54 protein-coding genes (2 of these 54 cut by a window edge) are annotated in these 56607 nt (G+C 66.1%); 26 read left to right on the forward strand and 28 right to left on the reverse strand.

Translation table 11 applies throughout. The annotated features are described in order from the left end of the window. Window positions 1-726, forward strand: the 3' portion of a protein-coding gene (locus KF688_11885; GenBank protein ID MBX3426371.1) for an alginate lyase family protein. It extends 567 nt beyond the left edge of the window; the window shows 726 of its 1293 coding nt (coding positions 568-1293); the start codon falls outside the window, past its left edge; the stop codon is at window positions 724-726. A 24-nt stretch (window positions 727-750) separates the two neighbouring features. Here the strand turns inward: KF688_11885 and KF688_11890 are convergent, their stop codons facing one another. Then, window positions 751-1551, reverse strand: a complete 801-nt coding sequence (locus KF688_11890) for a transporter (protein ID MBX3426372.1) — start codon at window positions 1549-1551, stop codon at window positions 751-753. A gap of 515 nt (window positions 1552-2066) precedes the next feature. On the opposite strand from KF688_11890, the gene KF688_11895 reads away from it, so the two are divergent. Further along, window positions 2067-2273 (forward strand): hypothetical protein, encoded by a 207-nt coding sequence (locus KF688_11895; GenBank protein MBX3426373.1) that lies wholly within the window; start codon window positions 2067-2069, stop codon window positions 2271-2273. A gap of 224 nt (window positions 2274-2497) precedes the next feature. On the opposite strand, the gene KF688_11900 is transcribed toward KF688_11895, so the two are convergent. Beyond that, window positions 2498-4348, reverse strand: coding sequence for a hypothetical protein (locus KF688_11900; GenBank protein ID MBX3426374.1), 1851 nt, complete (start codon window positions 4346-4348; stop codon window positions 2498-2500). 252 nt (window positions 4349-4600) lie between these two features. On the opposite strand from KF688_11900, the gene KF688_11905 reads away from it, so the two are divergent. The 4 genes from KF688_11905 to KF688_11920 all read left to right on the forward strand — a co-directional run bounded on the left by KF688_11905 (window position 4601) and on the right by KF688_11920 (window position 9442). Beyond that, window positions 4601-6427 (forward strand): hypothetical protein, encoded by a 1827-nt coding sequence (locus tag KF688_11905; protein ID MBX3426375.1) that lies wholly within the window; start codon window positions 4601-4603, stop codon window positions 6425-6427. Between the two features lie 280 nt (window positions 6428-6707). Then, the gene (locus tag KF688_11910; protein MBX3426376.1) at window positions 6708-6953 is read left to right on the forward strand and encodes a GlsB/YeaQ/YmgE family stress response membrane protein; all 246 of its coding nucleotides are present in this window, start codon (window positions 6708-6710) and stop codon (window positions 6951-6953) included. A 157-nt stretch (window positions 6954-7110) separates the two neighbouring features. Next, window positions 7111-8403 (forward strand): Gfo/Idh/MocA family oxidoreductase, encoded by a 1293-nt coding sequence (locus tag KF688_11915; GenBank protein MBX3426377.1) that lies wholly within the window; start codon window positions 7111-7113, stop codon window positions 8401-8403. Window positions 8404-8584: 181 nt separating this feature from the next. Next, window positions 8585-9442 carry a hypothetical protein gene (locus tag KF688_11920; GenBank protein MBX3426378.1) on the forward strand — a complete coding sequence of 286 codons (858 nt, stop codon included), beginning with the start codon at window positions 8585-8587 and terminating at the stop codon, window positions 9440-9442. A gap of 361 nt (window positions 9443-9803) precedes the next feature. On the opposite strand, the gene KF688_11925 is transcribed toward KF688_11920, so the two are convergent. The 4 genes from KF688_11925 to KF688_11940 all read right to left on the reverse strand — a co-directional run bounded on the left by KF688_11925 (window position 9804) and on the right by KF688_11940 (window position 14898). Beyond that, a complete protein-coding gene (locus tag KF688_11925) occupies window positions 9804-11081 on the reverse strand; it encodes a hypothetical protein (protein MBX3426379.1) in 1278 nt (425 codons plus the stop codon). A gap of 260 nt (window positions 11082-11341) precedes the next feature. Next, a complete protein-coding gene (groL, locus tag KF688_11930; protein MBX3426380.1) occupies window positions 11342-12964 on the reverse strand; it encodes a chaperonin GroEL in 1623 nt (540 codons plus the stop codon). A gap of 138 nt (window positions 12965-13102) precedes the next feature. Next, a complete protein-coding gene (locus KF688_11935; GenBank protein ID MBX3426381.1) occupies window positions 13103-13420 on the reverse strand; it encodes a co-chaperone GroES in 318 nt (105 codons plus the stop codon). Between the two features lie 476 nt (window positions 13421-13896). Then, window positions 13897-14898, reverse strand: a complete 1002-nt coding sequence (locus KF688_11940; GenBank protein MBX3426382.1) for a DUF1559 domain-containing protein — start codon at window positions 14896-14898, stop codon at window positions 13897-13899. 472 nt (window positions 14899-15370) lie between these two features. On the opposite strand from KF688_11940, the gene KF688_11945 reads away from it, so the two are divergent. Together KF688_11945 and KF688_11950 are read left to right on the forward strand one after the other, a co-directional pair. Further along, complete coding sequence (locus KF688_11945) at window positions 15371-16741, forward strand: HAMP domain-containing histidine kinase (GenBank protein ID MBX3426383.1); 1371 nt, start codon at window positions 15371-15373, stop codon at window positions 16739-16741. A gap of 94 nt (window positions 16742-16835) precedes the next feature. Further along, the gene (locus tag KF688_11950) at window positions 16836-18269 is read left to right on the forward strand and encodes a sigma-54-dependent Fis family transcriptional regulator (protein MBX3426384.1); all 1434 of its coding nucleotides are present in this window, start codon (window positions 16836-16838) and stop codon (window positions 18267-18269) included. Window positions 18270-18368: 99 nt separating this feature from the next. Here the strand turns inward: KF688_11950 and KF688_11955 are convergent, their stop codons facing one another. The 3 genes from KF688_11955 to KF688_11965 all read right to left on the reverse strand — a co-directional run bounded on the left by KF688_11955 (window position 18369) and on the right by KF688_11965 (window position 21216). Next, the gene (locus KF688_11955; protein MBX3426385.1) at window positions 18369-19340 is read right to left on the reverse strand and encodes a hypothetical protein; all 972 of its coding nucleotides are present in this window, start codon (window positions 19338-19340) and stop codon (window positions 18369-18371) included. Between the two features lie 256 nt (window positions 19341-19596). Beyond that, a complete protein-coding gene (locus KF688_11960) occupies window positions 19597-20757 on the reverse strand; it encodes a hypothetical protein (GenBank protein ID MBX3426386.1) in 1161 nt (386 codons plus the stop codon). 213 nt (window positions 20758-20970) lie between these two features. Continuing rightward, on the reverse strand, window positions 20971-21216 hold the full coding sequence (locus KF688_11965) for a DUF1992 domain-containing protein (GenBank protein MBX3426387.1): 246 nt from the start codon (window positions 21214-21216) through the stop codon (window positions 20971-20973). Between the two features lie 143 nt (window positions 21217-21359). Here KF688_11965 and KF688_11970 point away from each other — a divergent pair, with 143 nt between their 5' ends. Beyond that, window positions 21360-22649, forward strand: a complete 1290-nt coding sequence (locus KF688_11970) for a PQQ-binding-like beta-propeller repeat protein (GenBank protein ID MBX3426388.1) — start codon at window positions 21360-21362, stop codon at window positions 22647-22649. A 62-nt stretch (window positions 22650-22711) separates the two neighbouring features. Here the strand turns inward: KF688_11970 and argS are convergent, their stop codons facing one another. Continuing rightward, window positions 22712-24679, reverse strand: coding sequence for an arginine--tRNA ligase (gene argS / locus KF688_11975; protein MBX3426389.1), 1968 nt, complete (start codon window positions 24677-24679; stop codon window positions 22712-22714). Between the two features lie 135 nt (window positions 24680-24814). Beyond that, window positions 24815-25249 (reverse strand): ribosome silencing factor, encoded by a 435-nt coding sequence (gene rsfS / locus KF688_11980; protein MBX3426390.1) that lies wholly within the window; start codon window positions 25247-25249, stop codon window positions 24815-24817. A gap of 194 nt (window positions 25250-25443) precedes the next feature. On the opposite strand from rsfS, the gene bcp reads away from it, so the two are divergent. Together bcp and KF688_11990 are read left to right on the forward strand one after the other, a co-directional pair. Beyond that, the gene (gene bcp / locus KF688_11985; protein MBX3426391.1) at window positions 25444-25926 is read left to right on the forward strand and encodes a thioredoxin-dependent thiol peroxidase; all 483 of its coding nucleotides are present in this window, start codon (window positions 25444-25446) and stop codon (window positions 25924-25926) included. A gap of 418 nt (window positions 25927-26344) precedes the next feature. Further along, window positions 26345-26695 (forward strand): hypothetical protein, encoded by a 351-nt coding sequence (locus KF688_11990; protein ID MBX3426392.1) that lies wholly within the window; start codon window positions 26345-26347, stop codon window positions 26693-26695. Between the two features lie 24 nt (window positions 26696-26719). Here KF688_11990 and KF688_11995 read toward each other — a convergent pair whose 3' ends face one another. The 4 genes from KF688_11995 to KF688_12010 all read right to left on the reverse strand — a co-directional run bounded on the left by KF688_11995 (window position 26720) and on the right by KF688_12010 (window position 29532). Beyond that, window positions 26720-27724, reverse strand: a complete 1005-nt coding sequence (locus tag KF688_11995) for a polyprenyl synthetase family protein (GenBank protein MBX3426393.1) — start codon at window positions 27722-27724, stop codon at window positions 26720-26722. Next, window positions 27721-28341 (reverse strand): cyclic pyranopterin monophosphate synthase MoaC, encoded by a 621-nt coding sequence (gene moaC, locus KF688_12000; protein MBX3426394.1) that lies wholly within the window; start codon window positions 28339-28341, stop codon window positions 27721-27723. Before moaC ends, KF688_11995 begins: the two co-directional genes overlap by 4 nt. Window positions 28342-28425: 84 nt before the next feature. Then, complete coding sequence (locus tag KF688_12005; protein MBX3426395.1) at window positions 28426-28674, reverse strand: DUF2007 domain-containing protein; 249 nt, start codon at window positions 28672-28674, stop codon at window positions 28426-28428. Window positions 28675-29253: 579 nt separating this feature from the next. Then, window positions 29254-29532: a phage integrase N-terminal SAM-like domain-containing protein gene (locus KF688_12010; GenBank protein ID MBX3426396.1), complete on the reverse strand. Its 279-nt coding sequence runs from the start codon at window positions 29530-29532 to the stop codon at window positions 29254-29256. Between the two features lie 149 nt (window positions 29533-29681). On the opposite strand from KF688_12010, the gene KF688_12015 reads away from it, so the two are divergent. From KF688_12015 to KF688_12065, 11 genes are all read left to right on the forward strand, one after another. Beyond that, on the forward strand, window positions 29682-29984 hold the full coding sequence (locus tag KF688_12015) for a hypothetical protein (GenBank protein ID MBX3426397.1): 303 nt from the start codon (window positions 29682-29684) through the stop codon (window positions 29982-29984). 171 nt (window positions 29985-30155) lie between these two features. Beyond that, window positions 30156-30584 carry a hypothetical protein gene (locus KF688_12020; GenBank protein ID MBX3426398.1) on the forward strand — a complete coding sequence of 143 codons (429 nt, stop codon included), beginning with the start codon at window positions 30156-30158 and terminating at the stop codon, window positions 30582-30584. A 209-nt stretch (window positions 30585-30793) separates the two neighbouring features. Further along, window positions 30794-31276 carry a hypothetical protein gene (locus tag KF688_12025; GenBank protein MBX3426399.1) on the forward strand — a complete coding sequence of 161 codons (483 nt, stop codon included), beginning with the start codon at window positions 30794-30796 and terminating at the stop codon, window positions 31274-31276. Window positions 31277-31918: 642 nt separating this feature from the next. Beyond that, window positions 31919-32494: an SMI1/KNR4 family protein gene (locus KF688_12030; GenBank protein ID MBX3426400.1), complete on the forward strand. Its 576-nt coding sequence runs from the start codon at window positions 31919-31921 to the stop codon at window positions 32492-32494. A gap of 100 nt (window positions 32495-32594) precedes the next feature. Next, on the forward strand, window positions 32595-32954 hold the full coding sequence (locus KF688_12035) for a hypothetical protein (GenBank protein ID MBX3426401.1): 360 nt from the start codon (window positions 32595-32597) through the stop codon (window positions 32952-32954). Between the two features lie 103 nt (window positions 32955-33057). Next, the gene (locus KF688_12040) at window positions 33058-33720 is read left to right on the forward strand and encodes a dihydrofolate reductase (GenBank protein MBX3426402.1); all 663 of its coding nucleotides are present in this window, start codon (window positions 33058-33060) and stop codon (window positions 33718-33720) included. Between the two features lie 146 nt (window positions 33721-33866). Continuing rightward, window positions 33867-34901 (forward strand): DUF1254 domain-containing protein, encoded by a 1035-nt coding sequence (locus tag KF688_12045; protein ID MBX3426403.1) that lies wholly within the window; start codon window positions 33867-33869, stop codon window positions 34899-34901. A 141-nt stretch (window positions 34902-35042) separates the two neighbouring features. Further along, window positions 35043-35261: a KTSC domain-containing protein gene (locus tag KF688_12050; protein MBX3426404.1), complete on the forward strand. Its 219-nt coding sequence runs from the start codon at window positions 35043-35045 to the stop codon at window positions 35259-35261. Between the two features lie 769 nt (window positions 35262-36030). Continuing rightward, a complete protein-coding gene (locus tag KF688_12055; GenBank protein ID MBX3426405.1) occupies window positions 36031-36237 on the forward strand; it encodes a hypothetical protein in 207 nt (68 codons plus the stop codon). A gap of 143 nt (window positions 36238-36380) precedes the next feature. Continuing rightward, window positions 36381-37112, forward strand: a complete 732-nt coding sequence (locus KF688_12060; GenBank protein ID MBX3426406.1) for a hypothetical protein — start codon at window positions 36381-36383, stop codon at window positions 37110-37112. A gap of 147 nt (window positions 37113-37259) precedes the next feature. After that, window positions 37260-37829 (forward strand): hypothetical protein, encoded by a 570-nt coding sequence (locus KF688_12065; GenBank protein ID MBX3426407.1) that lies wholly within the window; start codon window positions 37260-37262, stop codon window positions 37827-37829. 366 nt (window positions 37830-38195) lie between these two features. Here the strand turns inward: KF688_12065 and KF688_12070 are convergent, their stop codons facing one another. After that, window positions 38196-38768: a helix-turn-helix domain-containing protein gene (locus KF688_12070; GenBank protein MBX3426408.1), complete on the reverse strand. Its 573-nt coding sequence runs from the start codon at window positions 38766-38768 to the stop codon at window positions 38196-38198. An 887-nt stretch (window positions 38769-39655) separates the two neighbouring features. Here KF688_12070 and KF688_12075 point away from each other — a divergent pair. Beyond that, entirely contained in the window at window positions 39656-40801 is a 1146-nt protein-coding gene (locus KF688_12075; GenBank protein MBX3426409.1) for a sulfotransferase, read from the forward strand. Between the two features lie 20 nt (window positions 40802-40821). Here KF688_12075 and KF688_12080 read toward each other — a convergent pair whose 3' ends face one another. From KF688_12080 to KF688_12115, 8 genes are all read right to left on the reverse strand, one after another. Then, window positions 40822-41832: a hypothetical protein gene (locus tag KF688_12080; protein MBX3426410.1), complete on the reverse strand. Its 1011-nt coding sequence runs from the start codon at window positions 41830-41832 to the stop codon at window positions 40822-40824. 54 nt (window positions 41833-41886) lie between these two features. After that, complete coding sequence (locus tag KF688_12085; protein ID MBX3426411.1) at window positions 41887-42543, reverse strand: class I SAM-dependent methyltransferase; 657 nt, start codon at window positions 42541-42543, stop codon at window positions 41887-41889. Window positions 42544-42692: 149 nt separating this feature from the next. Next, window positions 42693-46355: a chromosome segregation protein SMC gene (gene smc / locus KF688_12090; protein ID MBX3426412.1), complete on the reverse strand. Its 3663-nt coding sequence runs from the start codon at window positions 46353-46355 to the stop codon at window positions 42693-42695. Window positions 46356-46438: 83 nt separating this feature from the next. Further along, window positions 46439-48139 carry a flagellar basal body P-ring protein FlgI gene (locus tag KF688_12095; protein ID MBX3426413.1) on the reverse strand — a complete coding sequence of 567 codons (1701 nt, stop codon included), beginning with the start codon at window positions 48137-48139 and terminating at the stop codon, window positions 46439-46441. A 129-nt stretch (window positions 48140-48268) separates the two neighbouring features. Then, on the reverse strand, window positions 48269-48466 hold the full coding sequence (yidD, locus tag KF688_12100) for a membrane protein insertion efficiency factor YidD (protein MBX3426414.1): 198 nt from the start codon (window positions 48464-48466) through the stop codon (window positions 48269-48271). 38 nt (window positions 48467-48504) lie between these two features. Then, a complete protein-coding gene (gene rnpA, locus KF688_12105; protein ID MBX3426415.1) occupies window positions 48505-48870 on the reverse strand; it encodes a ribonuclease P protein component in 366 nt (121 codons plus the stop codon). Between the two features lie 62 nt (window positions 48871-48932). Next, window positions 48933-49274 carry a hypothetical protein gene (locus KF688_12110; protein MBX3426416.1) on the reverse strand — a complete coding sequence of 114 codons (342 nt, stop codon included), beginning with the start codon at window positions 49272-49274 and terminating at the stop codon, window positions 48933-48935. Next, window positions 49268-50215, reverse strand: coding sequence for a J domain-containing protein (locus tag KF688_12115; GenBank protein MBX3426417.1), 948 nt, complete (start codon window positions 50213-50215; stop codon window positions 49268-49270). Before KF688_12115 ends, KF688_12110 begins: the two co-directional genes overlap by 7 nt. A gap of 352 nt (window positions 50216-50567) precedes the next feature. Between KF688_12115 and KF688_12120 the strand changes: the two genes are divergently transcribed. Continuing rightward, window positions 50568-51959: an MBL fold metallo-hydrolase gene (locus KF688_12120; GenBank protein ID MBX3426418.1), complete on the forward strand. Its 1392-nt coding sequence runs from the start codon at window positions 50568-50570 to the stop codon at window positions 51957-51959. Between the two features lie 107 nt (window positions 51960-52066). Next, window positions 52067-52999, forward strand: a complete 933-nt coding sequence (locus KF688_12125) for a TIGR00730 family Rossman fold protein (GenBank protein ID MBX3426419.1) — start codon at window positions 52067-52069, stop codon at window positions 52997-52999. A 22-nt stretch (window positions 53000-53021) separates the two neighbouring features. On the opposite strand, the gene KF688_12130 is transcribed toward KF688_12125, so the two are convergent. From KF688_12130 to panB, 4 genes are all read right to left on the reverse strand, one after another. After that, entirely contained in the window at window positions 53022-53723 is a 702-nt protein-coding gene (locus tag KF688_12130; GenBank protein MBX3426420.1) for a TIGR00266 family protein, read from the reverse strand. Window positions 53724-53839: 116 nt separating this feature from the next. Then, on the reverse strand, window positions 53840-54523 hold the full coding sequence (locus KF688_12135) for a TIGR00266 family protein (protein ID MBX3426421.1): 684 nt from the start codon (window positions 54521-54523) through the stop codon (window positions 53840-53842). Between the two features lie 95 nt (window positions 54524-54618). Further along, entirely contained in the window at window positions 54619-55275 is a 657-nt protein-coding gene (locus KF688_12140) for a TIGR00266 family protein (GenBank protein MBX3426422.1), read from the reverse strand. Between the two features lie 148 nt (window positions 55276-55423). Then, the gene (gene panB, locus KF688_12145) at window positions 55424-56200 is read right to left on the reverse strand and encodes a 3-methyl-2-oxobutanoate hydroxymethyltransferase (GenBank protein ID MBX3426423.1); all 777 of its coding nucleotides are present in this window, start codon (window positions 56198-56200) and stop codon (window positions 55424-55426) included. A 185-nt stretch (window positions 56201-56385) separates the two neighbouring features. Between panB and KF688_12150 the strand changes: the two genes are divergently transcribed. Further along, a protein-coding gene (locus KF688_12150) for a RidA family protein (GenBank protein MBX3426424.1) crosses the window boundary here: on the forward strand, window positions 56386-56607 show its 5' portion. It continues 195 nt past the right edge of the window; the window shows 222 of its 417 coding nt (coding positions 1-222); its start codon is at window positions 56386-56388; its stop codon lies off the right edge, out of view.

Genomic DNA, 56607 nt, shown 5'->3' on the forward strand with positions numbered 1-56607 from the left:
GGCCGGAACGGGGGGATCATCGACTCGCGGGCGTTCATCGAACTGCTTGATTCGATCGTCCTCCTGCACGCCACAGGCGACCTCAGCGTTGCCGACATGGCCGGCCTGCAGGCATGGTTCGCGGAGTACTATCGCTGGCTGACCACGAGCGAGATGGGTCGCAAAGAACGCGCCGCGGCGAACAACCACGGCATCTGGTATTCGGCCCAGGCAGCGCGCGTGGCGCTCTTTGTGGGGGACGAGGCGACGGCCCGTGAACTGATCGAGGATGCGCGCGACAAGCGGCTCCCAGCCGCGATGGAATCCGACGGCAAGCAGCCGGAGGAGCTGAGCCGTACGCGGTCGCTTCACTACTCGCTGTTCAGTCTCGATGCGCTGGCCTACCTCGCTCGGTTCGGCGAAAGCCTGGGGATTGACCTGTGGAACCACCGCGCTCCCAACGGGGCCAGCATCCGCTTGGGGCTGAATTACGCGGCGCCCTACGTGCTCGATCAGGACGCGTGGCCGTACGAGCAGAACCACGACTACCGCCTCTCGCCGCAGATCGTTCAGCTCTTGCGAATGGCGGACGCGCGATACGCCGAACCGATCTATGGGCGCGTGCTCAAGGAGGTCCGTCGTACGGACCGCGATCGCATCTACGCGCCGTTGTTGTTTCGCGGACCTGCCGCGGGGACGGACGGAGACGTGCGGGCCGACGGCTCGGCCACGACGAAGCGCGGCTGACGACCCCTCGCCCTCGTCGATCGATCAGTACCGATATCCGACGCCGACGTTGGCGAAGAAGTTGGCCGCGTCTCCTCCCAGTCCCCAACCGGTGCGGACGCCCGCCTCCCAGTCGGGCGTGATCAGGTAGTGCACGCCCGGGCTGAGATACGACTGGCTGATTTCCTCGGAGCGGCCGTCGGTGAAAATGCCGAAGTATTCGACATGCGCATTCCATGCCTCTGCGAATTCGTATTTGAGTACGGTCGACGGAGCCCAACGGTGAAACCGATCCCCCTCGGCCGAACCCGTTGCAAAGCGAAATGCGGAATCCCATTGCCAGCCCTCGGCGAGCCGCCATCCCCAGACGTAGGTTGCCGTCAGGTGAGTGGCGGTCTCCGGACCGCTCGCCGGCGTGGTCCCCTGTAAAATGACTGCACTGCGGGGAACCCACCCGGACTGGTTGGCAAGCGCTGCTTTCAGGCCGTAGAGGAGTTTCGTCTCGGACTCGATCTCGCCCGAATCGAGAAACCCGATTGCCCCGCCGCCGGAGACCGCGCTCGACTCCCCGCCGACCTCGTAATTGGCCCCCAGCCGCAGCTCGAGCCAGTCGCTCAGGCCGCAGCGCACGAGCAACTCGGGAAAGCTGTGCGTTTCGGCGACGCTGCGGTTGTCGATAAACGAGTAGCTCGATTCGACGATCGCCCGGCCCCGGGAGGTCGTCGAGGTCGACGGCGTGAACGAATCGCGATCGGTCTCGATCGAGTCGGCCCCCTCCCCCTGGGCAATGGCTCGACCTGCGAGAGCGAGGCAGCAGCAGAACAGGCAAACGGCGCAGATTCGCACGATCTCTCTCGGGCCGGGACTTACGAGGACGGAGTTTCATCTGTTAATTTCGGCCTCCTCGCGCAACGACTCCAGCCAGCCGGAGTCACCCGTCAAACTCGCCGGCGCCCCCCGCTTGATATGGATTGGCGACTGCTATGGCACTGAGCCGGGGCGCCGCAAGCTTGGCCTCAGCTTGGCTTTCCGTTCCTTTCCGCAGAGCCGACTATGTGCCGGCAGCTTTTGAGACGCCCGGAGTCCCATTCGCTCCAGCGGTGATAGCACTCTCATCTTCTGAGCAGGACCATGGTCGGACGACCTTGCCGCCCGGAATGGTCAAGCCGATTGTCCCGCAGGCGACAGGGGACGAGGTCGCAAAATGATGCCAAAACGCCACGTCGCGACCGCCGAGGCGCTCGTGCGCGGGTAGATTTTTCTAACCGCAGACGACGGCCGTGACGATCCTGCCAGCGGCAGCGATTGCGTGGTTCATGCGCCGTCGTTTCGCACTCCCGTCAGCAATGGAAATCCTAGCCATGCGTACACAGTTGGCCGTCGTCGCGGCGCTGGCCGCAATCGCCCTCGGCAGCGGATGCTGCCCCTTTAAGAAGAAGCCCGCACAAGCGGCCGCCCCGGCGGCGATGCCTTATTGCATGCCGGCCTGCCCGGACCCGTGCGCGTCGCCGACCTACGGCGTCAACTACGGCAGCGTCTCGGCGCCGATGTGCTGCCCGAGCTACTAACTGGCTCGGGTAAACGTCGAGATCCTCGGCGGGCGGCCGAGCTGTCGGCTGTCCAGCAGGATTGCTGCTTCCGAGCTCTTTCTTCCGCGAAGATCGCGTGACTCGTGGTTCTCGCCTTCTTCGATGCTGCGCAGTCGTTCGAGCGTTGGTTCGGGACGACGCATGCCGGGTCAGTTCAGAGGCAACGTCTCGACTGGTTCGGCGTCCGCAGTCGTGGCCTCGGTCTACTCGGCGGCGTCGCGCGAGTTCCAGAATCGCTTGACGAGCGAGTCTGGGATGTTCCAGGCGGCGACGATCCATTCCCGCTCGGCATGCACGCCTTGGAAGGAAACGTCCTTGAGGAGGCCGACGACGCCTCCTTCCGGGACGATCACCCCGCCGGCGTCGAGCACCGGGCCGAAGAACGCCGCGACCTTCTCGCGGACCAACTCGCGAGCGTCGGTGGTTAGCGGCGTTTCCAGTTCGACCTCGCCGATGCGCTCCAGGCGGTGGTCGCCGTAGGCGTCCCGGACTAGTCGGTACGGGATTCGGGCGGTTGTTCGGCCGGAGTGCGTGCGGCCGGCGATCTCGACGGCGTCGAGGCGGACGACGAACGCGAACTCGTTGACCCCGGGATTCTGCAGCTCGATCGGCCGATGCTTGGCCATGGTGAACGACCACCGCGGCGCGCGCGAATGCACCATCAGCGGCGCCGGAAGTTGGGCGTGAAGGATCTTGGCGTACTGCATGAAGAATTCGTCGGAGAGCGTCTTGCCCCCCGTGATCGTCTCGGCCATGTTGCTTACGAACGAGACGTGAAAGCGCAGCACGACGTCGCCGGCGGGGCCTTGATCCGGGCATGGGGCGGCCGCCCCATGCTGTTCCCGTCCCCGGCACGAGCAGTTCATCGTCAACTCGGTCGACGAGCTGCGCGTCCCGTCGAAGGCGAGCGCGACCCCCTCCCGCACCAGCGGCGCCGTCACCTCCCCCAACTGGCCGAGCGACGTGCGGATGTGTTCGATCTCGGCGCGAATCTCGTCGATCGCCTTGTCGACGAGGTCGTTGACTCGCTGCGACAACTGCTCGACGGTCGTCGAGCGGGCCTTCTGATCCATAAGGGCGCGCGAGTCGGGCTGCTCGATTCGTCGCCGGGCGATCCGTTCGACGAATTGCCGTTCGGCTGCCACGTCGGCGATCTTCGCTTTGACCTGCGGGGCGACGTCGGCCTCGCCCAGGTCCAGCCCGTCGGGGCCGAAGTAGATCGGCTTGACGGCCTGCGCGGTTCCCGTGGCGTCGAGGCGAATCGTCACCGGCCCCGTGACGCCGCGCGCCGTCGACTCGACCGTCCCCTCGTATTTCAGGGCCAACTCGGCGACGGCGTCGTTGGGTTCGGCGACAATCGAGACGTTGCCGTTCATGGCTGCGGATCCCCGAATCTGCATCTGGCGGCTCCGTTGCAAGGCGCCGCTCGGGGGGATCGTCACGAGTTCGCGCAGCACGATCGTCTCGGTGAGCGAGGTCGCCTTCACGGCGACGATGCGTCGCACCAGGTCGCTCGCGACGACGATCTGGGCATTGGGAAGCGACACGAGCGACCGAACCGTCGCGACCTCGGGCGCCAGTTGGCCCGTTCGCTCGAACCATCCGAGGGTCCGTCCCAGTTCGGCCGCGCGTGCGTCGCACGGGTCGGTCGCTAGGGCCTCGCACTGCCGGCGGGCGAGCGCCACGTGCTCCCTAAAGGCGCCGGCGAGATTGGGGTGGAGCGTCGCGTACGCTGCATCAAGATACGGGCCGATCGCCGCTCGCAACGGCGCGAACACAGGCGATTCAATTCCTCGCCGGTTCGAGAACGCCCAACGGCGCACCTCCTCGAGTTCGCCGAGGTCGGGGGACGCGTCCGGCCGGAGATTGCGTTTGAGCTGATCCCATCGCAGGTGGGATTTCCAGTACTCGGCGTCGGGGCCAGGCTGCTCGGCGAACGCACGGTCGACGCCGTCGACCGCCGCTTGCAGGTCGCGCCGCATCGTTTCAAGCCAGTCGGGCTTAGGCGCCTGATAGCGATCCGTGGCGGCGGCGAAGATCTCTGCGGCCCGCATGGCCGCGTCCGGAGTTCCTGGTACGGGCTCAGCAGCCGCGCTCGCGGCCTGCAGCCACGCTAGCGCGACGATTGCCGTGGGTCGCCGCAGGGCGGAGATCCACCGAAGTCCCGTCGATACCGTCCGCATTTTCGTCTATCCTTCATCCGGCAGTACCTATCAAATCGGCGACCGAGAACCCCCGAATGGAGTCGGCGGGCGCGAGTTCCTGCGGGACGGCGTTCGACCCAGCGAGTTATGACGACTAGCAGGATGACAAGAGTCGGCGTCCTCGGGACGCTCGTGACGATTGTGCTGTCCGCAGCCCTGCCGACAGCCGGACAGGAGCTGACGGGCCGGTGGGGCGACGTCCGGCTGCCGCGGCAATTGGTCGTCAATTCGCCGACCAAAAAGACGAAGGCCCTGGCTGTCGTCACGCTTTCGACGACCTGCCCTCTTGCTCGCCGGCTCGTGCCGCGACTCAACGATTTGCAGCGGGAATACGCATCGGAGGGGGTCGACTTCGTCGCTTTGTTTCCCAACGGCGCCGACGACTTGGCCGAGATCGCCCGCTATGCGGTCGAAATGGACTTGGCCCTGCCGGTTTTCAAGGACGATCCACACCAGCCGTGGCACGCGGAACTTGCCATGCGAACCACCCCGGCCGTGGTGCTGTTGGACGTTCGCGAGGGATTTTCGCTGAGCCGGGTCGTGTATCGGGGCCAGATTGACGGCAAGTGGGCCGGCGGGACGCAAACCGGGGGGCAGCCGTATCTTGCCGAAGCCCTGGCCAGTTTCGTGGCCGGGACTCCCCCCGAGGTCCCCGAAACCGCGGCGTCGGGATGCAAGATCGAACCGCGGGCGTTCTACGAGCGGACCGATCTTGCCAAGGTCGAGTACTATCGCGACGTCCTGCCGCTGTTGCAGAACAGCTGTCAGAGTTGCCATCGCCCGGGAGAAGCGGGCGCCGAGTTGTTCGCGGCGTTCGATTCGTACGAAGCGGTCGCGGCGGCGAGCCCGACGATGCTCGACCGGATGCAGAACCGCATCATGCCCCCCTGGCACGCCGACGTGTCGCCCGAGGCGGGAGTCGGGGGGCTCAAGAACGATCCGCGGCTGACCGACCGACAAATCAACCTGTTTCGCGCGTGGGTTGAGGACGGCTGTCCGGCCGGCGATCCCGCCGACGCCCCGCCCGCCGTCGACTGGCCTGACCCCGAGGCGTGGAAGATCGGCGAGCCCGATCTCGTGTTCGCCATGCCCGAGCCGTACGTGGTTCCGCGCGAGCGGCTCGACGAGTACCAATATTACCGCGTGCCAGCCGACTTTCCCGAGGACCGCTATATCCAGGCGATCGAGGTCCGTCCCGGGAACAAGGCGGTGGTCCACCACATCGGCGCCATCGTCGGTCCCGCGACCCAGGAGCCGCTCAGCTCGCATGAGGCGATGCTCAAGCTGTACGGGCTGGTCGGCGACCGGGTGCGAAAGATCGGCGACTACATCGCGGGCGATCCGTTCAACGCTCGGGTCTATCCGGAGCAGTACGCTCTCAAGCTCCCCGCGGGGCACGACATCTTTTTCGAGATGCACTACACCCCCACCGGCAAGAGCGAGGAGCACGACGTCTCGTCGATGGCCATCCGCTGGGCCGACGTCGAACCGGAGCACGTGCTGCAGACCAAGGTGTTCAATCGCAAGGACGTCCGCATCCCGCCGCACGAGGTGCACTACCAGCGGACTCACTACTGCCAGTTTTCGACCGACGTTTTGATCTACGCGCTTGGGCCCCACATGCACTTTCGGGGCAAAGACTTCACGCTCTACAAGGTCGAGTTCCCGCAGACCGCCCAAGAGCGTCGGCGCCTTGTGCTGCGCGTGCCGACGTACCACTTTGGTTGGCAGCGGACGTACGAGTTCGAGACCCCGCTGCAACTCAAAGCGGGCGAAGCGCTGCTGGCCGTCACGCACTTCGACAATTCTCGCTTCAACCCCAACAACCCCGACCCCGAAGCCTTGGTGCGATACGGCCTGCTGTCGGAGCAAGAGATGCTCAACTTGCGGGTGAAGTACGAGCGGGTCGACTTCGGCGAGGACGAGTAGCACGCTCGCGATGGTCGCTCGACCGAGCGGATGCGACCGGGCGCTTTGTCAGCTCGAGTCTTTTGGGCTGTTTCAAAGCGCTCGTTGTCGGTTCGATCCGAAACGACTGGGCAATTTCCTCGTCCTGCGCCGCGTCTCAGGGGATCGATGTGACCGGTTGCGGCAAATTGGGTATCATCAAGCGTGCGGCGACGTGACGCACAGCGCTTCCCCATGCCGGCCTCGGCACGTCCCCAGCGGGCGATCGCGACGTCGGCGCACCCTGTTCGGAGCCCGAACGATGGAATTCTTGTGGTTTCTGATGATCGGTCTCGCCGCGGGTTGGTTGGCCGGGCAGATCATGAAGGGGGGCGGCGCCGGGCTCGTCGGCGACCTGATCGTCGGCGTCATCGGCGCCGTGCTGGGGGGATTTCTCTTCGGCTTGCTGGGGCTCAGGGCAACGGGGCTCCTCGGGCAGTTGATCACCGCCACCGTCGGGGCCATCGTCCTCATCGCGCTGTTGCGGTATCTTAAACGCAACACGTAACGTGCCGCCGCCATCCGCGGAGGAGCGGCGCCCCAGCCCGTCCCATGAGCTCCCCGCGTGCATCCCATGCCGGGGGCTGCGACGGCGACGTCGTGACGCCCGTTTCGGCTTGTCGGCTCCCTCGTCTTGAATCGCTCTCTTGCTGAAGGCCCTCGCCATGAGCGATCGTATGCTCGAGTCTCGGACCGCCTCGCGCCGCGTGTTCTTGGGACGGTTCGCCGCCGCGTGCGGCGCCTCGGCGGTCCCGCGCTTCGTCCGCGCGCAGCCGACCGCGGCCAACGAACGATTGGGGATCGGCGTCATCGGCACGGGGGGAATGGGCTCGAGCCACCTGGATTGGCATCTGTCCCGCGACGACGTTCGCGTGGTCGCGCTCTGCGACGTCGACCAGCGGCATCTCGACGCGGCGCGATCCAAGACAGGGGGGAAGTGCCCCGCGTTTCGCGACTTTCGCGAATTGCTGAGCCGGCCCGACGTCGACGCCGTCGTCATTGCCGCCCCCGATCACTGGCACGGGCTGATCGCCGTCGCCGCCGCCCAGGCCGGAAAGCATATCTACTGCGAGAAGCCGCTGACGAACTCGATTGCCGAAGGACGCGCCGTCTGCCGAGCCGTGAAGCGAGCGGAGGTCGTCCTGCAGACCGGTTCGCACGAGCGTTCCAGCCCCGGCGCGCAACTCGCTCGGCGGCTCGTCGAGAGCGGCCGCCTCGGCGAGATTCGGCGGGTGAGGATCCATTTGCCGACCAATGATCCCCACTTGTTGGAGGTAAAAAACCTCCAGGCGCCTCCGCCAGAGATGCCTGTGCCTGCAGAGTTGGACTACGACTTCTGGCTCGGCCACGCGCCGCTGGCGCCCTACACCGAAAAGCGCTGCCACTTCTGGTGGCGATTCCACAGCGCTTACGGCGGCGGCGAGATGACCGACCGCGGCGCCCACGTGATCGATCTCGCCCAAATGATCCTCGGCCGCGACGACACGGGTCCCGTCCGGATCGAGGCCGCAGGAGAAGTTTCGCCCAGCGGCTTCTACGACGCCTTCTTGCAGTTCCGCTTCGAGAACCGGTACCCCGACGGCGTGGTGATGACGGGCGACAACACCGGCCCCCGCGGCGTGTTGTTCGAGGGAGCCGAAGGAAAGCTGTTCGTCGAGGTGCACGGCGGGGCGCTCACGGCCGAACCCGCCGCGTTGCTCGAGGGGTTCGCCCTCTCGGAGGGGAACCCATATGAGCTCCACCGCCGGCAGTTCCTCGCTGCGATCCGCACGGGAGCAGCCGTCGCCGCGCCGGCCGAGGCGGGGCATCGCACGGCGACGATCTGCCATCTCAATAACCATAGCCTGCGGCTGGGCCGGGCGTTCGATTGGGACCCGACGACCGAACGGTCAACCGACGACGAGGTGAACGCCCGCCTCGCCCCGCACATGCGGGCGCCCTGGTCGCTGGACGCGTAACGGTTCGGTGCGGCTGCCGCTGAGCCTTGCCGAAGTGATCTTTTTCTCGGTCGCGGACTCGGAGATATTAGTCGTCCGCCCGACAACCGGGGACCGTCGGCGAGCAGGCATCCGGCCCTGCCGCAGACACGGCCCCGGGCCGGCTTGTCGTGACCCCGCTGCGTTTGAAAAGGAATCTCTCATGCTTCGACGTCGACCGCTTTACGCTCGCTCGCTCTCGTGCGTCCGGCTCGCTTGGCGACTGCTGCCCGCTCTGGCGCTCATCGTCGGCGGGACAGAGGCCGCACGCGGGCAGTCGCTCGACGGTACGTGGGAGATCTCGATGATCGTCGCCAACGGCCGGGTTCTGACGGCCGACGAGATTCGCCGCGGCTACGCGGCCGACGGGCGGATCACGATCGCCGGCCAGACCGCGCGGCTGGCGGTCCCGTACGGATCGTCCTCGCGCGAGATTCCGTTGCGCGTCGATTGGACCCGCACCCCCGCGACGATCGACGTCGCACTCGCCCCCGGCAGCGGGGGGCACGGGGTGGCGATGCTCAGCGGCAACGCGGCGATCATCTGTCTGGCGAGCCAGGAGCGCCCGCGGGCTGCGTCGTTCTCCTCGACGCCCGAGAACGGCAACCTGCTGCTGTCGCTCACTCGGCTCGCCGGCGGATCGACCCCCGCCCCGGGCGCTCCGCCGCTTCTGCCGCCGACGAGCTACAGCGACGACCAACTCCGCACGATGCTCGTGGGGACCTGGGGCCATCAAACCCCCGACATGACCCGGCTGATCACCCTCAACGGCGACGGCACGATGAGCGCGGCGGTGACCTGGAAGGACCAGTTCAAGAAGATCTTTCACCCCGACGTCCGCTCGAGCGGCACATGGAGCGTCAAGGGCGGGGTCGTCGTCGCCCAAGTGACCGCATCGACCGACAAGAACGCCCGCGGGCAGGTCTACTCGTACCGCATCCGCTCGATCAACGACAAAGAACTGCTGGCCGTCGATCAGGACGGCCAACTGCGGCAAGAGTGGAAAGCGCCGACGCCATAGCCTCAGCTAGGGCCGTCAGGTGGGCTCGCCGTTTAGGTGCGAAGCGATCCGTACTGGCCGACGATCAACTTGATCGGGGCCGCGGGTCGGGTCCGATTCGGATGATCGGGCCGCACAAGCCCCCGGTCGCTGACCGGGGGCTAAATGACGAGTGGGTCGAGTTCGGCGAGCGCCGGAGCTGCGTAGGCAACTCTCTGGTGAGAGTTGTAAACCCCAACTCTCACCAGAGAGTCGGCTACGTATCGCGGCCACGCATCCCGGCGATGTGAGGCGCCGCCCAAGGAATTGCGTGCCACTGGCTCCGCCAGCGGCGATGGGACGGCCGCTAGAAGGGTAGGCACTGGCATGCCGCGGGTGGAATCTATGCATGCTTGGCCACCGGTTGCACTGGCGACACACCAAGTGTGCCCCCATCGGCAGCTATCTCGCCTAGGGTACTTGGCGTAAACCATTCAAAATCACGGGCAACTACTTCGCGAATCAGGGAAGGGATATGGTTCCGGAACTCGAACGATGACTGGCCAACTCGCTTAACCCCAGTCCCGTTTCTTGGCAGGAAGAAACAACGCCCCTCCTTGCTTTGTGCTATGGCGGCGTATGCGTTTGCGTCCTCGCGTACTATCGAGTCGATTGATTCGTTCTTCCACATCCTAATGTCATAGCAGCCGAAGGCGCCTGGATCCTCATGTCCATTTATTTCGATTTCGTATACTGCTGGGTTGTTGTAGATAAAAAGTGGTTTAGGTGCGATAGTCTCGCCAACGCATATGCCGTTCACGAACAATCTAAGTGCTGTGGATAGGTCGTTGGAGAGATCTGCTGAAAACGCGACATAACATGGTGCTTGCCAGTCGACAGGCTCATCGCTGGACACTTTTGCTGTCGATCCAGTCGCATCAACCACGCAAAGCCAGAGCTTCTGCTCTTCCGAAATGCCGAGTGACCATGATGTCAATTGAAGCGGGTTCCTTGCACGAACAATGGTCATCGACGCGCGCTGTGGCAATGCTCGAATCACTAGCCCAACGCTTAATTGCAACGTCAAGAGTTCAGCGAGAAGGTGGCGGGCAATGTGCAAAACAGAATTACCTATCTCATGCATTGCCCTGATCCAGAAAGGAACGCCACCCACGATGCAGATAGTCATGTCCTTATTAAATCGTTCGTTGACATGAAGTGCATAATGGGCTCCTCCGGCGCGGTTCGCTACATGCTCTATAACGTCACGCACGCGGTACACGTTCTCTCTAGTTTGTAGTACTACCAAATCGAGTAGGGCTGGGATCGAAATTTCCTTCTGACCGGGCTCCTCGCGTTGATACGTGGCATTTATGCCAGGCATTCGGAGTTGCTGGCTATCGGCCATCGCGGGAGCATCGAAAGTCGCAAACCGACAGGCAAAGATTCTGGCATCTGGATGGTAGGTGTCGATAAGTTGCTTAAGAAGTGGCGGAGATTGTTTGTTCCTCTCGGTCAATAGCGCTCTCAGCTGTCCACCGATAGGAATTGCGGCATAGTGACGTCCTGCCTCGATCGAAGTGATTCCATCTCGAAGGATCTGTATGGCATCAAGAAGTTCGGCGATACGGGCTGCATCGTTCTTGCGAGTGTCCGGTGTTCTGACGGGTCTTGGTTTCACGTGGCCATTCCAATTCGTGAAATTCGAGTGGCAAAGACGCTAGCAATGTCAACTTGGCTACTCGGATCGGACGCTTAGCAGTTGTAAGAGGTTCACGTGCTGGCGATACTGCAAGTGGCTACAAGAAACGAGCCCCGGCCGCAAGGCCGGGGCTCGTTGGTTCTTTCACGCTTAGTCGCCTTGCAGGACGGACCGTCGCTGGGCGAGGCGGGCTCGCGGGATCGGCGGCGGGTTGTCCGGCTGGGCGTCTTCCATGAATTTCAATACATGTCGTCCATGCCCGGGGCCCCGGCGGCGCCCTTCTTGTCCTTCTTCGGCGCTTCGGCGATCAGCGCGTCGGAAGTAAGAAGCAGCGTCGCGACGCTCGCGGCGTTTTGCAGGGCGGTGCGGGTGACCTTGGTCGGGTCGATGACGCCCGCCTTGACGAGGTCCTCGTAGACGTCGGTCGCGGCGTTGTAGCCTTGGCCGCCGGTCGAGCTGACGACCTTTTCGCACACGATTCCGCCGTCCTGGCCCGCGTTGTTGGCAATCGCGGTCAGCGGCGACCGGCAGGCCCGCAGGACGATCTTGTAGCCGACCTCCTGGTCGTGAGTGAGCCCCTGCGGCTTCAGCTTCGCGCTGGCCCGCAGCAGGGCCACGCCGCCGCCGGGGAGAATGCCTTCCTCGACCGCCGCCCGGGTGGCGTGCAGGGCGTCCTCGACGCGGGCTTTCTTCTCCTTCATTTCGCTTTCGGTCGCGGCGCCGACGTTGACCTTCGCCACGCCGCCGGCCAACTTGGCGAGCCGCTCTTCGAGCTTCTCGCGGTCGTAGTCGCTGGTGGTGTTGTCGATCTCGCGGCGGATCTGGTCGATGCGGCCCTTGATGTCGGCGCTCTTGCCGGCGCCCTCGATGATCGTCGTGTTGTCCTTGCCGATGATCACCTTCTTGGCCCGGCCGAGTTCCTTGAGGCCGACCCCTTCGAGCTTGATGCCGAGGTCCTCGAAGATGGCCTGCCCGCCGGTGAGGATTGCGATGTCTTCGAGCATCGCCTTGCGGCGATCGCCGAAGCCGGGCGCCTTGACCGCGGCCACGTTGAACGTGCCGCGGAGCTTGTTGATGACCAAGGTGGCGAGCGCCTCGCCCTCAATGTCCTCGGCGACGATCAACAAGGGCTTGCCGCTGTTGACGACCGCCTCGAGACAGGGGACGAGGTCCTTGACGCTCGAGATCTTCTTCTCGTGGATCAGGACGTAGCAGTCCTCGAGGACGCACTCCATGAGGGTGCTGTCAGTGACGAAGTAGGGGGAGAGGTATCCGCGGTCGAATTGCATGCCTTCGACCCACTCGACCTCGGTCGCCAGACTCTTGCCTTCGTCGACGGTGATGACGCCGTCCTTGCCGACCTTCTCCATGGCCTGGGCGAGCATCTGGCCGATCTCGGTGTCGCCGTTCGAGGCGACCGTGCCGACCTGGGCCATTTCCTGGGTGCTCTTGATCTTAATCGACATCTTCTTGAGCTCGGCGGTGACGTCCTCGACCGCCTTCTCGATGCCCTGCTTCATCTGCACGGGGTTGACCCCGGCGACGACGGCCTTGAGGCCTTCGTTGAAGATCGCCTCGGCAAGGACCGTGGCCGTGGTCGTGCCGTCGCCGGCGACGTCGGAGGTCTTGCTGGCGACCTCTTTCACCATTTGCGCGCCCATATTCTCATACACGTCCTCAAGCTCGATTTCCTTGGCGACGCTCACGCCGTCCTTGGTGACGGTGGGCGAGCCGAAGGACTTCTGCAAGATCACGTTGCGGCCCTTGGGGCCGAGGGTGACCTTCACGGCGCGGGCGAGCTTCTGCACGCCGCGACGCATTGCGTCGCGAGCTTCCTGATCGAAAGCAATCATCTTGGCCATGGGTGTGGCTCCGGTTTAGTGGCTGTTGTGTCGGGACTTAGCCCCCGGCGAGTCGCCGGGGGGCTTCGATTCGGCCCCCGGTCAATGATCGGGAGCTCAATCGGGGATGGTTCGTCGGCGGCGGTTGGCCGGGATTGACTATTCGATGACCGCCAAAATGTCCCCTTCGCTCATGAGGAGATATTCCTCGTCGTCGATCTCGATGTTCTCGGGGGCGTAGCTGGTGAAGAGAACCCGGTCGCCGACCTTGACCTGCATGGCGCCGCGGGTGCCGTCGTCGAGCAACTTGCCGGTGCCGATAGCCACCACCGTGCCGCGGCTCGGCTTGTCCTTGGCCGAGTCGGGCAGCACGATCCCGCCGGCAGTGATTTCCTGCGACTCGTCGCGGCTGACGACGACCTTGTCGCCCAGGGGTTGCAGGGCGACCTTGCTCTTCTTCTTGGTGGCCGTGGCCATGGGGTTCCTCCGAGGAAGCGGGTGAATGAAATGTGGGAGCTCTGGCCCGAGCCGAGGAGCCCGGGCTGGTGGTTTGCGGTACGGCGCCGAAGAAGCGTGCTGCGCGAGGCGCACCGCGATCCCGGCGATGCTCGCGGAAAAGCAATCAGCGCGCCAAATCGTCCTTGGCATGCAAGTGCAAGCACAGCAGGGAGTTAGGCAATGAGGGCCCCGGTGCGCGCCCCTGCCAGATTGGCGTGAGCCCCCGCTATGAGGGCCAACACAGCCTTGCTGGCCGCCAATTTGGCAGCTTTGCGATTGGAAGGGTCGTGGACGGAAAGCGACGCAGGTCGAGCAAAGACCGGGGACGGAGCAACGCTCCTGACAGTCTCTCACTGGCGCACGCTCGGAGGCCTGCCAGGGGATGGTCCGCCCCGTCCCCGGTGGGATCGGAATGCCGGCGGCGGGCGCCGGCCGCTCATGGCTTCGGACAAAGCCTAATGCGTCTCGCCGCCGTCGCGGGTGGCCAAGGCTCGCCACACCGCGAGATCGACGTCGCTGGCGATCGTCGTCGTCGAGCCGTCGAGCAGGGCCGTGTTGACGACCCCTGGGTGGGCGCTGCGTGAGGTGATGATGGCGTAGGTGGGCTGGCCGGCCGAACCGTTCTTGCCTTCTTGCCACGAGTTGTAGTCGCCGTCGACCGTCTGGCCGCCGAGGGTCATTGCGACGAACGTGTTGGGAGTCATTGTCGCAGTGAAACCGGTGTGATGGACGCGGCCGTCGGGCCACTCGGTATGACCGGTGTCTTTGAGATCGGGTCCCGAGGCGAGGATCGTCGCCGCCTCGGCCGCCGTGTCAGGGATGGTCGTCGCGCCGGGGCCGCCGTTGCGGGCGTAGGGCGTCCACGCTTTGACCTCGGCGGCGGCCAGCGTGCGGCTCAGGCCGTCGACGATCTGTGCGACGCGAAGATTGCTGTTGGGGTAAAACGGCCCGTCCCCCCCCGTGTTCGTGCGGGGATCGTAAACGAACCACGTCCCCATGTTGAACCCGTAGTTGGTCGCGTAGAGCAGCGCCTTGCCGCCTCCTGGGTCGCGCAGTTCGCCGGCCTTGTCGTCGCTGGGGCACTGGAAGACGGGGATCAACAGCCCGCTGATCGCCTGCTGATTGTCCCAAGCGGTCTCGACGTCGACCTGGGCGCGGACGTTGCCCTGCTCAAGATACTCGAGCAGCCGGCCATGAATGCCCCACGAACCGTTGTTGGCGGTCGTGCTGACCGACAGGTCGACGTTCGCGCTGGGGGGGAGGATGCGGCGGGCGCTCTCGTGGTTGTGAAGCGCGAGCCCCAGTTGGCGGAGGTGGTTGAGGCACTGGCTGCGCCGAGCCGCCTCGCGGGCCGCTTGGATCGCCGGCAACAGCAGGGCGACGAGCACCCCGATGATCGCGATCACGACCAAAAGTTCGACCAAAGTAAAAGCACGTCGCGTTCCAGCGGCAGGCATCGGGGCGCTCCATCTGAGGCGGCGGGGGGAGATCGCCCGTCCAGTGCAACTGCCGCGCCAATGCGAACGACGAGCGACGCGTGCGGCCAAACCCGAGGATTCGTGCGTCGAGGCGAATCCTCGGGGAAGGGCAGACTCGGCGCGAGCGTCAGCGGCGCGACATGCTTGGCGCGCCGCGCGACACGCTCCGCGCCGCCCCCTTGCCCGGAATCGCACCTGCAGCCGGCTAGGGAGCACGCCTTCTGCGGGTCGTGATTCCATATGCCAAATTGACGGGCGCCTGGGGTCGAACGAAGTGAGCCCCCAGCGATTCCCTGGGGGCTCCGCTGCGCTGCGACCCCAGCCACCCTTCCAAGGGCGCAAACGATATCACGACCCCTTCTGCGGGCGGTTTGAGTTCAGCGCCCGAGCATGTCATTCTGAAGGGCTTGCTGCCCGTCTCCCGTCCCGCTTCGTTCGCCGAGCCTGGCTCATGCGCGTGCCGCTGAAGGTTCAACTCGTGCTGCCGTTGGTCGCGGTGACGATCGTCACGTGCGCGGCCTTAGCGGCGTACCAAGCCCGCGAGGCGGCGCGGCGGGTCGACGAGCGGATCTCGCGGCAAGTCGCCGGCGTGGGGCAAACGCTCGCCGAGTCGTCGTTTCCCCTGACCGCCAACGTCTTGCAGCAGATGCGCGACCTGTCGGGCGCCGAGTTCGTCGTCGTCCGTCGCGACCGCCCGGCGACAGCGACGTTGGAACTGTCCGCCGCGGCCCGCGAGGCGTTGGCGATGCGAACGGACGCCGAGGTCTTCCGCCTCGGGGAGCCACTCGTGCTCGACGGAGCCTCCTATTTCCACGCCCGTCTGCCGACCAATCGGCTGCGGCCGGACGACGTGGTGCACGTTCTCTACCCACGCGACGACTACCGCGAAGCGATCGCCGCGGCCGTGGGACCGCCGATCGCGCTGGGATTGGCCGCCGTCGTCGCGGCGACGCTCGCCGGGTGGTGGACCGCGGTGCGGGTCAGCCGAGCCGTCGAGAGCGTGGGCGACCGGCTGGAGCGAATTGCTGCGGGCGATTTCGCCTCGGGGCCGGCGCCGCGCCGCAACGACGAGCTCGGCGACCTGGAGCACGGAGTCAATCGCACGGCCAGCCAACTGGCCGACTATGCCGAGCGACTGCGCCGGGCCGAGCAATTGAGGACGCTGGGGCAGCTTTCCGCGGGCCTGGCTCACGAGATTCGCAACGCCGCGACCGGCGCCCGGCTGGCGGTGCAGCATCACCAAGCCGAGCATGCCGGCACGGGCGCCGGCGACGAGCCGCTGGCCGTGGCGAACCGGCAACTGCAACTCATCGAGGAGTACGTGCAGCGTTTTCTGCGGCTGGGGCGATCCGCGCCTGAGTCGGAGCGCCGCCCGACCGATCTCGCGCGTTTGGCGGCGGAGGGAGTGGAACTCGCGGCGCCGTATGCGGCGCACCTGGGGGTGCGACTGCGCTGGGAGGAACCTGCGGCGCGAGCGACGGAGGCGGTTCTCGACGCGATCCCGGTGCGGCAGGCGATCGACAACCTGCTGCGCAACGGGATCGACGCCGCGGTGGCCGGCCCTCCCCCCGCCGAGGTGACGACGGGAGTCCTCTGCCGGGGGGATCACGTGGTCGTAATCGTCAGCGACACCGGTCTCGGCCCCGCCGCAGAGGTGGCCGAGCGGATGTTCGAGCCGCTGGTCACCGACAAGCCTGACGGCGCCGGCCTGGGGCTGGCACTGGCCCGACAGGCCGCCGACCAGCACAATGGAACATTGACCTGGCGGCGCCACGCCGGGCGAACCGAGTTCACGCTCGCCCTGCCCGCGCGGGCCGAATAGCGGGGCGCGATCGCTCTGCGTCGCCTGCGAGAATCGCGAAGTCTTTCGCGTAAGAAATAACGAACTTCGAAACGTCCTCGATCAAGGCTCCCATTTGCCTCGCATTCTAGTCATCGACGACGAACCGGCGATTTGCTGGGGGCTCAAGCGGCTTGTTGCAAGCATGGGGCACGAGTGCGTTGTCTGCGCCAGCGCCGAGGAAGGGCTCGCCTCCGCTCGAGCCGAGGCGCCCGACGTGATTGTGCTTGACGTGCGGCTGCCGGGCATGAGCGGGCTCGAGGCGATCGACCAACTGCGGGCCGCGTCGCACGACGCTCCCGTGCTGCTGATCACCGCGTACGGCGATCTCGACACGGCAGTCGAGGCGGTTCGCACGGCGGCGCTCGAGTACATCGTCAAACCGTTCGACCTGGAGCCGATGCGACGCTCGCTCGAGCGGGCCCTCGCCCAGCGCGACCAGGGCGGGCTGCCGGGGGAGCAATGCGGAGCCGCCGAGGCAGCCGAAGCCCTCCTCCCCGCGAACGGCATGGTCGGCGCTTCGCCGGCGATCCGCACCGCCTTTCGCGAGTTGGCCCTCGCGGCCGATGCCCCGACCTCAGTCTTGGTGGCGGGCGAGAGCGGCGTCGGCAAGGAACTGGCCGCCCGCGCGATCCACGACCACAGCCGCCGCTGCGCGGGACCCTTTGTCGCCGTCAACGTCGCGTCGCTCAACCCGGCGCTCGCCGAGAGCGAACTGTTCGGCTACGTGCGGGGCGCGTTCACGGGCGCCGAGAGCGATCGTGCGGGGCTCTTGGCCGCTGCCGACGGCGGGACGCTGTTTCTCGACGAGGTGGCCGACATCCCCCTGGCCGTGCAAGTAAAACTGCTGCGGGCGCTCGAGCACGGCGAGATCATCCCCGTGGGGGGGACGCGCCCGACCGCGACCGATTTTCGGATCGTCGCCGCGACGCACAAAGACCTGCTCGCCCTGGTGCAAACGGGGCAATTTCGTCACGACCTGTATTTCCGCCTCTCGGCTTTGCAGATTCGGCTGCCGGCGCTCCGCGAGCGACCCGAGGACGTGGGGCCGCTGGCCGATCACTTTTTGGCCGGGTACGCGCGTGCCGTCGGCCGATCGCTCGCGTTGGGGGACGCGGCCCGCGCCGAACTGCAACGGCGGCCGTGGTACGGCAACGTCCGCGAGCTGCGGAACGCCATCGAACATGCCGCGGCGATGGCGCGGCAAGGAACCGTGGGGGTCGAGCATTTGCCGGCGTCGCTGCCGCGCGAGGCGTTGCCGCGCGACGCGGCGAACAAGAACGACGGGAGCGAATTGGCGTCGGCGGTTCGCCGGTGGGCCGAATCGCGGCTAGCCGATCCGGCGGAGCAGGGGCGAGTCTACGAGTCGTTCCTGGCCGAAGCCGAGCCGGCGCTGTTCGCCGCGGCGCTTGACCGCGAGGGCCAATTCCAATCCGCCGCCCGCACCCTGGGGGTCCACCGCACGACGCTCCGCCGCAAAGCGGATCAGTACGGACTCGGGGACGGTTGACGAGGGATGCGGGATTGTCGATGTGCGGTCGGCGCATCGACTGCGTATTGTCTGCCGTACATTGACGTCAGCCATCCCGCATCAAACGTCCCGCCCCCCTCACCACATTGTGCGGCTTGTGCGCCATGGCCAGTAGGAGTTCGGCTTGGCGCCCAGTCGCCATTCCATGCCGGCGTTGAACGACACGTTGTCGATCGTGTTGACGCCGCTGCCGCCGAAGGCGAGGTTTTGCATCATTTCCAGCCGCCACGAGAGCCACGGCGTTTGCAGGAAGCGAATCCCCGCGCCGAACGGCATGCCCAGGAGGGTGACGTCCTCGGTGAGACTCGTGTCGAGACGATAGCTTTCGAGTTGGACCACCCCCATCCCCAGCGTGAGATAGGGTCTCACCTTCGAGTCTCCCCAGGGGTAGTACACGACGCTGACGTCGCTCACCATGTAACTCCCCTCGATCTGGTTGCCCGAGTCTTCCAGCTGAGATAGCCGCGGGCTTGCCCAGCCGATGCGCCAATCGAGGCCCCAGTAGTAGTCGAAGTCCCAGCCGACGCGCAAGCCGGCCAGAATGTCGGACGATTGTTTGACGCCGGGGGAAAGCTCGCTCCCCAGCATGGGCCCGGCGAACCAGTCGACGTGGAACGGTCGGTTCATCCAGCTCGATCGTTCCAGAGGCAGCCCTCGGCCGACGTGGCGACCGTGGGTCGACGAATGCCGGAAGCCCCAGTGCCGAATCCGGTCCATGGGACGCCAGATCGTTTCGTCCCAGTGGAGGCTCGATTCGTCCTCGCCCAGGATCGGCTGCCATTGGTCGAACTTCGCCGCCTCGCCGGACAGGAGCGAAGAACGGTTGTTTGCGCCCGCGGAATCGGAGAGGGTCCGTTCGGGGCCGTCGAATTCGAATCGTTCGAGCAACTCCTCTTGGCTCGCGGCGGGCCGGTAGTCCGCCGCGTCGCAGCGGGCCGACAGGCCGAGCGTCGCGAGGAACGCGGCGACGAGGCCGCACGCCGCCGCTTGCCGGGCGCACCGCAGCGCGCTGCGGCAACGCAAGTTCCATTGATCTCGCGACCAGGTCATAGGGCCGGACGTCCCGAGGAGAACGGGCGCGCCGCACAAGCGGCGCAGCGCCGAGCGTTCCCGCGCCCCAGGGCGCGGGGCGGGAGTATGTCAGCCGCCGTTTGGCGAGTCAACGCCCGTTCGCGGAGGGCGACGCTCACCGACGCTTGCAGCGGGACGCCATGCCAACAGGACGACTTTTCCGATGGCCTGGCCCCCGCCTCCCGGCGAGCTGACGACCGATAGCTGATAGCGGACGACCCAGGCAAAGCCCGATCTAGAACCACCACAGCGTCTTCGCGGCCGACTTGAGCGATTGGTAGATCGCCTCGGCGGGGGCCGCGTGGTCGGCGGGGGTCGAGATCGTCGGCGCCGGCGCCGCATGCGTCGCGGAGCCGGTCGGCTCGGGGGGCGTCTCCGGCCGAGCCGCTTGGGCGAGCCGCTTGACCGGGACCAGCGTCGCGACGGCTCGATGGGCGGCGGGCTCCAGCAGCATCATGTCGAACACGAACCGCTTGAGCTGGTCGACGGTCGTCGCCGCGGGGGCCAGCTTCTCGCCCAGCGTCGCCAGTTCGTCCAGCGCCACAGCGGCCGCTTCCAGGTCGCCGGCCTGAGCGACCAACCGGTCGCGGACCTCGACCAACTGAGCCAGCCCCGCGCGAGCCGCGCCCAGCCCCGGCGCCGCGGCGTTCAGCTCGTCGCCCAAGTCCTTGATTTGCACGACCGTCGCTTCGGCGGCGGCGAGACTCGGCTGCTGTGCAGCCAGTTGGGAGTGGAGCGCCGCGCACCGTTCGGCCGCGACGGTCGCACGTTCGGCGTCGCGGCCGGTCTCGAGAACTCGCTCGGCGAGTCGATTGACCGGGTCGAGCGCCCGGGCCGCGGCGCCGGCCGCGCGGGCTTGCTCGACGAGCGTCGCCTGGAGGGCGTCGAGTTCGACGAGCGCTTCCTCGGCGCCCGCGAGCGCGTGACGCGAGGCGGCGAGCCGATCGTGCGTCGAAGCGAGCCGATTCGCCTCGGCGAGCACCGCGTTCACGTCGCGGTGATGGCGGGCGATCGCGGCGCGGACCGCGTCGAGCCGATCGAGCTTCTCAACGGCCCCGTCAAGCTCGTACGACCGTGCGGTCAGCCGGGTCTGCAGCTTCGCGAGCTTCGCCAATGCGGCCTCGGCGGCGGCGACGCGTTCTCCCTGGGCGGCCAACTTGTCCAACAGCGCGGCGGAGCGATCGAGCCGAGCCGGATCGCCGGTCAGCGTCGTCAAGGCGGCGGCGAGCGACTCGCACTGAGCCTCGAGCGCCGCGACCTGACGTTGCGTCGGCCGCAGCACGGCGACCTGCGTCACGAGCATCGCAAGGCAAACGGCGCCCATCGGCGCCACGAGCGGCGGCAGCCCGAAATTGCGGGGAGCCGGGGATGCGTCCAGGGGGCCGGGTGCTGCCATGGGAACCTCCGTTGTCACGCGGAACGACTTCCGTGATCCGACAAGTCGTCGGAATCGCCGCCAAGTCACCAATCGGCAAGGTCGCGCTGATCGCGTTGAGGATTCGCGGCGCGGTCGGATCGGCGCGGCGTTGCGTCCTCTGGCGCATCGTCGCGAAGTAACGATCGGCGCGATGCTGCGGGGGGAGGACCGAGCGACCGACCAGCATCCCGGTCAACCGGAAGGTTGCTGCAGCGGGCCCGACGCGGAGCGTCCGGCGGCGGCGCGGGCCTGCGAGACGAGCTCCTCGCGCCGCAGCTTGGCCCGCACCCACCACTGGGGGTCGTACGGCTGGTCGATCAGCGGGCAGGGCTTGCCGAAGCCGGGGAGCTTGTCGAACTCTCCCTCGGCGATCGCGGTGCGGATTTTCTCCTCGGCGACCAGTTGCAGGGCGCGCTCGGAAAAGATCATGCCAGCCATGGGGCGTCTCCTCGTGCCGCTCTACGGTGAATCCTCTCACAATCGCGCCGGCAAAACGTCGCCCCGGGCGGCTCGATTCAGTACGCTAACCAGTCGCCGCACCTCGGCGCAGGCCGCACCTCGAATGGGAGAAATGATAATCGATGTCCCCCCTTGCCGCGAAATCTCTGTGGGTCCTCTCGCTGTCGCTGGTCGCCTTGCCGGCGGCTCGGAGCGAGAACTGGATTGGCTTTCGGGGTCCCGGCAGCGCCGGCGTCGCCGAAGCGACCGGCCTCCCCACGACTTGGAGCGAAACCGAGAACATCGTCTGGAAGCGGGAGCTGCCGGGCCTGGGGACCAGCAGTCCGACGATCTCCGGCGGCAAGATCTATCTGACCTGCTACTCGGGCTACGCCGAATCGATCGCTGAACCGGGGGAGCAGGCAAGTCTCCGTCGGCACGTCGTTTGTCTTGATCGCCGGACGGGCGAGATCGATTGGACAAAGACGTTCGAGCCGAAGCTGCCCGAATCGCGGTACGCCCCAGACAACGACGCCCGGCACGGGTATGCCTCGAGCACGATCACGACCGACGGCGAGCGGTTGTACGTGTTCTTCGGCGCCTCGGGAATGTACTGTTTGGATCTCGAGGGGGAAGAAGTCTGGCATGTCGATTTGGGCAGCGGGACGCACGGCTGGGGCTCGGCGACCTCGCCTCTGCTGGTCGGCGATCTGGTCGTCGTCAACGCGAGCATCGAGAGCAAGTCGCTTGTGGCGCTCGACAAGCACACCGGCGACGAGCGGTGGCGGGTCGAGGGGATCGATCGCTGTTGGGCTTCGCCGACGCTGGTCGAGGCCGACGGCCGGCAGGAGATCGTGCTGAACGTCCCCCACGTCCTCACCGCGTACGATCCGCAGAGCGGCGACAAGCTGTGGTGGTGCGAGGGGATGCCCGACGGCTACATCTGCCCGACGGTGATCGCCCACGAGGGGATCGTCTATGCGATCGGCGCTCGCAAGAACACGGCCGCGGCCGTCCGCGCCGGCGGCAGCGGCGACGTCACCCAGAGCCAGGTCCTGTGGCGGGTCGACAAGGGGTCGAACGTCTCCTCGCCGGTGTACGTTGACGGGCGGCTGTTCTTCTTCCAGGAAAGCCGCGGGATCGCCTTCTGCCTCGACGCCGCGACGGGGGACGTCGTCTATCAGCAGCGGCTCGAACCGCGCCCCGGGCTGATCTACAGTTCGCCGCTCGCGGCCGACGGGAAGATCTACGCGGTTTCGCAGGAGAACGGCACGTACGTCCTGGCGGCCGGCGACACGTTCGAACAGCTCGCCCTGAACAAGGTCGGCGACGAGCCGGTTCGCTCGAACGCCTCGCTCGTCGAGGCGGACGACCAGCTCTTCCTCCGCGACGACAAGGCGATCTATTGCATCGGTGCGGCGGACTCCAAGTAACTTAACTCTGCATGGGCGATTGACGCGGCCGAGCGGCGCTGGGGGCTGCGCTTCGCGCGCGACTACATCCGCTCCACGACCTCGATCCCCAGCAAGTTGAGTCCCCGTTCGATCGTGCGGGCGGTGAGATCGCACAAGAGCAATCGGCTGTCGCGGACCGCAGGGGACGGCGCCTTGAGCACCGGGCAGTTCTCGAAAAAGCTGGCGTACTTGCTCGCCAGATCGAACAGGTAGTCGGTCAGGAAGTTGGGGCGATAGTCCGCCGCCACTCGGGCCAGCACTTCGCTGAACTGCACTAGCGCGACCGCGAGGGCTCGCTCGGCCGGCTCGGCGAGCGCGATCGTCGCTCCGCCGGTGCGGAGCGCCGCGACGTCGATCTCCCCCCGCCCGAAGATGCTGCGGACTCGGGCGTAGCTGTACTGCATGTACGCCGCGGTGTTGCCGGTCATGGCCAGCATCTTGTCGTAGCTGAACTTGTAGTCGCTGGTGCGATTGTGCGCGAGATCGGCGTACTTGATCGCCCCGATGCCGATCCGCCGGGCGACGGCGCGGCGTTCCTCGTCCGTGGTCAAGGCCTCGCTCTTCTCGGCGATGGCGTACGCCCGCTCGACCGCTTCGTCCAACAGCCCCGCGAGCCCCACCGCCGAGCCGGAGCGCGTCTTGTACGGCCGACCGTCCTCGCCCAGCACCGTGCCGAAGCTCACGTGCTGCAGTTCGACGGTTTCGTACCCCCAGTTGCGGACCGTGGCGAACAGTTGCTGGAAGTGAAGACTCTGCCGGTGATCGACGACGTAGAGAATCGCGTCGGGGCGCCAAGCCTGCATGCGGTAGGCGATCGTCGCGAGGTCGGTCGTGGCGTACAGGAAGGCGCCGTCCTGCTTGCGGACGAGAAACGGGGCGTCGAACCCGTCGAGAAAGACGCACATCGCCCCGTCGCTCTCGGCCGCGAGTCCCCTCGCCTCCAAGTCGGCGACGACGCCGGCGAGCTTGTCCTCGTAGAAGCTCTCCCCCAGCGCATGGTCGAACGTCACGCCGAGCCGCTCGTAGGTCGCCTCCATCTCGGCAAGACAGTCCGGCAGGAATCGCTCCCACAGGGCGCGGTTCGTCAGGTCGCCGGCGTGCAGGGCGGCCGTCTCGGCGAGCACCGCCTTGCCGACGTCGGCGTGCGCCGCGGCGACCTTTGCGAGCGCCGGATCGGCGTCGACCTCGGCGACTTTCGCCTGCAGTGCGGCCAACTCGGCCCGAGCCTCGGCCAGCGTCGCCTCGGCCTGCCGCAGCTTCTTCTCGACCTTTTTCGTCTCGTGCGGGTCGGCCGGCATTGTCTCGGCCCGCAGGTCGTCGAAGTCCGATTGCATCCGGGCGATCTTCGCAGACGCGGCGGGGATCGCTTCGTTCTTGGTCGCGTGATGCTCGACCAACCGATTCACGAACCGGTACAAGCGTCCCAACTCGGCGACGGGGTCGGTCGCCAACGCCGCCTCGTCGACGAAGTGCTTGTACCCGTAGATGATCATCCCGAACTGGGTCCCCCAGTCGCCGATGTGATTGTCGCTGATCACCCGGTGGCCGAGGAACTTGAGCACCCCGTACAGCGCGTCGCCGATGACGGTCGAGCGGATATGCCCGACGTGCATCGGCTTGGCGACGTTGGGGGACGAGTAGTCGACGACGTAAGTCCGCGGTGCGGCGACCGGTTCGACGCCGGTCCTGGCGAGGTCCTTGACGTTCGCTTGCAGCTTGGCGACGAGCCACTCGTCGCGCAGCTTGAGATTGACGAATCCCGGCCCCGCGATCTCCGGCGGTTCGCAGAACTCGGCGACGTCAAGTCGCTCGATGATCGCTGCGGCGACTTCGCGGGGGGGCTTGCCGAGCCGTTTGCCCAGCGGCATCGCGCAGTTGGCCTGATAATCGCCGAACTTTGCGTCCTGGCTCGGCAGCACCATCTCGGCCAATTCGCCTGCCGCGGTCGCATCGACCAACCCGGTCAGCGCCGAGCGAAACCGTTCACGCAACGTCGCCAGAAGATTCATGCTGCAGTCGTTCTTCAGAATCCCGGGGTGGACTCGCGCCGAGGCGCAGAGGACGGAGGAGCGGCTCCGTCAGATTCCGGGTCGTTGGCTCCGAGAAGTTCCTCTGAGTCTCAGCGTGCGATCGGCTCTCAGAGGTCACTCTCCGCTGCTGTCGGCCTGCCACGGCAACTCGACGCGGGTCGCTTGGTTCCAGAAATCTTCCAGCGCGTAGTATCCCCGCGTTTCCTCGTCGAACAGGTGGACGACCACGTCGCCGTAGTCGAGCAGGATCCAGCGGCTCTCGTTGTAGCCCTCGATCCCCAACCGCTTGTCGCCCAGATCCTTTTCGAGGTGGTTGTCGATCTCTTCGCTGATCGCGTGCAGTTGCCGGCGGCTGTTGCCGGTGGCGATCACGAAGTAGTCGAACACCGGGGTCACGGCCCGCATGTCGAGCACGGTGACTTCGCGGGCGTTGTTTTCCTCGGCGGTTCGCGCCGCGGCGAGCGCCAGCTTGAGGCTGCGCTCCGCGGGGGTCGGTTCGATGGCGACGGGGGCGGCGATGGGACTCTCCGGGGTAGGCGGCGACCGCAGGCGCCGGCCGGCTGGGCGCTGCGGACGGTTAATCGGGGGGGCAAAGTCGCAGATTCTACCCCAGAACGCCCCGGCGGGCGAGGGTCGCCCGAGCCCCGACGACCGCGTACATTGGGGCCACGATCGCTCCTGGGTTCGCCCCGGGGCGTCCCGTCTACTCGCATTCTGCACGCACTTTCGAGGAATCCTCCGCCATGGCCGATTGGATCGAACCCGGCAAAAAAGCCCCCGCGTTCAACCTGCCCGCCGACGACGGCACGAAGGTCAAGCTCGCCGATCTCGCGGGCAGCCCGGTGGTCCTCTACTTCTACCCCAAGGACGACACCCCGGGGTGCACCAAGGAGGCGTGCGCGTTTCGCGATCGCCGCAAGGAACTCGAGAAGCTGGGCGCCAAGGTCCTGGGGGTGAGCGCCGACGGGGTCGCCAGCCATGCGAAGTTTCGCGACAAGTTCAAACTGAATTTCCCCCTGCTGGCCGACGAGGATCACGCCGTCGCCGAGAAGTACGGCGCGTGGCGCGAGAAGAACATGTACGGCAAGAAGTCGATGGGCATCCAGCGGAGCACATACCTGATCGACGCCGACGGCAAAGTCGCCCGGGTTTGGAAGCGGGTGCAGGTCGACGGCCATGACGAAGCGGTGCTCGCCGCGCTCCAGGAACTGGCGTCGCTCGGCTGAGTCGGCGCCCGCGCCGGTTGGAGGCGATGCCATGGCAGTTCCCGTCAAGTCTTGCCTTGGCGACAACGTTTGCCTGCCCCGCATTCCCGCGCGGCAAACCGCGCCGTTTGGCGCGGCCCGGGCGGGGCGGTCCACGAAACGCGGGAATCCGTCGAGGGGAGCGGCCCGGTCGTGCCGGTCAATCGTCGGGTAGGGTTGCCGTGGAGCCTGCGCTTGGGGAGCGAACGCTGCGTCGCGACGCGAACCCGTCGCCGATTGTGCGCGTCATGATCGGGTAAGGCAGGAGGAGAGTGCCGGTCGCTGCGGCGGGTCGCCCGTCGCCGCGGCGTGCACGGTCGCTCCTCGGCTCCGAGGATTCACGCCTTCTTCCGGAGCGTCCATGATTCCGACCCCGCTTGCTCGACTTGGACTGATGGCCATGAATGCCGCTCCTGCTTGGACTTCGCTGCATCGCGACGTCGACCAGTTGGTTTCCCGGCTGCGGAAGGAGTTGCAGCGCGGCGACGAGCCGCTGGCGCTCACGGCCCGGATCACGCCGCTGGACGGCCCCGGCGCCGGGGAATCGCGCGAGGTCCGGCTGGCCAATTTCAGCGAACGAGGCATCGCCATCGAGCACGGCGGCCCGCTGGCCGAGCGCCGGGCGGTCGTGTCGTTCGAGAGCCCCGCTCTGGGACGCATTGCGGCGGAAGTCGATCTGTCCTGGTGCCGTTACCAACCCGGCGGTCGGTACACCAGCGGCGGCCGGTTCGTGCAGGTGCTGGAGGCGTGAGCGGCGCGTCGCGCCCAGGCCAGTTCACGCGTCGCGTTTCACGACAAACGCGCCCAGCGCGGCCAGAGACGTCTTGGCGGCCGAGGGGGGGAGGACCGTCAGTCGGTCGACCGCGCGCCGGGCGATCGTCGCCGCTTCGTCGTGGGCGTCCTGCAGCGCCCCGCTGGCGACGAGCCACTTCATGAGCGCGGCGGCGCTCGCCGCCGCCGGTTCCTCGAACAGCGATTGCATCCGCTCCCGTTCGCCGCGATCGAGCCGGTCGCGAAGCATGATCAGCGGCAAGGTCATCTTGCGGTTGACCAGATCCGTCCCCAGCGACTTTCCGACGGCCGATTCGTCCCCTTCCAGGTCCAGCAAGTCGTCGGCGATTTGGAAGGCGATCCCCAACTCGCGCCCGTACTGCTCCAACTGGGCGGAGACCTTGCCGTCGGCCCCGGCGTAGTGGGCGCCCAGCAGGCACGCGCACGCGGTCAGCTCGGCGGTCTTCGCCTCGACGATCGCCACGTACTCGTCCCGCAGCAGGCCGAAGTTGCCGCTCGAGGCGGTTTGACGCAGTTCCCCTTCGCAGACGATGTTCGTCGCCCGGCCGATCGTGCGGCAGCCGAATGTCGTCTCCAACGTGCTGGCCAGATAGAAGGCGTGCGTGAACAGGTAGTCGCCCAGCAAGACGCTGGTCTGGTTGTTCCAGCGGGCGTTCACCGTGGCCACGTGGCGGCGGACCTCGGCCTCGTCGAGCACGTCGTCGTGGACCAAAGTCGCCGTGTGGATCATCTCCACCACCGCGGCCAGCGTCACATGGTCGTCGTTCACCTCGCCGCAGGACTGGGCGGCCAGCAGCAGCAACGCCGGGCGAAGCCGCTTGCCGCTCATGCGGAACGAGTGCTTGGCCAGTTCGTTGACGAACGGGTCGTCGTTGTGCAGTTCGACGCGGAGTCGGTCGTCGACCGTCCTTAGATCGGCGGCGATCGGGGCCAGCAGGTCCGCCAATTGCTGGCGCCCCGTCGAATCGAGCGAGGGGGCTTGGCTCACGGGGCGCCTCCCGTTGCGGTCGAGGCTTGGCTGCGGGGCGCCGTCGGGAACGTCGCCTCGCGGGCGAACTCGCCGCTGGCGCCGCCGCTCTTGGAAACCAATTGCACCGCCTCGATCGTCATCCTCCGATCGAGCGACTTGCACATGTCGTACACCGTCAGGGCCGCGACGGAGACCGCCGTCAGGGCTTCCATCTCGACCCCCGTGCGGGCGGTCGTCGCCACGGTGGCGGTGATGCGCAGGGCGTCGTCTCCCTCGGGCGCCAGTTCCACCGCGATCGCATCCAGCGGCAGCGGGTGGCACAGCGGGATGAGCTCGCCCGTTCGTTTGGCGGCCATGATTCCCGCCAGCCGGGCGACCTCGCAGACGTCTCCTTTGGCGACGTCGCGGTCGAGGATGGCCGCGAGCGTCACGGGCTGCATCCGTACGAACCCGGCTGCGACCGCGCGCCGCGGGGAGACGGGTTTGTTGCCGACGTCCACCATCCGACTGGCCCCTGCGTCGTCGAAGTGGGTCAGCGGATTCGGCACGGGCGGCCTCGGCAAGCAGGGCAACAGGCAGTGAAGGTAACGCCGAACTCCGGCGTCGCTGACGCCCCGCCGGGCCGGACGGGTCATTCTAAGCGACGAGGCCGGATCGTCGAGGGCGTGTCGTCGGCAAGTCGGCCGCCTGCAGGGGAAACCGTACGGGGTCGAGACCGGTTAACCCTGCTCATCCGCCGGGTCGGAACCCCCGCCGGCGGGGGTCGAGGCGAGGATCTCCCGAGCGGCCTCCCAGTCCGCCCCGCGCACACGGACGGCGACCCTCCCCGGGGCCTCGGCCCGAAAGTCGGCCGTGAAGGTCCCTTCGGCCAGCGCCTCGATCCCATGGGCCGCCAGCAGAGCGACGACCATCGCCGCTTCGCGATCGTCAGCGACGCGAGCGACGACAGGCAGTTCAGAGTTGGTCATCGGACTGGACCGCGAGGGGGCGCGGCGCCTTGGGAAACGGCGGTTAGCATTGTGCTCGTGAGCAATATTCACGCACTGCTTTGTGCAAAACTCCGGGCGGCATCGCGGGGGCCGCGCGCCAACCCGTTTGCCGGCAACGACTTCCGCACGACACGCTCGGGGCCGGGCCGGAATTTTGCTAGCAAAACTCGCGGGGGAGTTGCAAAACTCCCGGGCTCGCCGCTGTCGATGTCCTGTCGTCGCCCTTGTCGTCGCTGCGGGCCGCGCGGCCGCCCGGCCGGCGTCGATTCGCGGCAGGCACGCTTCGTTCTACGCGACGCGCTGGCCCATATTCAACAAGAAAGTTCGGACTTTTCCAAACTCGCCGGGCGGGCAGTGCTGGCGATGGCTCTCGGCAGTGATGGCGGTTTTACCCCATCGCTTGGCAACCGTGAGACAGGTTGCGGGGGCAACCGGGGGTGCGGTTGCGTCTCGCCCGAACTCGGCATGTTCTACGACGCAACGCCGACTTCGCCAAAAAAGATTGCGGGGGCGTCAGGTCGGCGATAGGATTTGCCATGGCCGGGTTTGTGCCGACGGCTAACGGCGAGCAAGTGGCGTCCATCCGGCGGGCCACAGCATAGCGCCCGCCTGTTTTGAAGCTTGTTCCTTCTCGCGTGCTACGCCGCCTATCTCCTCGGGATGTCGCTTCTCGTGTAAAAGGATGAACCGCCGCACCCAATGGACGTAGGCCTGTTCCGTCCGAGAGGAGTACTGCTTCGCGCGTCGCGTGAATCGCATCCGGTCGAGCAACCGGGGCGCCTCGGATGGCGTTTCGTTGCTTGTCGCAGGTTGCGGCAAGGGGTAGGTTGAGGCCATGAAAAGGCCCTCCGTATGCCGAACTAGGGATACGGTACATATGTATAGATGACCGCAGGCAGATCGTCAACCAGCTTACTGAAGGTCTACTTCAATATGCAGGGCTTACTGAAGAAGTTTCTGTCTAATAACAAGTTAGGCGTATCATCATGGAGCACCTTGCCCAGCTTGCATTTGAGCACATGATGCTCATTCAGTTTAGTGACGAGGGTGATATCGACCCGGATTATTCGCTCAAATTAGTGGAGGCCCTGGCAACCGTCCTTCCGACGTTTGCGCCTGAGGAGCAGGATGCCTTGGCAACCATTGCAAAGCGAGTGCGGGATCAGATCAATGCGCCACCGGACGAGTACGGATATCAGCCAGGCCTATTGACTTCCGTCGAGGAGCGCGAGTTCGTCGATGCAATTATCAGCAAAAAAGCATTTGAAGAAGGGTATTTCTACGCCTAACAAGGCGTTGCAGTTGACCCGCCGGCAACGCGGGAGGGAGGGCAAAGGGGACAGGTCCAGATTAACACAGCGGACAGTCGTCGGTGGCTTTTCGAACATTCCCCCGCCCGCACGGGCTGAGGAAGTGGAAGATGGAGTGGAGGAATTGGACCTGTCCCCTTTTCTTCCCCTGTGACGGACGAGTTGCTGAAGGAGCAGACGGACCTTCTCCATGGCGCTGACCTCTCCGGCGATGAACGACGCTGCGCCGAGAGTCACTGCCGAGAGCAGTTGAAATCGACGGTGCTCGTTGAAGCGATGGTTCGAGGCCGCGACAAGCAATTTGACGTTGGCGGCTTTACTCAGTCGCAGGATGGAGTGTCGCGCGAGAACTGGCAAGCAGCGTGGGCCGAGGCGTATCTTTCTCAGGACGGCGAACGTCTTCTGGCGGAGCGTTGGGGCGACCCGCCGAAAGTCGACGACTTTCGTGTCGCCTTCTTCCTTCATTCTTGGAATGCGGCAAAGCCACTCGTTACGAGTTACGGAGAAGCGGGGTGTCCGGCAGTCCAGAGAATGCCTGAACGCCTTCAAAAGCTCGTGCCGTATGAGCCGGTTGACTGACTGTGGACAAGCCAACGGCTGAAGCTGATCGGGCCCGACATCCTGATTTCCAAGCGTCAACGTCGTTGGCAGGGCAGACATAACAAGCCGCTGCCGCTGCCCCGCCGGCCCGACGGCCGGTTTGGCGATTCTTCCTTCTCGGCGGTATACTGACGCTCAACCCCGTCCGCTTGAGGGCGGGCAACAGAGTTCGATCGATTGACATAGTAATGTCCGCCACACAGCAGATTGTCGACCGTCTGCAAAGACTCTCCGATGAGTCGGGCTGCCGGTTAACGGCAGCGCCATCGGCGACTCAACAGTGGTTGCGTGAGGACTCCCGCCTCCCGCCGGAGCTTGTTGACATCCTCTCAGAGTCGTGGCCGAGCGAGGACGTATCCTTGGGCGGATATGAATTGTGGAGTCTTGACCATCGATCGGATTCCGAGAGGGCGAAGATCGCCTTCAAAGGAGGATACTTTTTGATTGGCAGTGCTGGGAATGGCGACCTACTGGTGGTGCAGCGCCATCCCGACGCGATCGAGGAGTGCGAGATCGGTTTGATTTCCCACGAGGAGATGTGGGATAAGGGGTCGGCTCTTGGGAGCGTCTACGTGCCGATTTGCCGAGGGTTTACGACCCTATTGGATGCGGCAGAGGCCGACCGACTGCCGCTCGATTTTTACGATGCTCGACAGAAGCACAACGCTTGACCAGAGCGCTGCAGCGAACCGCCGCTCGACCGGCGACGGCCCGGCCGGCTTGCCCGGCTTCTTCGGCTCAAAGGCCGCCGCGGCGCCCTCGAAGAACTGCTTCTGCCGCTGGCAGAACTGGGCGGGGTGATCTGCGCCTCGTCGCACAGGTTCGAGACCGGGACCTTATCGACCAAGTGCCGCTTCACAAGCGCCGCCTTCTGCGCGGCCGAAAAATGACGCCGCTCACGCCGCGGCGAGTCCGGAGAATCGATGCTCATGGGGAATTCCTCCTGAAGGCGCTATGCTAACGCCCGTCAAGCAGAATTCCACTTCCGACTGAGGCAGGACAAACGACCGTCACCGGTGATCCGGAGTCCTTTCTCAAGGCCGGTGCGGGTCGGCATGGCTTTGTGTTCTCGTCGCCTCAGGGTGCGGAGTGCTTTACGGGAACGTTAATCGGGTTCCAGGCCTTCAAACATGTTGCGCCTGCGAGCCAATTTCATACAATCGAGGGTCATCTCGAAGCGGTCTCATCGACGGCGATTCACTAAACGGGCGGCACCACAAGGCAATGCACCGGAGTTGGCGAACAGCCCGTTGTCACAGGGACAATCGCCCGCGCCAACCCAGTGATTGCAGGCGTTCTGCAGGAATGAATGCGTGCTCCAGATTGGCGCCCAAAATTGGCTTCGAACACTGAAGGCGATCACCGAACCGTTAGGTTCGGACTTCTGGTCGGCGTTCACTCCAGCTACTGAGTCGGCGTTGCGCAGTGCGGAGAGGCAGCTTGGTCGCACACTGGATGCTGAGTTCCGTGAATTCTACCGCACCGTCGGCTACGGCCGATTTCCAGATTACGGCGAGTTCTACGCGCCAGACGAATTGATTCACGGTGCTGGTCCCGCCATTTACTTCATCACTGGCAGCTTGTCGCCGAGCGATGAATGGGCCACCGAACAGGAACACACGAAACTGTGGTTGACGCGCGGCCGTGCGAATCCCGCCCCGGAACGGTTTACCGACGAGATTCTGACGCTTGCTGGCGTCAAGTTATACGATCTGCTGCAGTTTGGATCGAACGGCTGTTGCTGTTACCATCAATTGTACGTTGGTCCCGACCCAGCACCGCTTCGCTACTGTTTGTTGACGGATTCACAGAATATGGAAGATCGGTCGGCGACGTTCTCAGAGGGCTTGTGGAGAATCCTTCAGTTCCGAATGCAGGATGCGAACTGAGCCTCGCGAACCATTGCATGCATGGGAGCGGCGGTGGCCAGCGGATTGTGAAATCAATGTCAACTCCCGCTGCCTCGTGATGCGGGTCGTTCGGCCACTTATGATAACTCGTTACGAACCTCTGCGCGATCCCTTCTCGACGGCCGATGCCGAGTACCCCCTCGTCACCTCGGAACGCGGTTGTTTGCGGGTTATGTTTCGTGATTGGCAAGAGAAGATCGTCACGCTTCTTTTTCATGACGTGGCAGCGTTTTCTTGGGATGATGGCGAGGCGGCCATCGATGCGAACCACCGCGATGATTGTTCCTACATAGTTCACGGCTCCCCGTGGCTGGCAAGACACAACGAGGTAGGAACATTGATGTCGTCTGAGGAAACGCGGCATTATAAGCTATGCTTTAATGCCTCGGGTGTGTTGCAGGTGCTGGCGTCTCGCCTTGAGATTCTGGCCGAACCATAAGGTGCGCCTGACTGCGTCGGTATCACGTGAATCGAGGTTCAAAGTCCCACAACCGTCGCAGCAGGTGAACTGGTGCGTTCAGCGTCTAAGCCGAGGCACAAAGATGACGCGAGTGCGCGTTGAGAGTTTCACCATCTCGCTTGACGGATACGGAGCAGGTCCGGACCAAAGCGTCGACAATCCGCTGGGCGCGGGCGGAGCCGATTTGCATCAGTGGCTGTTTCCGACCCGCACGCTGCAGCGCACCTTGTTCGGCAAGGAGGGGGGCGCGACCGGGGTGGACGAGGACTTTGCCGCGCGCGGCTTTCGGAACGTCGGGGCTTGGATCCTTGGGAGAAACATGTTCGGCCCCGTTCGCGGTCCCTGGCCGGACATGACCTGGAAAGGCTGGTGGGGGGACAACCCCCCCTATCACGTTCCCGTCTTCGTCTTGACCCACCATGCGCGCCCCCCCGTCGCGATGGAAGGCGACACGACGTTCCACTTCGTCACGGGTGGCGTTCGCGAGGCTCTGGACCGAGCCCGCGAGGCGGCCGGCGGACGGGATGTGCGGATTGGCGGCGGGGCGAATACGATTCGGCAGTATCTTCGCGAGGGTCTGATCGACGAACTGCATGTCGCGATCGCGCCGGTCGTGCTCGGTGCGGGAGAACGGCTGTTCGAAAGCGTTGACCTGCGGGCTGCCGGGTATGAGTGCGTCGAGTTCACGGCGTCGGAGAAAGCCGCCCATGTCGTTCTTCGACGCCAGGGGCGGACGGGCGCCTGACAACCGATTGCAGCGGACGGTCCGCTGCGCGGGGAGCGCGGCGGGCGGAGCCCAGGCAGGCCGAACCAGACGCTGCCGAGCTTGAACGTTCGGCGAGGAGAGCCGGCGGATTGTTCCGAACATTGAGCATAGGGAAAGGCGAAGCGATGCGAGCGATAACAACTCTGATTGCGACGGCGGTTCTGGTCTCGGCGGCTGGGCTGGCGTCGGCGTTTGCGTACGATGCGACATCCGTGCGGGTGACGGTCGACAACTTTCGCCGCGCCGAATCCGACACGTACTTCGCCCGGTTTGTGAAGGAGGGCGGCTTCGGGAAGTTCAAACACGAGCGCGAGCTGGCGTCGATCGACAACCAGACGGTGATCCGGCTGAACCGGGACACTTTGTACTCGTTCGGGGTGTTCGATCTCGTCGCCGCGCCGGTCACAGTCACGCTTCCGGACGCCGGCCAGCGGTACATGGCGGTGCAGGTGATCGACGAGGATCAGTACGCGCTCGACGTGTTCTATGCTCCGGGAACACATACGCTCACCAAAGAGAAGGTCGGCACGCGGTACGTTTGCCTGGCGATCCGGACGTTTGTAAACCCCAACGACGCGGCGGACGTGACGGCGGTGCATGCGCTGCAGGACGCGATCAAGGTCGAGCAGAAGGCGGCGGGCAAGTTCGAGGCGCCCGACTGGGACCAAGCGTCGCAGAAGAAGGTCCGCGAGGCGCTCTTGGCCCTGGCGGCCGCCAACGGCGGAATCGATTCGGCGCGGATGTTCGGGCGGAAGGGCGAAGTCGATCCGGTCCAGCACCTGATCGGCACAGCCGCCGGCTGGGGCGGCAACCCCGCGTACGCCGCCCTCTACGCGGGCGCCGAGCCGAAGCAGAACGACGGCAAGACGGCGTACTGGCTGACGGTCAAGGACGTGCCGGTGGACGGGTTCTGGTCAGTCAGCGTGTACAACAAGGACGGCTACTTCCAGAAGAACGCGCGGAACGCCTACACCGTGAATAACGTCACCGCCCGGCCGAACGCGGACGGTTCGGTGACGATCCAGTTTGGCGGCGACGAGAGCGCGCCGAACTGCCTGCCCATTATGCCCGGCTGGAACTACACGGTACGGTTGTATCGCCCGCGGAAGGAGCTCCTCGACGGCGCCTGGAAGTTCCCGGAGGCCCAGGCGGTGAAGTGACGCGTCAGCGCGCAACGCCGAACCAGGCGCTGCAGCGGACCCGGCCCGCATGCAGGCTGGCGGAGATTCATCGCTCACCAAGCGGGCCGGGCAGGTGAGCTTTGGGTTTCGGCGGTGGCGACATTCACGCGGAGCGCGATCATGAAGCTGGTTCCAGTCGAGTCGAGCATGTTGCTGGCCGTGGGTTACGATTCGGCGACCAAGGAACTGGAGGCGGTGTTTTCCAGCGGCGCCGTGTGGCGTTATCGCGATGTCCCGAGCAAGGTCTATCGCGAGTTGTTGGCTGCTGATTCGAAGGGCGGCTACATGCAGTCGTATGTCCTGGGCGTTTACTCGGAATATCGCTTGCGGCGGCGGTAGACGCCGCCTCACAAGGCGCTGCGGTTGACCCGCAACCCAACGGCCGGTTTGGCGTTGCTGCTCCGCAGCGGCTATACTTCGCATCATCCGCTCGCTTGAGGGCGGGCAACTATGCCTTGTCGTTAAGCGGCGGGTAAGCCGATGGTCGCGTTGAGCGTAGTGGCGGCTTCGACTGCGATGAGCCCGTTAGGCATTGCCTACTGGGCGTCGCCGATTGCCGTCCTCGTCGGTCTTCCTTTGTACCTTGGTCGGACCAGGCGAGCGCGGCTGCAATTCATGGTCGGGGCCGGCTTGGGCGCCGCACTCGCGTTCGGGTCCGTCGCCGCTTGGTTTCAGACTCAGACCGGCGACTTTGTCCAGGCACTGTCACCCCTCCGAACTTGGTTGACCACGGTTGCGGGAGGGCTCCTTGGCATTGCGTTCGCGGCCGGCGCCCGCGGCGTTATGAGCCGCCTCGCAAGGCGTTGCGGTTGATCCGCAGCTCAATGGCCGGTTTGGCGTTTTTCCTCTGCGGCGGTTATACTTCGCAACATTTGCTCGCTTGAGAGCGGGCAACTGAGCTTGGTCGTTCCCTACTAGCATGGAGCAAGACATCCCAACCATGGACAACGTCGCGCGTCGAGTCGTGTGCAGCGCGGCGACCGGAGCCTGCTCTGCGTTCGTTGGTTTGGCGGGCGTGCTCGTGGGCGGCGTCGTCGCATGGACAGTTGTTCGAGGGGCGCCCGGGGTTGTCCTTGCCATGATACTGGGAGGGATCGCTGCAGTCGCAATGAGACGCCTCATGTCGTGGCCGGCGTCAACCATTGCGGGAGCGGTCGGCGCGATGGTCGCCGCATACGTGGCGATCGCCAATGCCGAAGTTGTTGAGCCGGGGAGCTGGGACTGGGCTCTCACAGGCGGTCAGCGCGGCGGCATGATCGGCATTCCGCTGGGCGCAGTGCTCGGACCGCTGGGATTGACGAAGAGAATCTCGTGAACGGATCATTCTTGATGGACCCGCTGAACAAAGACGTGCCCGCGGAGCGCTCGATGGCACGGCTTGGCGACGGTTGCCTGTGTGCTTGTGCCCGGTGACGGCGGTCGTTCGGCATCACCTTGCGAGCAGGACGGAATTCGTCAATGAGCCATACCCTCTCGAACGGCGCGCGAACGGCCTGCTTGATTTTTGGTGTGGTCGAGGCGCTCGGGGCCGGGCTTTGGCTCCTCGCCGGGGCGGGGGTCTACGGATCGCCGCTCGCCGGCATGGACGGGCCGGAACTGGCTCGAATCGGGGCGTTCCTCCTCGCCGGACCGCTTTCTGCGCTTCTCGCCGCGATCGTCGTCTTGCGGCGGCCGCGGTGGGGGGCGGCTTGGCTGGTCGCCGGGGGCTTTGCATCGGGCGCCCTGGCCGTCCCCTTCCTGAGGACAGACGCCCACATCCTCCCCCTTGCGCTTGTCTCGCTGCCGATGCTCGTCGTCGGATTGTGGCTCATCAAGGCGTCCGCCGACGCCACAGGCAGCGGGGCAGGTTCCGAGCATCCTGTCGAACCGGGGCGTCAGCAGGACTCTCGCAGCGGGATCGGCTCGGTGCTGCTGGGGGTGCTGCTCTTTCTCATCGCAGCCGTCGGGACTTACGCTTTGACAATCGCACTTGCGATCAACAATGTCACAGGACTGCGGGGGGCGATTCGACCGGACAATCCGCTGATTCGCGAGAATCAGGATCTGGCCGACGGGATCGTCGTCGTGCTCGTGGCGACTGCGGTCGTTGGGATCACCATGCTGCGAAAGCGTTTGCGCCTGCGTTGGGAGGCCGTCGCAGGCACGTGGGCGGCGGTGCTATTGGGCGGCCTGATCCTCCTGCTTCGTTGACGGCGAAGTCCGAAGCAAGCGATGCCCCAGAGCCGTGCCATCGAACGTTGCGGCAAGGGACAATCGCTCGTCGCGGCTGGGTGATTGCCGGCGTTCGGTCGGTCACGGAAACGCGAACCTACAAATCGCCTCGGCTGATTTGCGACCATGAAAGTCAAGCGTGACGATGCCTGGGGCATGTTGGAGGTGCAGAAGGGCGAGGGCTGTCTGGGCGCGGCGGGGGCGTGGTTTGCAATTGTGGGCGCCGCAGCCGGTTGCATGTTGATCCTGGGATGGCGAGCCGGCGATTTCTCGACGGAGATCTTGCTGGGCGGCGGGATCCTCGTCGGCGCCTTCGTCCTCTGCGGTCTGGGGCTGGCCACATATCGCGAGCGGTTCCGCTTCGACGCCGCCAGCGCGTCTCTGACGCAGACGAGGCAGGTGCTGTTCGTGTCGTATTGGCGGCGGCGGCGGTCGAGCCGCGATTTCAAGGCCGTCGATCTGTCCTGGTACAGTCGTGCAAGCTCTAAGACGGGCGAGTCCTTTTGGATTCAGGTCGTCCGACTGTTGCCGGGCGACAGCGCGGCGCCCGCTGAACCGCTCGAACTGGGGTCCGGCAGACCGGGGGAGAGGATGCAATCGCTCGCGCGGGAGATCGCGGAGTTCTGCAAACTGCCGCTGCATGAGTCGCCAAAGGAAGCGAACTGGCAGAGCGACAAGGGATCTCGGACCGGCTAAGCCGGCTGAGAACGTGAACGGGGATCCCTTTCAATCGGTCGAAGTTATCGCTCAACCTGACTCGCCGCATTCTTGCCTGGAGCGAGCCTAAGCGCACAAAAAAAGCCCCGCTGCCGGGGCAGCGGGGCTTTCTTGTTAACGCGAGGGAGCGCGGCGTCTCGGGAAGCGACGGTCGCGACGGCGATCAAATCGTTCGATCGTCCCTGCTCTGGCAAATCCGACACGGGCTGGCGAGGCCCGTCGGGGAGTTGGCTTCGCCGACCGCCGCGCCGAGGGAGCCGACGCCGGCAGCCGGGTGGGTTGACTCGTTCTCGACCCGTGGCGACGACGCAGCCCGCAGTTCGCCGGGGCTGCGATCGTCGAGTCTTAGACCAGCTCCTTGCGGGCGCCGATCAGCGTGCGAAGACGTTCGGCCAGCAGCGCGGCGTCGAACGGCTTCTTGAACGTTTCGTTGATGCTCGAGCGATCGAAGCTCGCGGCGCCGCCGTCGTCCGGCAGCAGGGCGATCAGGATCGTTTCGGCGAAGTCGGGGGAGCGTCGCAGATTTTGGCAAATCTGGACCGCCTCGAGTTGGCCGATCGAGAAATCGACGATGATGCAGTCGGGGTGGAAGCTTTCGGCTTGGATGCCGGCTTCAAAGCCGCTGGCCGCCGTCGAGGTGCGGAACGACTTGTCGGCGGGGAGTTCGCGCTTCAGGTTCTCGATGAGAACCTGATCTTGGGCCACGATCAGCACTTTGGCCATCGCCTCGTCCTCAAGATCGCCCAGCGGCATGCCGTGCTCTTTGAGGAAGCGGATCAGGTACTCGCGGGGGATGCGGCGATCCTGGGAACCAGGAATGCGATACCCCTTGAGTCGACCGGAGTCGAACCACTTGCTGACCGTGCGCGGGGCCACTTTACAGATCTTGGCGACCTGACCAGTTGTAAAGACCTTCATCACGGGTACTCCAAAAAATGCTCGCGTTAACGCTCACAGGGCTTCGGAATTGCCAATCCGAAGCCACGGGGCCCGCGGGTACGGTTGCGGCGTGCGATCCTGGCGTCGAGATTCCCTTCCGCCGGGATTGGGTCGAGGCACGCTTGCAAACGTCTGGGTCGGGGCCTTGGTAATCCTTTGCTCGGGGGCAGGTTCAGGTCCTTCTGATCCGGTCCGTGCTTATCTCCCTCTTCGGCAATGCTGGCGCCCGGAGATTGGCGAAAGTCGTTAAATTGGAGAGCTTTGGGTTGAGACTCTCCAACCGCTACGACCGTCCTCGTCCAAGCGCAGCACCGTCTTTGTCGGCGATGCCAGACCATGCTGGCGCGGAGAGAGCATGCGATCGCGATCCGCCGAACGCTCCGCTGCGGCGGACCGTCGGCGCAAGGCGCACCTTGCGGCGCACGTGCGATTATCAGGCAGGCTCCCCCCTTGGCTGGACTGCCGGCGCCGGCGGCCGTGGCTTCCTCCGTGGCCGGAGGAACAGGCTGCCGAGGCAATCCATCCGAACTGTTATTTCGATTCGCGAGGGGGGTCGACTTTAGAAACTTTCAACCATCGCGAAACCTGGCAGGGTTGTACGGGTCGTTCGCAACGTGCCGTGAAGCCGGAACGCATCGGTTTGAAGGCCTGTGCCCTTTGTCGGGGCGCGCAGGGGCCCGGGCCGCGGTTTGAGGACGCGGACGCGGCTTGCCGAGACTGTCTGGGGGCGGCAGGCGCGAAAAAAGGCTCGCCTCCCGAGCGGTCCAAGCCTTGCGTTGGCGGCGCTGGCCTGCATCTTGGTAGGGGAGCGACCGCGCCGGTCTTCCGCTCCCTGCCCTTGCCCGCGCCGTCCCCCGTATCGTCCTATGCCCAATCATATGCCGTACACGACCGAAGGGCTGCCGTTTTTCGGCACGGCGCCCCGCGTGTGGCATGGGATGACGCTGCCGGTGTGGCTGGGGCTGCTGGCGCGAGGGGGCTTTCGGGTTTCCCCCGGGCGGATCCCGATGTGCCTGTCGATCACCGCGGCGAGCGTCGTCAACTCGGCGCTGGCCGCGTGGGAGCAATTGGTCAACGGTCGTCGCGTCGCTGCGGCCGAGGTGGCGCCCCCGCTGTTGATCGTGGGCCACTGGCGCACCGGGACGACCCTGCTGCACGAATTGATTGTCCGCGATCCGCAGTTTTCGTTTCCGACGACGCTGCAGACGATGGCGCCCCATCACTTCCTGTCGTCGCAGTGGCTGGTGCGGCCGGTGATGCAGTTGACGATGCCGAAGCGCCGTCCCATGGACGCGATGGCGATGGGCCCCGACCTGCCGCAGGAGGACGAGTTCGCTGTCTGCAACCTGGGGCTCGATTCCTGCTATCTCCACTGGGCGTGGCCGAACCAGCGTCGGTTCGAGGAGTATCTCGATTTCGCGGCGTCGACCCCCGCGCATCGCGGCGCTTGGAAACGCAAATTCATGCGGTTTCTGCAGCGGCTGGCCGTCGGGGACTCGCGGCGGATCGTGCTCAAGAGTCCCACGCACACCGCTCGGCTGGGGCTCTTTCACGAGATGTTCCCTGCGGCCCACTACGTCCACTTGGTGCGCGACCCGCGGGACGTCATCCCGTCGATGATCCGCACCTTCCAGCGGCTCCATTACATGCAGGGGCTGCAAGAGCCGCGGTTCGACGAGTTGGAAGACGCCATGTTTTGGCTCTTCACGCGGATGCACGAGCTCGAACAGCGGGACCGGGCGTTGATTCCCGCGGGGCAGTACGTCGACCTGCGGTACGAGGATCTGGTCGCCGACCCGCTGGCGGCGGTCGCCGGGATCTACGAGCACCTGGGCCTGGACGGGTTCGACCGGCTCCGGCCGGAGTTGGTCGCGTACTTCGAGTCGGCCAAGGGCTATCGCCCCAACCGCCACCAGTTGCCCCCGGCGTTGGCTGAGCGGATCGACCGGGAGTGCGGCGATTACGCCGAGCGGTTCGGGTACGCCGCTGCGCGAGCCGAAGTTGCCGGGTGACTGCGGCGCGCACGGCGAGCCTACGCCGCGCGACGCTTGCCCCCCGTCGGGCGCAGTCCCTTGGCCGCCGCCAAGGCGCGGCGATACCCCAACCGGACGCGGGCGCTCGCCTTGGTCAGCCCGAAGCGAACCGACTCGGCGGCGGACAGCTCGTAGCAGCTCGCCGCGTCGGCGTGCCGCGAGATCCGTTGGTAGCGGTGCAGAATCTCGGGGGCGATCGCTTCCAGGTCGCGCCGCTGGTAGCAAAACGCAAAGTGCCCGAACAACGCCTCGGGCACAATCGCGTTGGGGCGGTTGAGCCGGCGCGGGACCTCTTCGGTCAGAAACGGTTCCTCGTCGACGCCGGTGCGGCCGCTCTCGGGGAGCGACGCCATGTCGGCCCCGAACCAACAGATCGCGTTGATCGAGAACCGGCGCAGGCCGTCGAATTCCATGGGGAGCTCGCGCCACCGATCGAGTTTGCCCGCGGTGGCGTCCTTGAGGAACCGGCGATGGAGCTTTGCGGCGAACGCGGAGCTCCGCCAGCCGATCGGGCAGAGGCAATCCTCGGCGACGAGGCCCCATTTCGTCGGCACGAGCCCGGCCTGCTGATGCAGGTGCGTGCAGATCGCGTTGTTGACGATGTTGCCGAGCATGAGAAACGGCTCGCGGCGGGCGAGGCGCGCCCCGCGCATCGCGGCGATCGCTCCCTCGGCGACGAAGCAGACGTCGTCGTCGAGCCGCAGGTAGATCGTCCGCGGATCGGTCGCTTGCCGCATAAAACGCCAAATCGAGTACCCGATCTCCTCGGCGCCATGCATCGGCTGCGTCACGACCCGGAAGAAGTCGGGATACTGGTCGACCAATCGCAGCAGGAACGCCACGTCCTCGGGTTCGCGGGTGTTGACCCACCACTGGTGTTCGTCAATCACGTGCCGATTGCGCAGGAGATAGTTCGCCAGGATTTCCATGTACCGCCGCCGACCAGCGGGGGTGACGGTGACAAACCGGCAGTCGCCGGTGCGAGCAGACGTTGCGGGAGTCGCGTCCATGGGCGGAAGTCGGCAGATTGTGTGTGCGGGAAATGGCGACCGGAACAAGCCCGGCTACGCGGCCGCGGCCGGAGTCGCCGCGGCGGATGAGTCGGCGATCCACACCGAGCCGACGACGCGAAACGCTTCGGGGAAGCACTCGTCGACCGCCTGCACGACCCCCGGGTGGAGATCCTGGTAATCGTGCCCGGCGATCACCGGCACGCCGATGCTTTGCGCCCAGCGGATGTCGGCCAAGGTCGCCCGGTACGAGTGGTCGGCGTCGATGAACACCATGCTGGGCGTCGGTCCTTGGTAGCCCGCGTAGAACTCTTCCGCGGTTCCCTCGAACAGTTGCGTCTGGCAATGGTCGAGACAGTATCGCAAGGTGCGTTGGGCGATGACTCGTTGATCGGCCGCGGGGAGACAGAACGGGTTCCAGCAGAAGTTGTCGACCGCGATCAGCGCTTGCTCAGGCCGCTTAAGACTTGCCAGCAACTGCGTCGTCCAGCCGAACAGGGCGCCGATCTCGACAATCGGCCCGGCGAACGCGCCGGCCCGCTCGACGGCCAGACGCAGCCCCGCTTCGTCGGTTTCCGAGATTCCGCCCCAGACGGTCACGCTGCGGTGTTCGAGGAAGAAGAGGTGCGAATCGACGAGCTTCTTCAACTCGCGACGATGTCGCACGAGCGCCCGGGTGTAGCGAATGCGGCGTTTCCAAGTGCGAAACATGGCGGGGCCCCGGCGACGATACGGGAAAGCAAACGGCGGGGGTGGATCATCGCGTTTTTCGGCCAGGCGGGGAATGGGAACTCTCCCGAGCGCCAAGCCGAGTGCTAGCTGCGCCGTGGCGCCGCTTGGTCTGGCGCGACCGCACCGACTCACGCGGCCTTTGCCTGCGGCGCGTCCGGCGACTCGGGAGCCTCCTCGGAGCGCGTCAGGGCCGCGGCGCGGATACGGCCCCCTTCGCCGACGTCCTCGAAGCGGACCGACACCCGCTTCGACACCCCCGATTCCTGCATCGTGACGCCGTACAGCGTGTCGGCGCACATCATCGTGCGCTTGGAGTGGGTGACCACGATGAACTGGGTCGACTGCATGAATTCCTTGATGACGCTTACGTAGCGGTCGATGTTCGCCTCGTCGAGCGCGGCGTCGACCTCGTCAAGCACGCAGAACGGGCTGGGGCGACTCTTGAAGATCGCCAACAGCAGGGCGACGCAGGTGAGCGTCCGTTCGCCGCCGGAGAGCAGCGAGATGCTGCGCGGCTGCTTGCCGGGGGGGCGGGCGACGATTGACACGCCGCATTCGAGGACGTCGCCCCCGGCGTCGTCCTCGAGCACGATCGTCCCCTCGCCGCCGCCGAACAACTTGGCGAAGATCGCCTGGAAGTGCTCGCGGATTTCGTCGACCGTGTCGGTGAACAGCTTGCGGCTTTCGACGTTGATCTGGGAAACGATCTTCACGAGCCGTTCGCGGGCTGCAGCCAGATCGTCGTATTGCTCGGCCAGCGCCTTGTAGCGCGATTCGAGCTGCGTCAACTCGTCGACCGCTTCCAGATTGACCGGCCCCGCGGCCTGCACGCGGTCGCGCAGTTCGGCGATTTCTTGGTCCAGTTCCGTTCGGGGAACGGCGATCAACTCGTCGTCAATCGGCCCGCGCGCCGCAACGGCCAGGTCGATCTTGTAGTCCTCGCGCATCCGGTCGGCGAGCGTGGTCCGCTTATGTTCCCACTGTTGCAAATCGAGCTGTTGTTGCTGCTGCCGACGCTGCTGACCCAGGAGCTGCTTGCGCAGGGCGTCGACTCGCACGACCGCCTCGCCTCGTTCGGCCAGCCGCTGCTGACGCCGGGCGTCGAGCGCCGATTTCTCGGCGGCCAGCGCGTCCTTGCGGCGAAACAGCTCGGCCGCTTCGGCGGCGTGATCGAGACTTGCGAGCCGTTGGGCGTCGCGTTGGGTCCGACATGCCGCGATCTGCGCGGCGATCTCGGTCACGGCGCGGTCCTTTTCCTGCCGTTCGCGGGTGAGCTGCTCGACTTGGCGGCGCAAGCCGTCGCGACGCTGCTCGCTGCGGGCCAGCGCCACGCGGTCCTCGGTGAGCGAGGTTTGCAGCGCCTCGTGCGTCGCGGCGAGCGACTGCTCCTTCGTCGTCGCGATCGCGAGCGACTCCTCCTCAGTCGCGATCAACGTCTGCAGTTCCTCCTGCCGAAGGCTGCACTGCTCGAACTCAGATCGCTCCTCGGCCAAGCGCTGATCGGCGTCGCCGCGTTGGGCCGCAATCGCCGCGAGCCGCGCCTCGGCCTGCACGAGCTGCTCGCCGGCGGCTGCGGCTCGAACTTTGGCGTCGCTGTGGGCGTGGGCCGCCTCGGTGCGGCGCTTGGCGAACGTGCGCTCGTCGCGCTGGGCCTCGGCGATCCGGCGTTCCAGTTGCTCGCATTCCTGGCGGCACGCCTCGACCTCGATCGCCAACGCGTCGACATGTTCGCGCAGGGCGCGCAGTTCGCTCCGCCGCGACAGGAGCCCCGAGGTCGTCTGGCGGGGGCCGACGACCATCGCCCCGTCGGCGGAGAGCATCTCTCCCCCGACTGTGACGAAGTTCAGCCCGCGACCGACCGATGCGGAGAGGCCGAGGGCCGTCTCCAGCGACTCGACCAACCAGAACCGCCCTAACAGCCGGCGCGGCAGCACGGCCAGATCGCCGGTCGCCTCGACGTACTGATCGGCCCGACCGATGACGCCGGGCTCGGCCGAGAGATCGATCCGATCGACCGCGCTGGCCGGTTGGGGGACGTCGAGTCTCAGGAACGTGGTGCGGCTCGCCCAGCCGGTTCGCTCCTCGGCCAGCGCCGCGGCCAGATCGGACGTGCGCGAGACGACCAAATAATCGGCCCGTTCGCCGAGGGCGATTTCCACGAGCGGGGCGATGTCGGCGTCGACCCGCAGCAAGTCGGCCACGATTCCGCGAACGCCGCCGAACGGCCCGCGAGGTTCCTCGCGGGCTCGACGCAGCACTTCCTTGGCGCCGGCGTTGAGCCCGTCGAGCCGGCGTTCGAGTTCCTCGAGCACGACGATCCGCTCACGGGCGCCGGAAAGCCGCCCCTGCATCTCGACGAGTTGCTTCTGGCGGCCTGCAAGCGTCGTGCGGTCGGCGTCCAGGCGGGTTTGGGCGTTCTCGGCCAGGGCGGTCGCCTCGGCCAGCGCGGCCGTCGCCGCGGCGAGCAGGGCGTCGACCGCCGCCGCTTCGTTGCGATGGCGTGCGACGGCTTGCTCCAGCGGGGCCGCTTCCTCGGCGTGCCGCGCCGCCGTCGCCTCCGCCGCGGCGATCTTGGCGCCCAACAGCTCGCGCCGGTTTGCCGTGGCGTCGGCCTCGCGCCGGGCCTCGTCCAGCGCGGTGCGCGAGCGGATTGCGCGGTCGCGCACCGTCGCCAACTCCTGTTGCAAGACGTCGAACTGCAAGGTCGCGGCGGCGACCCGCTGGGCGAGGTCGGCGAATTCGCGCTCGGCCTCGGCCAACTCGCCGACAGATTGCTCGGAGAGGTTTCGCGAGTCGCCCCGCCGCGTCGACAACGCGACGAGTTGGGCCCCCAGCCGGCGGGACTCGGCGGTCAGTTCTTCGTCACGGGCCAGCGCACTGGCCCCGGCGGCCTGGATCGTCGCGAGTCGCTCGCGCACCGCGGCTCCCTCGTCGGCGATGCGCTGCGAGTCGGCTTGCAGCGATTCCGCCGCGGCGTCGCGCTCGGCAAGGTCCGTTTCGGCGCGGGCGACCTGCGCCTCGATCTCCGTCGATTGAGCCGTTTCTCGCGCGGCCGCGGCGGAGAGCGCCTCGATCCGCTGAGTCAGTTGCGACCAGTCGAGCCGGCCGACGTGCGTGCGGAGCCGTTCGAGCCGTTCGGCCGACTCGGCGTACTTGCGCGCTCGCCCGGCTTGGGCGCGAACGCTCTTGAGCCGCGACTCGAGCTCCTCGACGATGTCGGCCAAGCGCTGCAGGTTCTGCTGGACTCGTTCGAGCCGCCGATCGGCCTCCTCGCGTTTGAGGCGAAAGCGGCTGATGCCGGCCGCCTCCTCGAACACCAGCCGTCGCTCCTTGGGAGACGACTGGAGCATGGCGTCGACTTTGCCTTGCTCGATGATGTTGTACGACCCGGCGCCAGCGCCGACGCCGGCCAGCAACTCGCGTACGTCCCGCAACCGGCACGGTTGGCGGTTGATCAGGTATTCGCTCTCGCCGCTTCGCAGCACGCGCCGTGTGATTTGCACCTGCTCGGCGTCGTAATCGAGCAGCCCGGCCGAGTTGTCGAACACCAGCGAGGCCTCGGCGGCGTTCGCCGGGCGGCGATTCGACGCCCCGCCGAAGATGACGTCGGTCATTTCCTTGCCGCGCAGGCTCTTGGCGCTTTGGGAACCCAGGACCCAGCGGATCGCGTCGACAACGTTGCTCTTGCCCGAGCCGTTCGGGCCGACGACCACAGTGATGCCGCGCGGAAACTCCAGCCGCGTGCGGTCCGCAAAGCTCTTGAAGCCGTTGAGTTCGAGGGCTTGGAGCATTTGCCAGCGGGGCGAGAGTGGTCGGGGTGCGGAGGTCGGAGAATCGGCCCCTGTGCGAGCGTCGCGATAGCCGGGCGCTCCGGCTATCGCGCCGCGACGCGGTCGGCGTCCTCGTCGCCGGGTCGTTTCTCTTCCGCATCGCGGCCGGCCTCGGGGAGGGCGTTCACCGCAAGCCGGCTCGTCAGCGAACCGCTCGTCTTGGCCTGCTGCAGCATTTGGACGACGTCGGGATACTCGCCGCCCAGTTCGACGATCGCCCGGATCACGTCGTCCAGGTCGGTCGACACGGTGCGCTGTTCGGTCGGTTGATTGGGGACGAACCGGCTGATCGTCAGTTGCCCCCCGCTGAGGCCGTTGAGCATGATCCACTTCCCGGCGTCGGCCACCATCGGCAGCTTGAGCTTCTGGTCGCGCCCGAACAGCACGATTTCGGCGCGGTGGCTGCTGGTGACGTGAACCATCGTCGGCCCCGGCACGTCGACGACATGGTAATTGAACTTGCCGGCGAGGTTCTCCCCGCGGATCGTCGGATGATTGGGCGACATTTTCCACAAGCTGCGGAACGCCCCGTACCGGGTTTCGGCGCTCTTCAGTTCAAGCATCTCGACGAGCGCCTCGCTGGCCGCGGCGTCCTGCATCGTGCTCAGGGCGCCGAGCGCATGGACGCGATACGCGGGTTCGTCGCGGGCGGCGGCGGCCAGCGGCGCGACCGCTTCGGTCACGTCGAGGTAGGCCAGCGCCTCGGCGGCGTGGAACCGCACCTCGGCGTCGTCCGAGGCGACTCCCGCCTTGAGAGCCGCGATCGCTTCGTCGTTGCCGATCGCCTCGAGCCGCAGCGCCGCATTGGCGGTCGTCACCGGATCGAGCAACTGATTGCGCAGCAAGTCGAGCCGCGCCAGGCGCTGACTGGGCGATTCGCGAATCGCGATGCTGCGGACGACGCGCATGTAGCGGCCGACGTTGTCTTTGTAGCGGGGGTGAACGTCGATTTCGATGAACTTGTCGTCTTTGGGGGTCGCGACGCCGCGACGCTGGCCGTCGAGATAGGCGTAGAACCGCTCGTTGACCGCCTTGCCGACCATGGCGCTCATCCGGACCGTCTGGTTCGAATGGTCGAGAAACAGCCCCAGATTGCGCGACTTCGTGGCGACGCCGCCTCCCAAGATGCGTCCCTTGGTTAGGTACGCCGTCGAGCCGTCGACGTCGGCCGAGGGATCGACGAGGATCGGTCCCGCGGCGACCCCCGTGACATGCCCCTTGCGGATCTGGTCTCCCAGCACGGCCGTTTCGGCGAGTTCGGTTTCCAGCAGCGTCCCGCTGCGGAGGCTCGACGTTTCGCTCCGCGTGGGGATGCGGACCTCGACGTCGAAGCGATCTCCCTTCTGAATCCCGGGGCGCAACACGCCGCGCACGAGCACGATCGCGGTGTTGGGCGACGCGAGGACTTCGTTCGGGTTGGCGATCTCGCGGCGATTGAGTTCGGCGAGCACCGTGCCGCGTTGCGGCGAGGGGGCCGGGTCTTCGCCCGTTCCCTGCAACCCGGTCACCAGCCCCAGCGATTCCACCTTCGCGTACCCCAGTCCGTAGGGATGAGCGACGCTGCTGACGAGCTTGACGCCTCCGTCGTCGCCGTCGTCGTCAGCGAGGGACTTCTCGGGACTTTGGTGGCGAAACAGCGGACCCATGCAACCGATCGCCGCGGGGATCGTCGCCGACAGGGCAATCAGCCCGTAGCGCACGAGCGAATTGAAGGCGAGACGACGAGGATTTGGTCGAGCGTTCATGCGTCGATGCTCCCAAGGACTGCGCCTCATGGGCGCAGCGGGTCCGCGAGTTGCTGGCAAGCGGCCGGGAGAGTAGGAGGCCCGGCGCCGGCGGTCAAGGGAACCGCCCCGGCGTGCTAGCGACCGCGGCTACGGGGGGTCGTACCCGCTTCCGCCCCAGGGGTGGCACCGCGCAATCCGTCTCGCCCCGCGCCACGCCCCCCGCAGGGCGCCGTACTTGCGCACCGCCAGGACGAAGTACTCGCTGCAGGTCGGCTGATACCGGCACCGCGGACCCAGCAGCGGGCTGAGCCCTCGTTGATAGCACCGTGCCGCACAGATCAGCATTGCGGAGGCCGCCCGATCGGCGATCGCCAGGACGCGGTTCACGGCGATGTCCCCCGCGGAGGGTTGCCCAGCGATCGTGCCGCATCGCGGGCAAGCCGCACCAGCGACTGCAGCACGATCGCCGTCGCCGGGCGGGCCTGCGGTCGCGGCAGCACGACCAAGTCGACCGCGGGGAGTTCGGCTTGGCTTTGTCGGAACGCTTCGCGCAGGACCCGCTTCCAACGATTGCGGACGACGGCGTTGCCCGCCTTGCGCGACACGACCAGCCCCAGTCGCGGGACTTCGGCGTCGTTCTCGCAGGCATAGACGACCAGCACGCCGTCCCCGCGCGACCGTCGCCGCTGGAACACCCGATCGAACTCAGCCGTGCGCAACAGCCGCGCGGATTTGGGAAAATCGTTCATCGGCCGGGCGAACATGGGAAGCAATTTGAACGGAGAGGGTGACGCGGCGCAGGGCGCCGTACTCAGTCGACGCGGGTCTCGCCGGGCTCGTGCCGATGCTCGTCGATCGTGTCGTCCAGGGGATCGCTCGGGTCGTCCCCCGCCGGCGACCCCGCGCTGCGGAAGCGTTCGACGCTCGACCGCAACAGGGACTCCCGATCAGGCGGGATGCTCGGCCCGCGACGATGCGAACCAATTCGGCGCACCCAGTGCCCCCCCAACAGCGTTGCGACCACCAGCAGCAGCCCGACCAATGCGATCCCCAGCAGGGCCATCAGCACGACGGTCCGCAGCGGTTCAGGGAGTTTCTCTGCGGTCGCGGCGACGAGCACGGCGGGGACGAGCGGGACGGTCACGATCACCATCGCAATTCCGTGCGAGGACTGTCGGCGTAACTCGCGGCGATTGCCGCCAGATGCTTGCGATCGGCTTCGCTGAGGTTCTTGGGCAGCATGACCGCGAGTTCTGCGAACAGGTCGCCGGGGGCGCCGTCGCGGGGCTTGATCCCCTGCCCTTTCACTCGCAGCTTCTGTCCGCTCGAGGCTCCCGGCGGGACTGTGAGCGTAATTGTGCCGTGGGGCGTCGGAACGTCGATCTTGGCGCCGAGCGCCGCCTCGGCGAGCGTGATCGGGACGCGCACGTCGAGCCGTTTCCCCTGCCGACGGAAGTGCGGATGGGGCGCCACATGCACGGTGACCAGGATGTCGCCCGCGGGTCCGCCGCCGACCCCCGGTTCTCCCTGGCCGCGGAGGCGAATCTTCTGTCCGTCGTCGATCCCGGCGGGGATCCGCGCGGCGATCTGCTCGGTCCGGCCATCGCCGCGACGGACGTCCAGCCGTGCTTCGCCCCCCAGCACGGCCGTGGCGAAGGGGACGGTCAGCTCGTGTTCCATGTCGCTGCCGCGGGCCTGCGTCGTGGTGCGCCGGCCGGCGCGGCGTCCGCCGCCGAATTGCTTGAAGAGATCGGCGAACCCGCCAGCCCCGCCGCCTCCGCCGAACAGGTCCTCGAGATTGACCTCGAATCCGCCCGCCGGCCCCCCGCTCCGTGCGCCGGCGCCTGGCCAGCCCTGCGGGCCGCCCGCGCCCATGCGTTCGAAATCGGCCCCGTAGCGATCGTACATCTCCCGCTTCTTGGGGTCGTTGAGGACGTCGAACGCGGCCTGCACTTCCTGGAACTTGGACTTCGCCTGCGGATCGTCGGGGTTCAGGTCGGGATGATACTTCCGGGCCAACTGCCGGTACGCCTTGCGGATGTCGTCGGCCGATGCGCCGCGTTGGACTCCCAATGTCGCGTAGTGATCGGCCATAAACGACGAAACAAGTCGGTGCAACGGACAGTCAATTCAATCTTCGGCAATACGCGAGGCCGACAGGCCAACCGGCGCGCGAGGTGCAAGCCCGCCGTTCACGCGCCGGCGCCTCGTCGGCGTCACAGCCCCTATCGGCGGCCGCTGAACAGGGGGCTGACGTTCCCTTACCCCCGCTTGCCGGAGGAAGGGGCGCCGAGGTCCATTTTATCGTCCCCTGGGGCGAAAGGTACCCGCCAGGACGGAGTCCCGCGCAGCAGCGGTGTTTGGCGACCGTCGTCAAGCCGCTATGCTGGTTGCACGACCCGCACCGCCGACTCTGCCGCTCCTCGCCGCCGGAATCTCAATGCCCATGGTTCGCCTCACCTTCCACGGCGCCGCTCGCACGGTGACCGGGTCGAAGTTCCTTCTCGAAGCCGACGACGCCCGGGTGTTGGTCGACTGCGGCATGTTCCAGGGGCTCAAGCCCCTGCGGCTGTTGAACTGGGAGCCGACCCCCTTCGACCCGAGGTCGCTCGACGCGATCGTCCTGACGCACGCTCATCTCGACCATGTCGGCTTCCTGCCGCGGGTCGTCAAGCAGGGCTATCACGGCCACGTCATTTGCACGCCGGCGACTGCGCTGTTGGCCGAGATCATTCTGCTCGATTCGGCGAAGTGCCAAGAGTACGACGCCGAGTACGCCAACCGCAAAGGCTTCTCGAAGCACGAGCCCGCGCTTCCCCTGTACGACGGCCGGGACGTGCAGATTGCGATGAAGCAATTCCGCGCCGTCGCGCGGGACAGGTGGTTTCAGGCCGCGGGGCCGATCTGGATGCGCTTTCACGACGCGGGCCACCTGCTGGGCTCGGCCATGATCGAGGCGGAAATCCGCGACCGCGAGACGCCGCTGCGGATCGTCTTTTCCGGCGACGTCGGGCGGTACGACGGCCCGCTGTATCACGACCCCGTTCCGCCGCCGCCGTGCGACTACCTGATCTGCGAAAGCACCTACGGCGATCGCAATCATCCCGAGGGCGATATCCTCAGCGCGCTCGAGGCGGTGGTCCACCGCGCCGTCAAACGCGGCGGGGTGATGCTGATGGCGGCGTTTGCCGTGGGGCGGTCCCAGCAACTCTGCTATCTGCTGCAGGTCCTCAAGAGCGAGAATCGAATTCCCGATTTGCCGATCTACATTGACAGCCCCATGGCGAGCGAAGCGACCGGCGTCTACCGCCAGTTCCGCGAGGACCACGACCTCAGCGAAGGCGAACTCGACCCGCAGCACCCCGCGCTCGGCGGCCCCGGCGTCAAGCTGATCCGCAAGACGGAGGAGTCGAAGGCGCTCAACCAGGTTCGCGGGCCGGCGGTCATCATCTCCTCCAGCGGCATGATGACGGGCGGGCGGATCGTTCACCACCTGCAGCAGCGGATGCCGGACTCCAAGAATACGATCGTCCTGGGGGGCTACATGGCCGAGGGGACGCGCGGCCGGCTTGTCCAGGACGGGGTCGAGACGATCCGCATGTTCGGTCGCGACGTGCCGTTGCGGGCCGCGGTCGAGACCGTCTCAGGGCTCAGCGGCCACGCCGACCGCGCGGGGTTGCTGCGGTGGACTTCGCACCTCAAGGGGACTCCGCCCCGCCGCACCTTCCTCACGCATGGCGAGGCCCGCAGCATGGACGCCTTCGCCGAGACCCTTCGCGCCGAGCATGGCTGGACCGTCGACTGTCCCACGATGGGGACGACGGCGGAGCTTGAGTAGCGCGGGGCGCCGCCCCGGCGGAATCATGGAATCGTGCGACGTCTCGCGCCCGTGGCGAGAGCGATCGCTGGCAGCGACGAACAGACGACGAACAGGACAGGCGAACGATGTCACAGAAACCGACCGGCAAACCGCGACCCGCTGCCGCCGGCAGCCCGGCCGAGGGGGACGGCGCCCCGCTCGGCGAAAGCACGCTCGATCTTGCGCGCCGCGTCGAACAGAACCGCGAGGCGATTCTGGCGTCGCCGACCTACCGGCTCGCGGAGATCGACATCGATTTTCTCGGCCGCAGCGAGCAGCGGCCCGTGCGGATGCAACTCGAATTGCTCAAGACCGAGACGTTGCTCCGCGAGAACAAGATCAGCACGACGATCGTCGTGTTCGGCGGGACGCAGATCGTGCCTCGCGAAGAAGCCGAGGCCCGGCTCGCTCGGGCGCGACTCCACCTGAAGGACGCCCCCGACGACGTTCGGCGCCGGCGCGAAGTCGCCCGCGCCGAAAGCGTGCTGGAGAAGTCGCACTATTATGACGAAGCCCGCGAGTTCGCCCGAATCGTCTCGTCCGTCTGCCAGACGAACGGCAAGTGCGACTTCGTCGTGACCACCGGCGGCGGCCCGGGGGTGATGGAAGCCGCCAATCGCGGCGCGTTCGACGTCGGCGCCAAGAGCGTAGGGTTCAACATCGAGCTGCCCCACGAGCAGGAGCCCAATCCGTACATTACGCCCGAACTGTGTTTCCAGTTCCACTACTTCGCCATGCGGAAGTTTCACTTCCTGCTGCGGGCGGCGGCGCTGGTGGTCTTCCCCGGCGGGTTCGGCACGTTCGACGAGCTGTTCGACACGCTCACGCTTCGCCAGACGGGCCGGATGCAAGAGATTCCGATCATTCTGTACGGCCACGATTACTGGAATCGCATGATCAACTTCCAGGCCCTGGCCGACGAGGGAGTGATCGCCGACGAGCATCTCGATCTGCTCCACTACGCCGACACCCCGCAGGAAGCGTGGGAAATCATCGCTGAATTCCACGGGGTGAAGTAAGCTTGCGGAACGGCGGCGTGCGTCAGTTGTTCTTTTTCGAAGGCCGGAAGCCGTTGATGTACGACAGGAACGAATGAATGTGCCGCGTCTGCAGCCAGACGCGTCCTTGGCCGGAGAATCGGCAGACGAATCCTTCGCCGCCGAAGAACAGCGTCTTGAGCTTTCCGCCGGACCGCAGGCCCGGCAGGACCTGAATGTTGTACTGCAGCGTCTCCTCGAACGCGACGATGTAGCCGGTGTCGACGATGTAATCCCCCTTCACGTCGACCTCGAGGATCGCCCCGTAGGAGTTGAACACCAGATCGCCGGTCCCCGAGGCCCGCAGCAGCACGAGCCCCTCGCCGCTGAAGAAGCCCTTGGCGCCCTGCCACTTGCCGGTCACCTCGACCCCTTCGCTGTGGAGCATGAACGCCCCGCGCTGCAGCATTAGGGCGTTGTTGTCGAGCCGATAGTGGACCGCGTCCCCCATTTGCCCTGCCGCGAACAGGACCTCGCCCGGCACGGGGCCGGCGGTGAACGTGTTGATGATCAGATTCTCGCCGCCCAGCGCCCGCCCCAGCGCCTTCTTGAGCCCCCCCTTGAGCCCCGCCTTGAGCGTGATTCCCGGCTCCATGGCCGCCATGGCCGACGGCTCGGCGTACACGGTCTGCCCCGGCTCCAGGCGAACCGCCGCCATCGCAAAGTCGGGTCGTTGCGAGAGTTCGATATCGAGGGCGGAGGTCATGGCTTGGTGCTGCGATACTGTCGGGAGGGACAGGAGGACAGGAGTTGCACGATGGACAGAATCAAGTCGCTCGTCTCGACGACGCAACGAGGGCGTCAATCGACTCCATGCCTCATCTAGCGAGGCTTCAACTTCGGCCCGAGCAACTTGCCGAAGCTGGGCGGGTTGTGCGTTTGGCAATACAGGCAGCCTTCGCCGGTGAAGCGGCAGACGAATCCTTCGCCCCCCAGGAAGCTGCCGATCAAGCTCTTGCTCGCTTTGGCGATCGTGAAACTCAGCGTGTCCTCGAACGCCACGATGTGGCCCGTGTCGACGACGTACTCCCCGTCGACCGCGACCGCGTCGATGGCGCCGAAACTGCTTAGAAACAGGCTCCCGGCGCCGGAGCACTTCACCCAAAACATCGACTCGCCGCTGAAGAGCGCCTTGCCGAGCCCCTGCCAGGAGGCGTCGATTTCGATTCCCGGATCGGAGGCGAGCCAACTCGAGCCCTGGACCATCATCGTTCCGCCCGTCAGCCGGTGATGAACGACGTCTCCCAGCATGCCCGGACCGATGATCAGCGTCTGCTGCGGCGCGGTCGCGGTGAAATGGTTGAGGAAGAGGTTCTCGCCGGCGAGCATCCGCTTGAGCCCCTTCATGATCCCGCCGCCCCCGCCCTTTTTGCGGGTCGTGGTTTCGACCTCGAACCCGGCGGTCATCGCGATCATCGCCCCGACTTCGCAGGTGACCGACTCCCCCGCGTCCAGCGTCAGCTGAGCGACCGATGCGGCGGGTCTGGCGAGAATCTCGTGCTTCATGATCCGCGAGTCTCTTGATGACGGATTCGACGAGGCAACCGCCAAGGAGCGAAGGGCGATCGGTTCGACGGCTTCCTGGATTGAACGCGAGGGGGCTACCACAAATGCGAGTTCGTCCAGGCCGCCAGGGCGCTGAAGTTACGGCTTTGCATGTAAATGCGTCCCGGGCCGCGGACGCGGGTGACGATCCCCTCGCCGCTGAAAAAGCTGGTGAGCAGACCGCCGGCCATGCCGACGCGGATCTGGATCGTCGGCTCGTATGCGACCAGATGACCCGAATCGACGATATACTCCTCGTCGACCTCGCGCGAGAAGATGCCGCCGTAGGCCCCGAACCACACCCGCCCCTGGCCGCTCACCTTGAGTCGGAACAGTCCCTCGCCGACGATGAAGCTGCGCCACCCGGCCCAGCCGAGCTCGAGCTTCACGTCGGGGTCGCTGGCCAGATAGGCGCCGGGCTGCAGGTACAGCGTCGTCCCGGCAAGGGCGAGGCACTCGATGTCGCCGGGAACCGCCTGCGTGAGGACGAGCTCCCCGGGACCGTTGGCGGTGAATTCGTTCACGAACAGCGACTCGCTGCCGAAGATCCGTTTTAGAACGGCCCGCAGCGGCCCGCCGCTCCAGCGGGTCGTCATGGCGACCGACCCGCTCATCATCGCCATGGCGCCCGCCTCGGCGACGATGCGGTCGCCGACGTCCAACTGCACAAGCACGTTGGCGAACGACGGACGATTGCGGATTTCGGTCTGCATCGACGAGGCGCCTCCCACGCTGCGACGATCACGGCTGGAAACCGACGAACCGCGACGGCATTTCACGGCCGGGCCAATATAAGCCGAACCGAACCGCGATGCCAATCTTCTTTGGCAAGCTTGCCGGGGTTTCTCCCCCGGGGGCGAGCTATTCGTACCCGTGTTCCGCGGCGGGGAACGCGCCGCTGCGGACTTCCTCGCAGTACCGCTGCACCGCGTCGATCGTCGCGGTCGAAAGGTCGGCGTACTGCTTGACGAACCGCGGAGAGGCTTCGCTCAACCCCAGCACGTCGTGCAACACCAGCACTTGGCCGTCGCAGTCGGGCCCCGCGCCGATGCCGATCGTGGGGATCTCGACCGCCTCGGTCGCCTTCATGGCGAGCGCCGCGGGGATGCACTCCAGCACCATGGCGAACGCTCCCGCTTCGGCCGCCGCCCGAGCGTCTTGCAGGATGCGACGTTCGTCCCGCTGGACCCGATACCCGCCGAGCTGATGCACGCTTTGCGGCCCCAGCCCGCAGTGGGCCATGACCGGGATCCCCGCCTTGACGAGCGCCGCGATTGTGTCGGCCTGCGACTCGCCCCCTTCGAGCTTGACCGCTTGGCAGCGGGACTCCTTCAGGATTCGCCCCGCCGCGTCGATCGCCTTGGCCGGACCCAGGTGGTAGGTGGGAAACGGCATGTCGACCACCACGAGCGCCCGATTCACCGCCCGGCCGACCAGCTCGGCGTGGTAGATCATCTCGTCGAGCGTCACAGGCAGCGTGTTCTCGCGCCCCTGGACGACCATCGCCAAGCTGTCTCCCACAAGCACCGCGTCGACCCCCGCCGCGTCGACGAGCCGACCGAACGCGTGATCGTAGGCCGTCGCCATCGCAATCTTCCGGCCCGAGTTCTTGAGCGCCGAGAACTTGGGGACGGTCATCCGCGCCGGCGGAGTCGGGGCGTCGGAGCGGGCGGAGTGAGGCTTCATCGTCATGGCTGCAGGCTAATCGAGCGAGACGGGGGCCGTCAACGTGCGGGGGGGCCGATGGCCGTTCGGCGGCGGGTCGCTAAAATGCGCACTTTCCCTCCGTCCTTCGCAGCCTGCTGTCTTTCGGGAGCCCCGCCATGTCCTCCGACGTCAAGATCACCACCTCCAACCGCGGCGATCGCCGCTGTGCGTCGAGCGGTTCCAAGTGGGAGCCGATCATGGGCTACAGCCGGGCCGTCCGAGCCGGACACGTGATCGCGGTGACCGGTTCGGTCGGGATCAACGCCGACGGGACCTACGCCCCGTCGGTCGGGGCGCAAACCGCCCGGGCCCTCGAAATCATCGAGGCGGCGATTCAA

The sequence above is a fragment of the Pirellulales bacterium genome (assembly GCA_019636345.1).
GTDB lineage: Bacteria > Planctomycetota > Planctomycetia > Pirellulales > Lacipirellulaceae.

Bases quoted from the DNA above. Each gene is read 5' to 3' on its own strand.
- KF688_11895 (MBX3426373.1), top strand. From the start codon at position 2,067: ATGCGTACACAGTTGGCCGTCGTCGCGGCGCTGGCCGCAATCGCCCTC.
- KF688_11900 (MBX3426374.1), bottom strand. From the start codon at position 4,348: ATGCGGGCCGCAGAGATCTTCGCCGCCGCCACGGATCGCTATCAGGCG.
- KF688_11905 (MBX3426375.1), top strand. From the start codon at position 4,601: ATGACAAGAGTCGGCGTCCTCGGGACGCTCGTGACGATTGTGCTGTCC.
- KF688_11910 (MBX3426376.1), top strand. From the start codon at position 6,708: ATGGAATTCTTGTGGTTTCTGATGATCGGTCTCGCCGCGGGTTGGTTG.
- KF688_11915 (MBX3426377.1), top strand. From the start codon at position 7,111: ATGAGCGATCGTATGCTCGAGTCTCGGACCGCCTCGCGCCGCGTGTTC.
- KF688_11920 (MBX3426378.1), top strand. From the start codon at position 8,585: ATGCTTCGACGTCGACCGCTTTACGCTCGCTCGCTCTCGTGCGTCCGG.
- groL (MBX3426380.1), bottom strand. From the start codon at position 12,964: ATGGCCAAGATGATTGCTTTCGATCAGGAAGCTCGCGACGCAATGCGT.
- KF688_11935 (MBX3426381.1), bottom strand. From the start codon at position 13,420: ATGGCCACGGCCACCAAGAAGAAGAGCAAGGTCGCCCTGCAACCCCTG.
- KF688_11940 (MBX3426382.1), bottom strand. From the start codon at position 14,898: ATGCCTGCCGCTGGAACGCGACGTGCTTTTACTTTGGTCGAACTTTTG.
- KF688_11945 (MBX3426383.1), top strand. From the start codon at position 15,371: ATGCGCGTGCCGCTGAAGGTTCAACTCGTGCTGCCGTTGGTCGCGGTG.
- KF688_11955 (MBX3426385.1), bottom strand. From the start codon at position 19,340: ATGACCTGGTCGCGAGATCAATGGAACTTGCGTTGCCGCAGCGCGCTG.
- KF688_11960 (MBX3426386.1), bottom strand. From the start codon at position 20,757: ATGGCAGCACCCGGCCCCCTGGACGCATCCCCGGCTCCCCGCAATTTC.
- KF688_11965 (MBX3426387.1), bottom strand. From the start codon at position 21,216: ATGGCTGGCATGATCTTTTCCGAGCGCGCCCTGCAACTGGTCGCCGAG.
- KF688_11970 (MBX3426388.1), top strand. From the start codon at position 21,360: ATGTCCCCCCTTGCCGCGAAATCTCTGTGGGTCCTCTCGCTGTCGCTG.
- argS (MBX3426389.1), bottom strand. From the start codon at position 24,679: ATGAATCTTCTGGCGACGTTGCGTGAACGGTTTCGCTCGGCGCTGACC.
- bcp (MBX3426391.1), top strand. From the start codon at position 25,444: ATGGCCGATTGGATCGAACCCGGCAAAAAAGCCCCCGCGTTCAACCTG.
- KF688_11990 (MBX3426392.1), top strand. From the start codon at position 26,345: ATGAATGCCGCTCCTGCTTGGACTTCGCTGCATCGCGACGTCGACCAG.
- moaC (MBX3426394.1), bottom strand. From the start codon at position 28,341: ATGACCCGTCCGGCCCGGCGGGGCGTCAGCGACGCCGGAGTTCGGCGT.
- KF688_12005 (MBX3426395.1), bottom strand. From the start codon at position 28,674: ATGACCAACTCTGAACTGCCTGTCGTCGCTCGCGTCGCTGACGATCGC.
- KF688_12010 (MBX3426396.1), bottom strand. From the start codon at position 29,532: ATGGCCTCAACCTACCCCTTGCCGCAACCTGCGACAAGCAACGAAACG.
- KF688_12015 (MBX3426397.1), top strand. From the start codon at position 29,682: ATGGAGCACCTTGCCCAGCTTGCATTTGAGCACATGATGCTCATTCAG.
- KF688_12025 (MBX3426399.1), top strand. From the start codon at position 30,794: ATGTCCGCCACACAGCAGATTGTCGACCGTCTGCAAAGACTCTCCGAT.
- KF688_12035 (MBX3426401.1), top strand. From the start codon at position 32,595: ATGATAACTCGTTACGAACCTCTGCGCGATCCCTTCTCGACGGCCGAT.
- KF688_12040 (MBX3426402.1), top strand. From the start codon at position 33,058: ATGACGCGAGTGCGCGTTGAGAGTTTCACCATCTCGCTTGACGGATAC.
- KF688_12045 (MBX3426403.1), top strand. From the start codon at position 33,867: ATGCGAGCGATAACAACTCTGATTGCGACGGCGGTTCTGGTCTCGGCG.
- KF688_12050 (MBX3426404.1), top strand. From the start codon at position 35,043: ATGAAGCTGGTTCCAGTCGAGTCGAGCATGTTGCTGGCCGTGGGTTAC.
- KF688_12055 (MBX3426405.1), top strand. From the start codon at position 36,031: ATGAGACGCCTCATGTCGTGGCCGGCGTCAACCATTGCGGGAGCGGTC.
- KF688_12060 (MBX3426406.1), top strand. From the start codon at position 36,381: ATGAGCCATACCCTCTCGAACGGCGCGCGAACGGCCTGCTTGATTTTT.
- KF688_12065 (MBX3426407.1), top strand. From the start codon at position 37,260: ATGAAAGTCAAGCGTGACGATGCCTGGGGCATGTTGGAGGTGCAGAAG.
- KF688_12070 (MBX3426408.1), bottom strand. From the start codon at position 38,768: ATGAAGGTCTTTACAACTGGTCAGGTCGCCAAGATCTGTAAAGTGGCC.
- KF688_12075 (MBX3426409.1), top strand. From the start codon at position 39,656: ATGCCCAATCATATGCCGTACACGACCGAAGGGCTGCCGTTTTTCGGC.
- KF688_12080 (MBX3426410.1), bottom strand. From the start codon at position 41,832: ATGGACGCGACTCCCGCAACGTCTGCTCGCACCGGCGACTGCCGGTTT.
- KF688_12085 (MBX3426411.1), bottom strand. From the start codon at position 42,543: ATGTTTCGCACTTGGAAACGCCGCATTCGCTACACCCGGGCGCTCGTG.
- smc (MBX3426412.1), bottom strand. From the start codon at position 46,355: ATGCTCCAAGCCCTCGAACTCAACGGCTTCAAGAGCTTTGCGGACCGC.
- KF688_12095 (MBX3426413.1), bottom strand. From the start codon at position 48,139: ATGAACGCTCGACCAAATCCTCGTCGTCTCGCCTTCAATTCGCTCGTG.
- yidD (MBX3426414.1), bottom strand. From the start codon at position 48,466: ATGCTGATCTGTGCGGCACGGTGCTATCAACGAGGGCTCAGCCCGCTG.
- rnpA (MBX3426415.1), bottom strand. From the start codon at position 48,870: ATGAACGATTTTCCCAAATCCGCGCGGCTGTTGCGCACGGCTGAGTTC.
- KF688_12110 (MBX3426416.1), bottom strand. From the start codon at position 49,274: ATGGTGATCGTGACCGTCCCGCTCGTCCCCGCCGTGCTCGTCGCCGCG.
- KF688_12115 (MBX3426417.1), bottom strand. From the start codon at position 50,215: ATGGCCGATCACTACGCGACATTGGGAGTCCAACGCGGCGCATCGGCC.
- KF688_12120 (MBX3426418.1), top strand. From the start codon at position 50,568: ATGGTTCGCCTCACCTTCCACGGCGCCGCTCGCACGGTGACCGGGTCG.
- KF688_12125 (MBX3426419.1), top strand. From the start codon at position 52,067: ATGTCACAGAAACCGACCGGCAAACCGCGACCCGCTGCCGCCGGCAGC.
- KF688_12130 (MBX3426420.1), bottom strand. From the start codon at position 53,723: ATGACCTCCGCCCTCGATATCGAACTCTCGCAACGACCCGACTTTGCG.
- KF688_12135 (MBX3426421.1), bottom strand. From the start codon at position 54,523: ATGAAGCACGAGATTCTCGCCAGACCCGCCGCATCGGTCGCTCAGCTG.
- KF688_12140 (MBX3426422.1), bottom strand. From the start codon at position 55,275: ATGCAGACCGAAATCCGCAATCGTCCGTCGTTCGCCAACGTGCTTGTG.
- panB (MBX3426423.1), bottom strand. From the start codon at position 56,200: ATGACCGTCCCCAAGTTCTCGGCGCTCAAGAACTCGGGCCGGAAGATT.